The organism is Alphaproteobacteria bacterium (genome assembly GCA_030740435.1).
Taxonomy (GTDB): Bacteria; Pseudomonadota; Alphaproteobacteria; order UBA2966; family UBA2966.
Window position 1 is genome coordinate 1 of the sequence record JASLXG010000059.1, and the last position, 49,776, is coordinate 49,776.

Annotated in this window: 43 protein-coding genes and 2 pseudogenes; 28 read left to right on the forward strand and 17 right to left on the reverse strand. The window is 65.2% G+C overall.

The window, feature by feature from the left end; translation table 11 throughout:
• Nucleotides 1-136: 136 nt before the first annotated feature.
• A complete protein-coding gene (locus tag QGG75_06850) occupies nucleotides 137-586 on the reverse strand; it encodes an Rrf2 family transcriptional regulator (protein MDP6066957.1) in 450 nt (149 codons plus the stop codon).
• A 197-nt stretch (nucleotides 587-783) separates the two neighbouring features.
• On the opposite strand from QGG75_06850, the gene QGG75_06855 reads away from it, so the two are divergent.
• The 3 genes from QGG75_06855 (at nucleotide 784) to QGG75_06865 (ending at nucleotide 1,669) form a co-directional block, all read left to right on the forward strand.
• Nucleotides 784-957: a hypothetical protein gene (locus QGG75_06855; protein MDP6066958.1), complete on the forward strand. Its 174-nt coding sequence runs from the start codon at nucleotides 784-786 to the stop codon at nucleotides 955-957.
• Between the two features lie 69 nt (nucleotides 958-1,026).
• Nucleotides 1,027-1,308, forward strand: a complete 282-nt coding sequence (locus QGG75_06860) for a hypothetical protein (protein MDP6066959.1) — start codon at nucleotides 1,027-1,029, stop codon at nucleotides 1,306-1,308.
• Nucleotides 1,301-1,669 carry a putative toxin-antitoxin system toxin component, PIN family gene (locus QGG75_06865; protein MDP6066960.1) on the forward strand — a complete coding sequence of 123 codons (369 nt, stop codon included), beginning with the start codon at nucleotides 1,301-1,303 and terminating at the stop codon, nucleotides 1,667-1,669. The genes QGG75_06860 and QGG75_06865 overlap by 8 nt, the downstream gene beginning before the upstream one ends.
• Nucleotides 1,670-1,772: 103 nt before the next feature.
• Here QGG75_06865 and QGG75_06870 read toward each other — a convergent pair whose 3' ends face one another.
• Nucleotides 1,773-2,615 (reverse strand): phosphodiesterase, encoded by an 843-nt coding sequence (locus QGG75_06870; protein ID MDP6066961.1) that lies wholly within the window; start codon nucleotides 2,613-2,615, stop codon nucleotides 1,773-1,775.
• A 65-nt stretch (nucleotides 2,616-2,680) separates the two neighbouring features.
• Between QGG75_06870 and QGG75_06875 the strand changes: the two genes are divergently transcribed.
• From QGG75_06875 to QGG75_06885, 3 genes and pseudogenes are all read left to right on the forward strand, one after another.
• Complete coding sequence (locus QGG75_06875) at nucleotides 2,681-3,046, forward strand: TfoX/Sxy family protein (protein MDP6066962.1); 366 nt, start codon at nucleotides 2,681-2,683, stop codon at nucleotides 3,044-3,046.
• Nucleotides 3,043-4,017, forward strand: a complete 975-nt coding sequence (locus QGG75_06880; protein MDP6066963.1) for an NADPH:quinone reductase — start codon at nucleotides 3,043-3,045, stop codon at nucleotides 4,015-4,017. The genes QGG75_06875 and QGG75_06880 overlap by 4 nt, the downstream gene beginning before the upstream one ends.
• 18 nt (nucleotides 4,018-4,035) lie before the next feature.
• A pseudogene (locus QGG75_06885) lies at nucleotides 4,036-6,451 on the forward strand (FAD-dependent oxidoreductase).
• On the opposite strand, the gene QGG75_06890 reads toward QGG75_06885, so the two are convergent.
• The 3 genes from QGG75_06890 to QGG75_06900 are packed head-to-tail and all read right to left on the reverse strand — an operon-like array spanning nucleotide 6,448 to nucleotide 10,463.
• The gene (locus QGG75_06890) at nucleotides 6,448-7,332 is read right to left on the reverse strand and encodes a DMT family transporter (protein ID MDP6066964.1); all 885 of its coding nucleotides are present in this window, start codon (nucleotides 7,330-7,332) and stop codon (nucleotides 6,448-6,450) included. The pseudogene QGG75_06885 and the gene QGG75_06890 overlap by 4 nt on opposite strands.
• 16 nt (nucleotides 7,333-7,348) lie before the next feature.
• Nucleotides 7,349-9,430, reverse strand: a complete 2,082-nt coding sequence (locus QGG75_06895) for a molybdopterin-dependent oxidoreductase (protein ID MDP6066965.1) — start codon at nucleotides 9,428-9,430, stop codon at nucleotides 7,349-7,351.
• 37 nt (nucleotides 9,431-9,467) lie between these two features.
• The gene (locus tag QGG75_06900) at nucleotides 9,468-10,463 is read right to left on the reverse strand and encodes a serine protease (GenBank protein ID MDP6066966.1); all 996 of its coding nucleotides are present in this window, start codon (nucleotides 10,461-10,463) and stop codon (nucleotides 9,468-9,470) included.
• A gap of 369 nt (nucleotides 10,464-10,832) precedes the next feature.
• Between QGG75_06900 and QGG75_06905 the strand changes: the two genes are divergently transcribed.
• The 5 genes from QGG75_06905 (at nucleotide 10,833) to QGG75_06925 (ending at nucleotide 15,831) form a co-directional block, all read left to right on the forward strand.
• The gene (locus tag QGG75_06905) at nucleotides 10,833-11,744 is read left to right on the forward strand and encodes a hypothetical protein (protein ID MDP6066967.1); all 912 of its coding nucleotides are present in this window, start codon (nucleotides 10,833-10,835) and stop codon (nucleotides 11,742-11,744) included.
• A 94-nt stretch (nucleotides 11,745-11,838) separates the two neighbouring features.
• Nucleotides 11,839-12,384 carry a hypothetical protein gene (locus QGG75_06910; protein ID MDP6066968.1) on the forward strand — a complete coding sequence of 182 codons (546 nt, stop codon included), beginning with the start codon at nucleotides 11,839-11,841 and terminating at the stop codon, nucleotides 12,382-12,384.
• Nucleotides 12,385-12,388: 4 nt separating this feature from the next.
• Nucleotides 12,389-12,922, forward strand: a complete 534-nt coding sequence (locus QGG75_06915) for an OmpA family protein (protein MDP6066969.1) — start codon at nucleotides 12,389-12,391, stop codon at nucleotides 12,920-12,922.
• Nucleotides 12,923-12,933: 11 nt separating this feature from the next.
• Nucleotides 12,934-14,304: a DUF4384 domain-containing protein gene (locus QGG75_06920; protein MDP6066970.1), complete on the forward strand. Its 1,371-nt coding sequence runs from the start codon at nucleotides 12,934-12,936 to the stop codon at nucleotides 14,302-14,304.
• Between the two features lie 288 nt (nucleotides 14,305-14,592).
• The gene (locus QGG75_06925) at nucleotides 14,593-15,831 is read left to right on the forward strand and encodes an MFS transporter (GenBank protein MDP6066971.1); all 1,239 of its coding nucleotides are present in this window, start codon (nucleotides 14,593-14,595) and stop codon (nucleotides 15,829-15,831) included.
• A gap of 6 nt (nucleotides 15,832-15,837) precedes the next feature.
• Here QGG75_06925 and QGG75_06930 read toward each other — a convergent pair whose 3' ends face one another.
• On the reverse strand, nucleotides 15,838-16,461 hold the full coding sequence (locus QGG75_06930; protein ID MDP6066972.1) for a TetR family transcriptional regulator: 624 nt from the start codon (nucleotides 16,459-16,461) through the stop codon (nucleotides 15,838-15,840).
• 33 nt (nucleotides 16,462-16,494) lie between these two features.
• Nucleotides 16,495-17,661, reverse strand: a pseudogene (locus QGG75_06935) (acyl-CoA dehydrogenase family protein).
• A 433-nt stretch (nucleotides 17,662-18,094) separates the two neighbouring features.
• Between QGG75_06935 and QGG75_06940 the strand changes: the two are divergent.
• Nucleotides 18,095-19,714: an adenylate/guanylate cyclase domain-containing protein gene (locus QGG75_06940; protein ID MDP6066973.1), complete on the forward strand. Its 1,620-nt coding sequence runs from the start codon at nucleotides 18,095-18,097 to the stop codon at nucleotides 19,712-19,714.
• Between the two features lie 551 nt (nucleotides 19,715-20,265).
• Here QGG75_06940 and QGG75_06945 read toward each other — a convergent pair.
• The 10 genes from QGG75_06945 to QGG75_06990 all read right to left on the reverse strand — a co-directional run bounded on the left by QGG75_06945 (nucleotide 20,266) and on the right by QGG75_06990 (nucleotide 30,813).
• Nucleotides 20,266-21,558: an adenylate/guanylate cyclase domain-containing protein gene (locus tag QGG75_06945; protein ID MDP6066974.1), complete on the reverse strand. Its 1,293-nt coding sequence runs from the start codon at nucleotides 21,556-21,558 to the stop codon at nucleotides 20,266-20,268.
• A gap of 71 nt (nucleotides 21,559-21,629) precedes the next feature.
• Nucleotides 21,630-21,809: an FAD-dependent oxidoreductase gene (locus tag QGG75_06950; protein ID MDP6066975.1), complete on the reverse strand. Its 180-nt coding sequence runs from the start codon at nucleotides 21,807-21,809 to the stop codon at nucleotides 21,630-21,632.
• Between the two features lie 218 nt (nucleotides 21,810-22,027).
• Nucleotides 22,028-23,476, reverse strand: coding sequence for an FAD-dependent oxidoreductase (locus QGG75_06955; protein MDP6066976.1), 1,449 nt, complete (start codon nucleotides 23,474-23,476; stop codon nucleotides 22,028-22,030).
• A complete protein-coding gene (locus tag QGG75_06960; GenBank protein ID MDP6066977.1) occupies nucleotides 23,473-23,766 on the reverse strand; it encodes a (2Fe-2S)-binding protein in 294 nt (97 codons plus the stop codon). Before QGG75_06960 ends, QGG75_06955 begins: the two co-directional genes overlap by 4 nt.
• Nucleotides 23,747-24,865 carry an FAD-dependent oxidoreductase gene (locus tag QGG75_06965; protein ID MDP6066978.1) on the reverse strand — a complete coding sequence of 373 codons (1,119 nt, stop codon included), beginning with the start codon at nucleotides 24,863-24,865 and terminating at the stop codon, nucleotides 23,747-23,749. Before QGG75_06965 ends, QGG75_06960 begins: the two co-directional genes overlap by 20 nt.
• Complete coding sequence (locus tag QGG75_06970) at nucleotides 24,862-25,680, reverse strand: ABC transporter permease (GenBank protein MDP6066979.1); 819 nt, start codon at nucleotides 25,678-25,680, stop codon at nucleotides 24,862-24,864. The genes QGG75_06965 and QGG75_06970 overlap by 4 nt, the downstream gene beginning before the upstream one ends.
• Entirely contained in the window at nucleotides 25,673-26,440 is a 768-nt protein-coding gene (locus QGG75_06975) for an ABC transporter ATP-binding protein (GenBank protein MDP6066980.1), read from the reverse strand. The genes QGG75_06970 and QGG75_06975 overlap by 8 nt, the downstream gene beginning before the upstream one ends.
• 20 nt (nucleotides 26,441-26,460) lie before the next feature.
• The gene (locus QGG75_06980) at nucleotides 26,461-27,495 is read right to left on the reverse strand and encodes an ABC transporter substrate-binding protein (GenBank protein ID MDP6066981.1); all 1,035 of its coding nucleotides are present in this window, start codon (nucleotides 27,493-27,495) and stop codon (nucleotides 26,461-26,463) included.
• A 103-nt stretch (nucleotides 27,496-27,598) separates the two neighbouring features.
• Nucleotides 27,599-29,125 carry a histidine ammonia-lyase gene (gene hutH, locus QGG75_06985; GenBank protein ID MDP6066982.1) on the reverse strand — a complete coding sequence of 509 codons (1,527 nt, stop codon included), beginning with the start codon at nucleotides 29,123-29,125 and terminating at the stop codon, nucleotides 27,599-27,601.
• Between the two features lie 5 nt (nucleotides 29,126-29,130).
• Complete coding sequence (locus QGG75_06990; GenBank protein MDP6066983.1) at nucleotides 29,131-30,813, reverse strand: urocanate hydratase; 1,683 nt, start codon at nucleotides 30,811-30,813, stop codon at nucleotides 29,131-29,133.
• A gap of 260 nt (nucleotides 30,814-31,073) precedes the next feature.
• Between QGG75_06990 and QGG75_06995 the strand changes: the two genes are divergently transcribed.
• The 16 genes from QGG75_06995 to QGG75_07070 form a co-directional block, all read left to right on the forward strand.
• On the forward strand, nucleotides 31,074-31,487 hold the full coding sequence (locus QGG75_06995; GenBank protein ID MDP6066984.1) for a hypothetical protein: 414 nt from the start codon (nucleotides 31,074-31,076) through the stop codon (nucleotides 31,485-31,487).
• Nucleotides 31,488-31,569: 82 nt separating this feature from the next.
• Nucleotides 31,570-32,886, forward strand: a complete 1,317-nt coding sequence (locus tag QGG75_07000) for a proline--tRNA ligase (GenBank protein ID MDP6066985.1) — start codon at nucleotides 31,570-31,572, stop codon at nucleotides 32,884-32,886.
• A gap of 4 nt (nucleotides 32,887-32,890) precedes the next feature.
• Entirely contained in the window at nucleotides 32,891-34,135 is a 1,245-nt protein-coding gene (locus tag QGG75_07005) for a lipoprotein-releasing ABC transporter permease subunit (GenBank protein MDP6066986.1), read from the forward strand.
• Nucleotides 34,128-34,808 (forward strand): ABC transporter ATP-binding protein, encoded by a 681-nt coding sequence (locus QGG75_07010; GenBank protein ID MDP6066987.1) that lies wholly within the window; start codon nucleotides 34,128-34,130, stop codon nucleotides 34,806-34,808. Before QGG75_07005 ends, QGG75_07010 begins: the two co-directional genes overlap by 8 nt.
• Complete coding sequence (locus tag QGG75_07015) at nucleotides 34,805-35,827, forward strand: methyltransferase (protein ID MDP6066988.1); 1,023 nt, start codon at nucleotides 34,805-34,807, stop codon at nucleotides 35,825-35,827. Before QGG75_07010 ends, QGG75_07015 begins: the two co-directional genes overlap by 4 nt.
• Nucleotides 35,828-35,961: 134 nt before the next feature.
• Entirely contained in the window at nucleotides 35,962-39,453 is a 3,492-nt protein-coding gene (gene dnaE, locus QGG75_07020; GenBank protein MDP6066989.1) for a DNA polymerase III subunit alpha, read from the forward strand.
• 175 nt (nucleotides 39,454-39,628) lie between these two features.
• A complete protein-coding gene (gene rpsB, locus QGG75_07025; protein MDP6066990.1) occupies nucleotides 39,629-40,624 on the forward strand; it encodes a 30S ribosomal protein S2 in 996 nt (331 codons plus the stop codon).
• A 62-nt stretch (nucleotides 40,625-40,686) separates the two neighbouring features.
• Nucleotides 40,687-41,613 (forward strand): translation elongation factor Ts, encoded by a 927-nt coding sequence (gene tsf, locus QGG75_07030; GenBank protein ID MDP6066991.1) that lies wholly within the window; start codon nucleotides 40,687-40,689, stop codon nucleotides 41,611-41,613.
• Between the two features lie 123 nt (nucleotides 41,614-41,736).
• On the forward strand, nucleotides 41,737-42,492 hold the full coding sequence (pyrH, locus tag QGG75_07035) for a UMP kinase (protein MDP6066992.1): 756 nt from the start codon (nucleotides 41,737-41,739) through the stop codon (nucleotides 42,490-42,492).
• Nucleotides 42,485-43,045 (forward strand): ribosome recycling factor, encoded by a 561-nt coding sequence (gene frr / locus QGG75_07040; protein ID MDP6066993.1) that lies wholly within the window; start codon nucleotides 42,485-42,487, stop codon nucleotides 43,043-43,045. Before pyrH ends, frr begins: the two co-directional genes overlap by 8 nt.
• Before the next feature lie 3 nt (nucleotides 43,046-43,048).
• Nucleotides 43,049-43,780: an isoprenyl transferase gene (locus QGG75_07045; GenBank protein MDP6066994.1), complete on the forward strand. Its 732-nt coding sequence runs from the start codon at nucleotides 43,049-43,051 to the stop codon at nucleotides 43,778-43,780.
• The gene (locus QGG75_07050; GenBank protein ID MDP6066995.1) at nucleotides 43,773-44,591 is read left to right on the forward strand and encodes a phosphatidate cytidylyltransferase; all 819 of its coding nucleotides are present in this window, start codon (nucleotides 43,773-43,775) and stop codon (nucleotides 44,589-44,591) included. The genes QGG75_07045 and QGG75_07050 overlap by 8 nt, the downstream gene beginning before the upstream one ends.
• Nucleotides 44,588-45,802: a 1-deoxy-D-xylulose-5-phosphate reductoisomerase gene (locus QGG75_07055; protein ID MDP6066996.1), complete on the forward strand. Its 1,215-nt coding sequence runs from the start codon at nucleotides 44,588-44,590 to the stop codon at nucleotides 45,800-45,802. Before QGG75_07050 ends, QGG75_07055 begins: the two co-directional genes overlap by 4 nt.
• Before the next feature lie 49 nt (nucleotides 45,803-45,851).
• Complete coding sequence (gene rseP / locus QGG75_07060; GenBank protein ID MDP6066997.1) at nucleotides 45,852-46,982, forward strand: RIP metalloprotease RseP; 1,131 nt, start codon at nucleotides 45,852-45,854, stop codon at nucleotides 46,980-46,982.
• A gap of 58 nt (nucleotides 46,983-47,040) precedes the next feature.
• Nucleotides 47,041-49,332, forward strand: coding sequence for an outer membrane protein assembly factor BamA (gene bamA, locus QGG75_07065; protein ID MDP6066998.1), 2,292 nt, complete (start codon nucleotides 47,041-47,043; stop codon nucleotides 49,330-49,332).
• A gap of 3 nt (nucleotides 49,333-49,335) precedes the next feature.
• A partial coding sequence (locus QGG75_07070) for an OmpH family outer membrane protein (protein ID MDP6066999.1) occupies nucleotides 49,336-49,776 on the forward strand: 441 nt, incomplete at its 3' end.

Sequence of the window (49,776 nt, forward strand, 5' to 3'; positions counted from 1 at the left end):
CGCCACCCGCTACGACAAGACCGATACCAGCTACGCCGCAAACTTGAACCTCGCCGCCACCATCATTGCCATGCGCTAATTGTCAACAGGCCCTAGTTCCCGGTGGGAGACCATGTGGATAATTTTGCGTCTCCAATTAAGGGGGAGCTTGGAGCGTCAAACCCAGGGCACGCGAAAGTGAGCTACGGTTGTCGAGGACATCCTCCAAGGTGTAGCGGTCAAGCGCGGAAAGGAAGGTTTCGGTGGCCTCGGCGAAATAGCCCTTCAAGGCGCAAGCTCCATCGATTTGACATCGCTCCGAAAGAGGCTCCAGGCATTGCACTATGGCCAGATTTTCCTCGACTTGCCGAACAACCTTACCGATCCGAATTTCTTTTGCTGGACAAGCAAGGCGTATCCCCCCGTTCTTGCCGCGAACAGTTTGAATCAAGCCTTGTTTACCCAACAATCGAACGATCTTCATCAAATGGTTTTTTGAAATGCCATAGCGCTCGGCGATTTCCTGAATTGTCGCGAGCCGATCTTCCTGGAGGCCGAGATAAACCAGAACCCGAAAGCTGTAGTCGGTGAATGCTGTCAGTCTCAAACGACCCTGGCTCCTTTTTTCGTCAAGCGGCTGCGTTGCCCTTTATCGCCCTTTTCGGGAGCTGGCTGCGCGCATGTGTAGCATGGCCCGCAGGCAGTGGCAATAAAAGAAGTATATATTCTGCATGTTTATGTTTAAGCTGTCCGCAGGCGAAAGTGCGGCGCGGTTTCACCGTGGCCTAGCATAGGGAAGAGATCATGGCCCAACGCATCCTGTTGAACGACGGCACCATTGCCGAACCCTATAAAGGGGACTTCAAGGAGTTCGATGGTCGAACCCGCATTTCTTGCCGGGTCACATCGCCTGAGGCCCTAGGCGAAAAAACCCTCGAAGCCATCCGGATGACCTGGCTGGATGAGCGCGGCGACTAGCGGAAGCGAATTCCCGGACGGGCTATTTCCCGTTTGCGGGGTTCGCATGACGTGAAAATGAAGCGAAGCATGACCAAACTGGATCGCGCAATCGCAACCCTGGAAAAGGCCCGAACCGAGCCGGAGCGCAAGCAGGACTTGGTAGCGGAAGCCGTCATGCTCACTGTGCGGCAAGTGCGGGAATACGACGACCTGGGACTTGAAGAGCTATCCCAGCGCCTGAGTGCCCAGGCCGAAGCCAAGGGTTTGAGCGAAGCCGAGGCCCAGGCCCAGGCCGAGGCCCAGGCCCAGGCCCAGGCCCAGGCCCAGGCCCAGGCCCAGGCCCAGGAGATTGCCTGGGGGAATGGCTGAAGTTCGGGTCGTTGTTGATACGAATGCGTGGATCAGCTACGCCTTTTTCCGCCAACGCCAAAGCAACCTTGTCAAAGTCATACAGGGATTTCTGACAGGCGAGTGGATATGCCTCGCCTCAGGCGAAACCCTGTCCGAACTTCACGAAGTCGTATCCCGCCCCGGTTGGGAGCGCTACACTATCCTTGCTGGCCGGCTGGCATTTGCTCGTCGCGTTGGCGAGCTTTGCGAAACCACACAGGTAGAAACCGCTCTTGCGGTCTGCCGCGACGCCAAGGACGACAAATTTCTCGCCCTTGCCATTGACGGACAGGCGGACTTCCTGGTTACCGGCGACAAGGATTTGCTGGCGTTGGCGTAGCAGCCCGATCCCGCTTGGAAATTTAGGATTGTTTCCCCAAGGGAGTTCCTGCAAGCCGTGGGCGGCCCATAGGGAAAAAAGGGACCGGGGCGGGGGGGATGCTTTAGCCGCTTTCTGAAATTCCTTTGGCCGCCTCGGTCCGCTCTTTGAGCGACGTCGCAAAGGTATCGAATTCTCCCACGTAGGACATATGGGTAATGAGCCCGACGCCCGGTTTCCAGACATGAAGATTGAGCGCCGGCGGCTCTAGCACCACGGTGACGTCGCCGTCGGGCCGGAGGTCGAGGCCGAGCTGGTGGGCCGGGCCCGGCGCCACGGTCACTACGGTGCCCTGCCAGGCCACGGTCACCGGCCGGTGCAAATGGCCGCAGGCGATGCGCACGATGTTGGCGTGGCTGGCGATGATGGCGCCCAGTTTGTCGCGGTCGGTGAGGTAGCCGTTGCGGTCCATCAGCTCGATGCCGCTTTCGAAGGGCGGGTGGTGCATGAAGATCAGGGTCGGCCGCTCGGGTGCTTCCGCCAAGCGGGCCGCCAGCCAGTCCAGGCGGTCGTCGCACAGACCACCGCCCACTTGGCCCGGCATGTGGGTATCGAGGGCGATGATGCGCAGCGGCCCATCGTCGATGACGTAGTGCAGGAAGGGCCCCGCCGCCGGCAGGTAGTCGTGATCGCTGAAGGTGCGGCGCAACTCTTCCGGCGCATCGTGATTTCCCGGCAGCAATCGCCAGGGCGGCTGCAGTTCGCCGAGAATGGCCGCCAGGCGCTGATATTCCTCGGCCGTTCCACGGTCCACCAGATCGCCGCTGGCCATGACCAGGTCGGGCCGCGGATCAAGGGCGTTGAGGTGGGCGACGCAGCGGACCAGGTGGTCGGCCACGGCGTAATCGAGATCGGGCCGGCCCTCGGGGCCGGAGATGTGGAGGTCGCTGATCTGGGCGATAATCATGGTGCTGGCGGTAGCTGTTTTCGTCAGGCAATCTAACAGATTCGGGCCTTTCCCCAGAGATACAGATGATGCCGGTGAGCCGCGAATACCAGGATTATGTGCTCGAGCTGCTGGCGCCGCTGCAGCCCATGCCGCGGCGTATGTTCGGCGGCCTGGGTATCTTTCTGGGCGATGCCATGCTGGGCCTGATCATCGACGACCGGCTCTATTTCAAAACCGACGGGCGCAACCGCGAGGCCTATCGGGCGGCCGGCATGGCAGCCTTTTCCTACCAAAGCAAGGGCCGTACGGGTAGCCTCAAGACGCTGTGGGAGGTGCCGCCCGAGGTCTTGGAAGATGCCGACGAGATCGTCGTCTGGGCTCGCGCTGCCGGCACTGCCGCGCTGGCGGCCCGCAAAGACAAGGACGCGAGGAAGGAAAAGACAAAATGAAAGCCATCCAGGTCCACGAATTCGGCGGCCCCGAGGTGCTGAAGCTGGGCGAGGTCCCCGACCCCCAGCCCGGGCCGGGCGAGTTGGTCATCAAGCTCGAGGCCATCGGCGTCAACCCGGTCGATACCTACATCCGGGCCGGCGTCCACGCCATGCGGCCGGACTTCCCCTACGTGCCCGGCAGCGATGCCGCCGGTACGGTCGAGACGGTGGGCGAGGGCGTCGGTGATTTTTCGCCCGGCGACCGCGTCTACGCCGCCGGCTCGTTGCGGGGATCGTGGAACGGCTGTTACGCCGAGCGGCTCTTGCGCCGGGCCGATCAGGTGATGGCGCTGCCCGACAACATAAGCTTCGCCCAGGGATCGGCGCTTGGCGTGCCTTACGGCACCGCCTACCGGGCGCTCTTCCAGCGCGCCGGGGCCCAGACCGGCGAGACCATCCTGGTGCATGGCGCCAGCGGCGCCGTCGGCTCGGCCGCCGTGCAACTGGCGGCCGGCCACGGCATGACGGCCATCGGCACGGCCGGCAGCCAACGCGGCCGCGACATGGTCAAGGCCCAGGGCGCCGCCCACGTCCTCGACCATACGGCGGCTGGCTATCTCGATGCCGTGGCCGAGCTCTCTAGCGGCCGGGGCCCCGACGTGGTCCTCGAGATGCTGGCCGACGTCAACCTGGCCAACGACATGGAGGTAGCCGGCCACGGCGGCCGCATCGTCGTCATCGGCAACCGCGGCAGCATCGAGATCAACGCCCGCATGGCCATGATGAAGGACTTGGACATTCGCGGCATGGCGCTGCCCAACACCCCCGACGATGCCATGGCCGAGATCCACGCGGCGCTGGGCCGTGGTCTGGCGGCGGGAGATCTCAAACCGGTGATCGGCGCCGAAATGCCGCTGGCCGAAGCGGCGGCGGCCCACGTCAAGGTGCTGGAGCCGGGCGCCTGCGGCAAGATCGTGCTGTTGCCGTAGGGCAGGGGAGGACACACCATGAAATCGCAAGCGCGCGTCGTCGTCATCGGCGGCGGGGTGGTGGGCTGCAGCGTGCTCTACCATCTCACCCGCTACGGCTGGACCGACGTCATGCTGATCGAGCGCTCGGAACTGACCTCGGGCTCGACCTGGCATGCCGCTGGCGGCTTCCATACCCCTCAATGCCGATACCAACATTGCGGCCCTCCAGGGCTACACCATCCGGCTCTACCAGGAGCTGGAAGAGCTCAGCGACCAGTCCTGCGGTTTGCATCACGTCGGCGGCATCACCATCGCCGGCGATCCCGAACGCCTCGATTACCTCAAGGCGCAGCGCGCCAAGCACCGCCACATGGGCCTCGATACCCACATGATCGGGCCCGACGAAATCAGCGAGATCTGCCCGGTGATCAGTACCGAGGGCGTGCTGGGGGCGCTTTACGATCCCCTCGACGGTCACCTCGACCCGGCCGGCACGACCCAGGCCTATGCCATCGCGGCACGCCGCCAAGGTGCCGAGATCGTGCTGCGCAATCGCGTCCTGGAGCTCAACCGGAAGCCCGACCAAAGCTGGGACGTGGTCAGCGAACAAGGCACGGTGAATGCCGAATACGTGGTCAACGCCGGCGGCCTGTGGGCCCGCGAGGTGGGCGAGATGGTGGGCGTCTACCATCCCTTGATGGCCATGGAGCACCAGTACCTTGTGACCGACGATATCCCCGAGGTCTATGAGCGCGAAGGCGAGTTGCCCCACGTCATGGACCCGGGCGCCATGACCTATTTCCGCCAGGAGGGCCGTGGCCTGGTGTTGGGCATATACGAACACGACTGCGATCCCTGGTCCGTCGACCGCACGCCCTGGGACTTCGGCCATGAACTTCTGCCCGACAACCTGGAGCGTATTTCGGGGCCTCTCGAGGCCGCTTTCAAACGCTATCCTTGTCTCGAAAACGCTGGCATCAAGCGGGTCATCAACGGCCCCTTCACCTTCGCCCCCGACGGCAATCCGCTGGTCGGGCCGGTGCCGGGCGTGCCGGGATATTGGTGCGCCTGCGCCGTGATGGCGGGCTTCAGCCAGGGCGGCGGGGTTGGCCGAACCGTGGCCGAATGGATGATCGAGGGCGAGCCCTCGTCCGACGTCTTCGCCATGGACGTGGCCCGCTTCGGCGACTGGGCCAGCCGCAAATACACCCAGGTCAAGGTGGTCGAGAACTACCAGCGCCGCTTCGCCGTCAGCTTTCCCAACGAGGAACTGCCGGCCGGCCGGCCGTTGCGTACGACTCCGGCCTACGGCATGTGGGCGGCCCAAAATGCCGTCTTCGGCACCGGCTACGGCCTCGAGCACGTCAACTACTTCGCCCTCCCGGGCGAGCAGCCCTTCGAGATCCCGTCCTTCCACCGCTCCAACGCCTTCGGCCCGGTGGGCGAGGAATGCCGGGCGGTACGCACGGCCGTGGGCATCAACGAGATCCACAACTTCGGCAAGTACGAGGTCAGCGGCCCGGGCGCCGAGGACTGGCTCGACTATTTGCTGGCCAACCGCATGCCGGCCGTGGGGCGTATCGTGCTCAGCCCCATGCTGGCGCCCAGCGGCCGGCTGATCGGCGATCTCACGGTCTCGCGGCTGGGGCCCGAGCGTTTCCAGATCATCGGCTCCAGCCTGGCCCAGGCCTTCCACATGCGCTGGTTCGAGAGCCACCTGCCCGAGACCGGCGTCAGCCTGCGCAACGTCTCGCTGGAACGCCCGGGCTTCCAGATCGCCGGGCCCCGGGCCCGTGACCTGTTGGCCGAACTCACCCGTTCCGACGTCTCCAACGCGAACCTACCGTTCCTCGGCGTGGCCGAGATGGAGGTTGGCCTGGCCCCGGCCATCGTCTGCCGCATCAGCTACACCGGCGACATGGGCTACGAGATCTACGTCGCGGCGGAACAGCAGCTGGCGCTCTACCAGGCGCTCACCGGGGCCGGGGCGGAATTCGGCCTCAGGCCGTTTGGCATGCGGGCCATCATGTCGCTCAGGCTGGAGAAGGGCTTCGGCGCTTGGCTGCGCGAATACAAACCCGATTACACCCCCGCCGAGACCGGCCTCGATCGCTTCGTGCGCTTCCAAAAGCCCGACTTCATCGGCCTCGAGGCGGCCCTGGCCGAGCGCGAGAAGCCGCCGGCCCGGCGCCTGGTCAATCTGGTGGTGGATGCCGATGATGCCGACGTCTGGGCCGACGAGCCCATTTGGAAGGACGGCGAGGTGGTGGGATTCGTAACCTCGGGCGGCTATGCCCATTACGTCGAGAAGAGCCTGGCACTGGGTTTCGTGCCCACCGAGACGATTGCCGAAGGTGCCGAGTTCGAGATCGAAATCCTGGGCGACAGGCGCCCGGCAACCCTGCTCGGCGAGCCGCTCTTTGATCCCGCCGGCGAGCGTCTGCGAAGCTAGCTCTGCCGCCTCAAGCGGTGCTCGCGGTAGACGATGAAAAGTCCGCTGCCGACGATGATCAGGGTGCCCAACACGGTGAAGCGGTCGGGCAGGTCGGCGAAGAAGACAAATCCCGCCACCGTCACCCAGATGAGATTGACGTAGGCAAAGGGCGCCACCACGGCGGCCGGGGCGAACTCGAGCGCCTTGATCATGAAATAATGCCCGATGCCGCCGATCAGGCCCATCAGCACGAGGATCAGCCAGGCCTCGGTGCTCGGCGTTGTCCAGACCAGGGGCACCAACAGGCTGGCCACGATGGAGGCCACCAGGGCGGTATAGAAAAGCGTGGCATAAGGCGATTCGCCGGCCACCAGCATGCGCGTGAAGATCTGGTAGAAAGCCAAACAAGTCGCCATGCCCAGCGGCAACACGGCAGCCCAGTGCATGACGCCGAGGCCCGGCCTGAGCACCACGATGACGCCGACAAAGCCGACCAGTACGGCGGCCCAGCGCCTGAGCCCGACGCGTTCGCCCAGCAAGGGCACGGCCAGCGCCGTGACGATCAGGGGATTGACGAAGGCCACCGTGGTGGCCTCGGCCAGCGGGATGTGCTTGAGCGCCGTGAAAAAGAAGCCGGTGGCGTGCAGCAGCAAGAGCGAGCGCGTCACCTGCAGGCCCAGCCGCCGCGTGCGCACCAGGCCCAGGCCGAAGCGCGGCCCCAGCAGCGCCAGCATGAAGAGGGCGTGAAAGGTGTAGCGCCCCCAGATGATCTCGAGCACATGCAGCTCGTGCGTTAGGTACTTGGCGCAGACGTCGAGCATGACGAAGCAGAACCCCGCCGCGATCATCAGCGCGATGCCCCGCAGCCGGGTGGCTCCGGCTTCGCTCGTGTCGCTCATGGGCGGGGCCTGGGGTCTATTCCGCCGCCAAGGCCGAGCGCGCCGTCTCGGCCTTGACCCAGACCGCGGCGTCGTGGAAGGCGGCGCCGCCGTTGGGGGCCACCGGATCGCCGCCGATCAGGAGATTGATGCCGAAACCATCGGCGAATTCGGTGCCGGGCCAGACGCCCTCGCTCACCAGCACACCGCGCTGTTGGCCGGCCGAGGGCCGCCAGGCCAACACCAGTTCGCCGCGGCCGTTGCCGAGTCGCGCCAGGCCGCCCTCGATCAGGTTCAACTCGGCGGCATCGTCGGGGTGGACCATGACTACGGGCCGGCCCTCGCGCTGCCGCGAAGTCGGGGTCTCGCTGAACGAGGTATTGAGGTAGGTGCGGGCCGGCGGCGAGACCAGGCGAAAGGGGGTTTCCGCTCCGACCCCTTCGATGGCATCCCAATGGTCGGGCAAAGCCGGCAGCCCTTTGTGGTAGGGCCCGATGGCGGCCCAGTCGGGCTGGAAGCGGAAGCGGCCGTCGGGGTGGCCGAAGCCCTCCAGGAAATGGGCCTGGTTGAAATCGGGGGCGCGGTCGATCCAACCCCGGACGGCCGCTTCCTCGGCCGATCCCAGGCCCGATTCCGCCACCATCAGGGTGATCAAATCCCAGGCCGAAAGCCCGAATCCAGCGTGTTCGGCGCCCAGCCAATTGGCCAACTCGCAGATCACTTCATGGTTGGAGCGGCACTCGCCATGGCGTTCCAACAGGCGCCGCCCCAGCACCAGCGAGATATGGCCCCAGCCCATGTAGATGTCGTTGAGTTCCAGGAACATGGCGGCCGGCAGCACGATATCGGCATAGCGCGCCGTTTCGGTCATGAACTGTTCGTGGACGCAAAGGAAAAGATCCTCGCGCGCCAAGCCGGCGCGCACGGCGGCGCTGTCAGGCGCCACGGTGGCCGAGTTGGCATTCTGCATCAGCATGGCGGTGACCGGCGGGCCGTTTTCTAGGGCGTCGGCATCGCCTTGCAGAACAGCGCCGATGCGCGACTGGTCAAGCACGCGGGTCTTGGGGTCGAGGGCGTCGAGGCCGTGGGCCAGGGTGGTGTCGAGGCCCCAGATGTCGAGGCTGACGAAAAAGGCGCCGCCGCCGGGCTGCTGCCAGGCACCGGTCAGGGCCGGCAGGCAGCTCACCGCATGCATGTTGGCGGCACCGTTGCGCGAACGCGTGAAACCGAGCCCCAGGCGCAGGAAACTGCGTTTCGTTTGGCCCCAGAGGCGGGCGAAATCGACGATGGTTTGCTCGTCTAGGCCGGTCAGCTCGGCGGCCCAGGCCGGGGTGCGGCTTTCCAGATGGCGGCGAACGCCGTCGTCGAAGTCGGTATATCGTTTCAGGTATTCGCTGTCAGCCAGGCCTTCGGCGATGATCACGTTCATCATGGCCGTGGCCAGCGCGCCGTCCGTGCCCGGGCGCAGGATTATCGGAATGTCGGCGGCCGCCACGGTGGGCGTCCGGTAGACGTCGACCACCGCCAGCTTGGCGCCGCGTTCCTTGCGGGCGCGCTGGATGTGGTGCATCAAATTGACCTGGGTATGCACCGGGTTGCCGCCCCAGACCACGATCAGGTCGGCCTCGGCGATCTCGCAGGGATCGACGCCGCGCAAGGCGCCGACGCCGGCCTGCCAGCCCGACACCGCCGGTGTCACGCAGATGGAGCCGTGTTCGCGCGAATAGCCCATGACGTGGCGCAGCCGGTCCATGCCCCAGCGCTGAACCACACCCAGCGTGCCGCCGGAATGGTAGGGCCAGACGCTTTCCGGGCCATGGCGGGCGGCGGCCCGCTTGAAGGCCTCGGCGGTCTCGGCCAGGGCATCGTCCCAGGAAATGGGCGCGAAACGGCCCTCACCTTTGCCGCCGACGCGGCGCAGGGGCTGGCTCAGACGATCGGGGTGGTGCACGCGTTCGGCATAGCGCGCCATCTTTTCGCAGACCACGCCAGCGGTGTAGGCCAGATCCCGGGCGCCGCGGATGCGGCCGATGCGGTCGGGCGCCAGGCGCTCGACCTCGAGGGCACAGGCGCTGGGGCAGTCGTGCGGGCAGGCGGAACGGACGATCTCGACAGTCATGGCGCCACGATAGCCCGCCCGCCGCGTCGACCCAAGCTCAACCGCGTTCGACGTAGCAGATCAGCTTCACCGTATAGGCCCGGGTGGCGTCGACCACGTCCTCGGTGCGAACATCGGCGCCGCGGGGGGCGGTGTGGTAGGGCACCTGCAAGAGGTCGAGGAACTGCATTGCCGTCTGGCCCTTGATGGCGAAGTTGACGTTCTGCGGCACTTCGCCTGAGCTGAGGTATGACCGCACCCAACTGGGATCGATACCCATGCGGCGCAGGCGCTCGGCATCGGCTGCGGTGGCGGCACCGCTGACTCCGAAGAGGCGAATGCTCTTGTTGAAAGTGGACACCGTTACCGCCGCCACTTGGCCCGATTGGTCGTATACGGGACCGCCGCTGTTACCCGAATTGATCGGTGCCGAGATCTGCAACATGCGCACGTCGTTCCTCAAACCCGCGGTGCTTGCGACCACGCCGGTGACGGCCTTGATCTGGTCGGAAAGCCGGGTCGAGAAGGGATACCCCATGGCGATGACGGACTGGCCGATGCGCGGGGTGTCGGAGGTGAAGACGGCGTAGGGCCGGTTGGCGACGGCAGCCGCTGCCGGCCGTTTGTTCTCCTGGGCCCGGGCCGCCGGCCGCCCCGAGTTGTCGCTAAGTTCCTTCGAGAGGTTGCGCCAGCCGCCCTGCTTGGCCGGGCTTTTCTGGGCCGTCTTTTGGGCCGTCTGCCGGGCTTGGCCGGCAGTGGCTGCAACGGCTCCACCCGGCAGCTCAAGCTTGAGCACCGCCAGGTCGGCGCCGGGCTCGCGGCCGACGATGGCGGCGAAGCCCTTGTAGACTTGGCTCACCACCTCGACCTTGGGGCAGGGCAGCGAGCGCCGTTCGTCGGGCTCAAAGGTCACCACGTGGTTGTTGGTGACCAGGTGGCCGTGTTCGTTGATGACGAAGCCGGTGCCGGAACTGTAGGGCTGGGGCTCCGCCATCGCCGGGCCGGCCGCCGCCGCCAGGGTCGTGGCCACGATTGTCAGGATCTCTTTGCGCATTGCCTCTCTCCCGCCGCCGGCCCGGCGCGCTGCCGGGCGGCCATTGTTGAAACAATTTTCACAAACATCCACCCGCAAAACAAGGTTGGCCGATGGGTTCCCCTCTCCCTATGGAAGGTTTAGAGGGATTTTCTCAATCAGTTGGCAGAACTGGGCGTGGCAAAGCCCTGAATGCGGCGCTAGACTGGCCCGCACAGCGCCGCTTCCAGGCCGGTTTCGCTTTCAGCACGGGGGCTAAGTGTCTGAAAAACAACGAGAAGGCAAAAAAATTTCGCCGAAGCGCCGGAAAATCGCTCTAAACCCTTCATAGGATCGGGTACGAGACGCAATTTCCTTTTGAAACTTCCCTGTCAACCGGGAGGAAGGTCGATGAAAAAAGTTCTGTTGATACTGGCTTCGGGCCTACTCGCCGTGGCCGCCACCGCAACCGTCCCCGCCGCCAGCCAGGCGGCGGAAAAGCCCAACATCCTGATCATGGGCGAAGACGCCGATCAGGATACCGTGCCGCGCAACAGCCGGGTCTTTCGTCGCGTGTTGGACGGGCTGGCCAACCAGCTGCACGACGAAGGCTTCGATGTTTTCGACGAAACCGCGGTTTCGCTCGATGATTTCGCCCAGGGCCGCGCCCGACGCACCGACGCCGAGATCATTGATGTGGCCAAGTCCATCAAGCGTCCACCCATCGATGTGGCGGTGATCTTCTCGATCTACGCAAGCGCCAACGAGACCAGCTACACCACCAAGATCAAGACCCGCATCTCGGGCCGGCTGTTGCAGGTCAAGACCGGCCAGCGGCTGGGCAACTTCGAGGTCACCTCGCCCCGCACCTGGAACGCACCGGCCGATTGCCCGCGCGAATGCATCCTCGAGGTGGTGGGCAAGTATTCCCGTATCCTGTCCAACGACCTGGGTTCGGTATTGGCCGAGAAACTGGCCGACTTGCTCGATTCAGGCTCCGGTACAGCCGTCGCCAGCGGGCGCAAGATCTCCGACGCCTACAGCCTGGTGTTCGAGGGCTTCACGCCCGAGGACATCATGGACCTGGAGGAATACCTGGTGGTGTTCCGCGGCTACAAGACCCATCGCCTGGTCTATTCGGGCCGGCGCCATCATGAGATCTGGTACGAATCCAACATCACGGCCGGCCGTTTGGACCGTAACCTGAAGAAGATGCTGGATCGGCTGGACATCTCGGGCCGGGTCTCCTTCGCCGGTAACGAATACACCGTGCAGAAGATCACCCGGCGTAAGACCCGGGCGCTCGATCCCGACAATTGGTAGGAGCGGGGGCCGCCGCCCGGCGGCGGCCCGCCGTTGTCCACCGGCCCCCGGGGTCCCCAGGGGTTTGATATGATCGAGAGACGGAGGCGGTTCCATGAAAGCCCTTAGCGCCGTTCTGCTCGCCCTCTTCATCGCCGGCTGCAACGCCACCGCCGGCACAGACATAGGCTCCGGCACCGTCACACTGCGCCAGGCCAGCGCCAGCCCCTACCAGGGCAGCGGCAGCCGCGATGCCGAATTCGCCCTGCTGGGAAAACCCTTTTCGCTGTCGCGCCTGATCGCGGCCCGGTTCGGCAAGAACCTCGATCCCTCCGACAAGGGCGCTCTCGACGGCGCTGCCAGCGCGGCCATCGCCGGCCTGATACGCGCCGACCACGACTGGTCGACCGGCCGCACCGGCAATTCCGGCCGGGTTACGCTGGCGCGGCGTGACAACCGCGGCAGCCGGGAATGCGCGCTGCTGCACCACACCCACGTCGTCGACAAGGCCCGCATCCGCGGCAGCTTGACCGCCTGTCGCCGCCCCGCTGGTCCCTGGATCCTCGACGACGCCCGCTGGACCCGTTCGGGCGACGATTTCGCCGAGCCCAGCGGCAAGCAAAAGCCGTCCAAGGGAAAGTGGCGGCCGGTAACGGAGTAGGGCGGTGCGATTCGTCGTTGCCTGTCTGCTGGCCGGTCTGACGTGGGCCTTGCCGGCGGCCGCCGAAGACGGCGTGCGGGATTTGAACTCCATCATCCGTTCGCTGGCGCCGCTGGAATATCTTCCCGAACATTCCGGCAAGCCCCGCGTCGATCTCGACGTGCGCTTCCAGGTGAACTCGGCGACGCTGACCAGGCAGGCCCGGCGCCAGCTCGACGAGCTGGGCGGGGCCTTGAAATCCGAACGCCTGGCCGGCCAGCGCTTCCGCATCGTCGGACACACCGATGCCTCCGGCGGCGCCGCCTACAACAAACGCCTCTCCCAGCAGCGTGCCAAGGCCGTCAAGGCCTACCTGGTGGCGCGCCACCGCATCGATGCCGCCAGCCTGGAAAGCATCGGCATGGGCGAGGAGCAGCTCAAGAACCCGCTCAGGCCCAAGGCCGGCCTCAACCGCCGCGTCGAGGTGCTGGCCCTGGGCTCGCCGCCCGGGACCAAAGTCAAATCGAAACGCTCGGGCGAACGGAAGATCAAGTGGTGATGGCGCGTGCAGTGGCCGCAGCCGTCCGGCTGGTTCTCTGTGCCGCTCTGGTGTTTTCCATCGTGATCCCTGTAGCCCAGGCGGCAAATTCCGAAAATGCCGTATTCGCTGGATTGGCCGACGAACTGCTGAGCGGTCTCGGTGCCTGGCGTAAGGGCAAGGGCCGCATCCGCATCGCGCTCTGGCCCTTCGGCCCGCGCGACGACATCCCGGTAACCCCCGAAGCCGCCAACGCCTTCAATGATGCCCTGCTGGCGGCGCTGCAGGCCAAAGCGCGTAAGCATTTCGAATTCGTCGGGCGGAGCGAGCTGCGCCAAGTGATCAAGGACCTCGACGAATCGGGGGGCGTCGACGACCCGGTGGCCCTGGTCAGCGACAACGCCGCCGCTGACGTCCTGGTCGTCGGCACCATCCGCCTCGAGGGCGGCGCGGTGAGCCTGGTCTACAAGGCCATGGGGGCGGGCCGTTCCACCGGCACCATCATCGCTTCGACCGAAGCCCGCAAACTGCCAGCAGCGGCGGCCGGCACCGTGCTCTCACTCAAGCAGGGAGTGGCCCGGGCAGCCAAGCACTTCCGCGACCATGCCGCCGACATGCGCGAGCTCAGGCTGGCCGGCGTGCGCTTCCAGTCGAGCCGCCAACAGACCGCCTTCAGCCGCTACGTCGAGGAGCAGATCGGTGCCGTGCTCAGCCAGCACTTCGCCAGTGTGCTGAGCGAGCGCAAGCTGGTGGTCAAGCGCTACAAAAAAGGCAGCGAGAAAGGCGAGGGCGTTTACGTCCTCGAAGGCACCTATTGGGATTTCGAATCCAGCGTCGATCTCCGCCTCAAGCTGCGCAACGCGGCCGGCGAAAGCGTCGCCTGGACCGGCCACGTGCGCCCGCCCCGGGGCCTTCAATTGCGGCCCGCCGGCAACTTCCCCACCGGGCTTTTGAACAACGACGGCCTGGGCGCCCACCGCCTCGAGCTTTCCAGCCCGCGTGGGCCCGACCCCAGCTACCGCGTCGGCGACAAGCTGGTGCTCGACATCCAGACCGACCGCGAGGCCTGGCTTTATTGCTTCTACCGCCAATCCGACCGCACCTGGTTCCGCATCTTCCCCAACCGCTATCACAAAGACGCCAAGATCCCCGGCGGCCGGGCGCTGAGCATCCCCGACGAGCGCTACGCCTTCGACTTGAACGTCACCGAACCGGCCGGCATCGACCTGGTCAAATGCTTCGCCACCAACCGCGACGTCATGCGGGAGCTGCCGCGGGCCTGGCGCAGCGAGGATTTCGCGCCGCTGCCCGCCGGCCTCGATTTCAAGCTCGTAGGGACGTTCCACGCCATTGCCGAGGCCACAGTCAGCGAGGCCAGCTTGGTGGTGACGGTGGTGAAGTAGGGGGGCGATTCCAACTGTCTTGCGCAGGGAAGACGAGAGGCTGGGGCCGGGCCTGCGGCGTCGCCGGCAGGGTGAGGCGCTGTGGCAATGGCGGCGACAGGTTGACTTCCAGAGTCCGGTGATGATCTACCCCGAGCATGGCTTGGCTGTCGCCGTCGGCGCCATCGCTGGCCTGGTAACCCGGATTTTTTGCCGGGTCACGGGCGGCAAAGCACCCAGGTGATTTTCCCAGGGGTGCGCGACCATTCAGGGGAAGACGGGCCCATGGACCGGGATCGATGGTATTTCTTGTTGCTGAACATCGGTCATTTCCTGGACCACTTGTTCACCTTGGTTTTCGCCACGGTCGCGGCCCTGGTGCTGTATCGGGAATGGGGAATCGGCTACGCCGAACTTTTGGCCTATGCGACGCCCGGGTTCTTCGCATTTGGTGTCTTCTCGCTCCCGGCTGGTTGGCTCGCCGACAAATGGAGCCGCGACGGCATGATGTGTGTGTTTTTCATTGGCATCGGTCTGGCGTCCATCGCTACGGGTTTCACCGCCACGCCCTTGCAGATCGGCGCCGGTTTGTTCGTGATCGGCATGTTCGCGGCCATCTACCATCCCGTGGGCCTGGCCATCGTCACCACGAAATGGCGCAACACGGGCCTGCGGATTGCCGCCAACGGTGTCTGGGGCAATCTCGGGGTGGCCTGCGCCGCGCTCATCACCGGATACCTGATCGACAATGGCGGTTGGCGCATGGCGTTTATCCTTCCGGGCCTCTTTTCCCTTGTCATGGGGCTGGCGTACTTGATGCTGCGGCGGAAGAATATTCAGGCCGAGCGCCAGGCAACGGGGCCCAAGGAAATCGCTGTCGAGGTGAAGCCCTCGCCCTCGTACCGCGCCCTGCTGATTCGCGTGTCGGCGATCGTCTTTCTGACCGCCGCCGTCTCCTCCGTGATCTTCCAGGCCACGACCTTCGCGTTGCCGAAGATCTTCGACGAACGTCTGCAAGGCCTGGCAGCCGAGCTGTCCCTCTGGACCGGCAGCACCGCTGCCGCCGGCCAGGGTGACGTGGCCACCGTGATCGGCTCCCTGGCTTTCATCGTATTCGCGGTGGCCTCGCTGGCTCAGCTGGTGGTCGGCAGCCTGCTCGACCGCTTGGGCCCACGCCTGGTATTCATGGCCGTGGCGCTGATCCAATTGGTCTTCTTCCTGGCCATGCCGGGTTTGACGGACGGGATGGCGCTGGCCGTGGCGCTGGGCTTCATGCTTGGCGCCTTTGGTCAAATTCCCATCAATGACTACATGATCGGCAAGACCGCCAGCGGCGCCTATCGGGCCCGCATCTACGGCGTTCGCTATGTCGTCAGTTTCACCGTCTTGGCGACAACCTTGCCCTTGATTGCTTTCGTCTATCAGAATTGGGGCTTCGACACCTTGTTTCGCATCCTTGCCGGTGCCGCCATCGTGATACTAGCCGCCGTGGCGATCCTGCCGAAAAAGCTGCCAACTCCCGAGGCACAAGCCGCCGCGGCAGAGTAGCCGGCTTTACTTCGAAGCCCCGGGCCCATCAGGTTCGATCAGGCGCCGCATCAGCGCCATCGAGCGCCGGCCCTGCGTCACCAGATCATAAGGTGCCTGATAGAGCAGCCAGACGGAAACAAGGTGCGCCATGGTACCGAGAAGAATGGACATGATCAGATAGGGATCGTTGTTGGCCGACAGTTTGCCGTTCTCGATACCGCTGGCGACGATGCCAATGACGCGGTGTCCGAAGGCATCGACCGCCTGGCGGATTTCGGGCTCGCCGGCCACCACGGCCGGCCAAATCTCGAGAAAGAAGACCCTGGCCCAGTCCGGATGGCGTTCCATATATTCCAGCGTCCGGATGAAAAAGCATTCGAGCTTATCGACCGGGTCCGGCCGGGCCTCGAGGTCGGCATCGATTTGGGCGAAAAAGGCGGCGAAAATAGTCTCGGGCAGGGCGGCCAGCAGCGCCGTCTTGCTGTCGAAATAGTCGTAGATGCTGGTCAGCGGTACCCCTGCGGCGCGGCTGATGCCGGTCAAGGTGGCGGCGTGAACGCCATCCTTGCCGAAGACCTGGATGGCGGCGGCAACGATCGCCTCCCGGCGCGCGATACTGCGGGCCTGTCTGACCTTGAGGCGCGACATCAGGGCCTCTTCAGGGGCGGCTTCAGGGCGGCTTCAGGTGCCGGCCGCGGAATGTTCCGCCATCAATCCCCGCGCCACGATGCTGCGCATGATCTCTGACGTGCCATCCAGAATGCGCACCACCCGCACTTCGCGCCAGATCCTTTCAATCGGTGTGGAGCGGCTGTAACCGGAGCCGCCAAAAAGCTGCAGGGCGGTATCTGCGACCTTGAACACCATGTCGCCACCGATCAACTTGGACATGGCACTGCGCACGGAGCGGTGCTGGGGATTGTGGTCATAGGTTCAGGCAGCCTCGGCGGCCACCAGCGTCGCTGCATGAAGGCTGCTTTTCATATCGGCAAGTTGCCAGGCGATGCCCTGGTTGGCTGCCAGCGGAGAGCCGAACTGTTGTCTTGTGCTGACTTGATCCAGGGTCAGATCCAGCAAACGTTCTGCGGCGCCGACGCAATAGGAGCCCCAGCATACGCGGCCCGCATCCAGACATTTCATCGCCGTGCGGAAGCCCTGGCCCTCCTGGCCGCCGAGCAAACAGTCTTCAGGAACACGGCAATCCTCGAAAATGACTTCGGCATGTGTCGAGCCATTGCCCCCCAGCATTTCCTGCAACTCACCGATGCGCAAACCAGGCGTGCCGGCTTCGACGATAAAGGCTGATATTCCGCCCGTGCCTTTGGTGTTCGAGGTTCTGGCGAACACTGTGAAAATACCGGCGATCGGCGCATTGGTGATGTAGATCTTGCGGCCGTTGAGAATGTAATGATTGCCGTCACGAACAGCCGTTGTCGCTATTGAAGCGGCGTTCGACCCGGCCCCCGGTTCGGTAAGGGCAAAGGCTGTAACCTGCCTTCCGGATGCCATTTCGGGAAGCCAACGCTGCTTCTGTTCCTCCGTCCCGTCGAGTTCCAGCCCTTTCGAACCAATGTGAAGATTGAGGCCCGAAATGTAGTAGTAGGCAATGTGTGCCTTGGCCAGCTCCCGCATGGCGATACAGGTCTCCACCATGGAAAGGCCCGATCCGCCATATTCGCTTGGCGTGTTCAGGCCGAACATGCCCATGCGCCGCAAACCCTCGAGGGCCGATTCGGGGACGATCCCCTGACGTTCGATCTGGTCGTCCCAAGGCTGCAGTTCGGTGCTGACAAAGGCCTCGCATTCTCGTTGCCAGGCCTGTTGCTCGGGGCTCGGGGAGAAATCCATTTCGCTGCCTCTTGTCGCTAAATAGTCGAAGAATATTCGAATAATATTGCACGCCTTCGCCCTGTCAACATCAGCGCCGCAGATCTCCCCCCCCCGCCAGGGATTTGTATGGCCCGGTCGACCACCCGCCGCCGGCCTCGATTTCAAGCTCGTGGGCACCTTCCGCTCCATCGCCGAGGCCACGATCAGCGAGGCGAGCTTGGTGGTGAAGTAGGGGGGGAGGTCGGGTCGGTCGGTTTTCGGCGGCCTGCCACATCAGTTTTGACCCTAGCTTCGGACGATCCAGGCGGTGCCTCGAACTGTCGCGATTAGCCATGAGGAGACCTCGGCTGTCCTTGTTGGTCGCCAGGCCGATAGAAATTCCCACACGGATTCGCCACACGCTAAATGATCGAGTATAATTCTACCCCCAGGTTCGGACGAGTGTCGGCCCATGAGCGATGGTGGCGACCAGAGGCGGCTCTCGGCAATTCTTGCGGCCGATATGGTCGGCTACACCCGGCGCATGGAGCAGGATGCGGACGGCACCGTCGCGGCCTGGAAAGCGGCCCGTTCAGACATCATCGATCCCACCATATCCGGTCACGCCGGCCACATCGTAAAGCACACCGGCGACGGCTTCCTCGCCGAGTTCCCGACAGTGCAGGCGGCCGTTGAATGTGCTGTCGCAATGCAGGAGAGGCTGGCGGTAGGTCGGCTCGACTTCCGCATGGGTATCGATCTCGGAGACATCATCGATGACGGCGAAGACATTCACGGGGAGGGCGTCAACATTGCCGCCCGCATCGAGGCACTGGCAGAACCTGGCGGCATCTGCATCTCCGGCGCGGTCCACAATCGGGTTCTCAATCGGTTGGACCACCAATTCGAGGACATGGGCGAAATCGAGGTCAAGAACGTCGCCAGGCCGGTACGGGTCTATCGCGTTCTGCTCGACGGCAAAGCGACCGAGACATCGCGCCGCCCCGTCATGGCATGGAAGTGGCCTGCCCTGGTCGCTGCTGCAATACTGCTGGCGATCGCCGCTGGTGGCACGTGGTGGTGGCAGCAGCCCGACTTCGAACCGGCGGACCGGAGCAAGTTCGCCTACAAGCTGCCCGAAAAACCTTCCATCGCCGTGCTGCCCTTCGACAACCTGAGCGGCGACCCGGAGCAGGACTACCTCGGCGACGGCCTGACGGAAAACATCATCGCCGTGCTCTCGGGCTCGCCCGACCTCTTCGTAATCGCCCGCAACTCGAGCTTCACCTACAAGAACAAGCCGGTGCAAGTCCAAGAGGTCGCCGAACGCTTCGGCGTGCGCTACGTGCTGGAAGGCAGCGTGCAACGGAGCGGCGACAGAATTCGCTTGACGGCACAGTTGGTCGACGCTGTGGATGGCGGACACCTTTGGGCGGAACGCTATGATCGTGAGCTGGAGGGTCTCAATCTTTTTGATCTGCAAGACGATATTTCACAAAGAATTCTGGAAGAAATGCACGTCAAACTGACGCTCGGTGAGCAAGCCAGAGAGTGGCGTGAGTTGTCAGGCGATCACGAGAGTTATCGCTTGATGGTGCAGGGGCGGGCACATTTTCTGGAATGGAGCAAAAAAGGGCACCGAACTGCTGAGAAAATATGGTCGGATCTTTACAAGCGAAAACCTAACTCGGCCATAGCGAACTTTCTAATGGGATGGATACATTGGCAGAAAGTAGTGATAAACATTAGTAAGAATCGAAAAAAGGATATGCATCTTGCGCGAAAATTCGCAGAAAAATCTTTGTCTCTGATACCGAGCGTCAACCCCTATCTTATTCTGGCATCACTAGATGCCTACGAAAGGAAACATGACTCAGCGATCGCAAACGTCGACCGCGTTTTAGAACTCGCGCCGGCAGGCGGGGACGCTCATAATATCGGTGGCTCGACCAAGGTTGTGAGCGGTCAACCGGCTGAGGGTATCAGGCTCATGAAGCTGGGGATGTGTTATGAACCGGACTATCCCGAATATGTATCTCGCCATCTTGCCTACGCGTTGATACGTGACGGTATCAGGCAAATCACATATTGAAGGAAATTTGAATTGCGTTATTTCTGAGGATCTATTGATCGGCCGCAAATTCTGTTTTCCGATCTATCGCAATCCTGGCGGAACGCGAGCCGAGAAGAATGAGTATGTTGAGGCCGATATGTTTGACCTCAAATATTTCTCCGTCGTTGAGTAATGCGTTAGCTGGGATCAAATCTATTCGCTAGGTCGGCGGCCTTTTTTGAGTCCAAGCAACGAAATCCCTCGATTTGTGGTTCCCGACCTGAAACCTCATTCGACTGCTGGTGTCCGGTGTGGGTCAATCGTGTCGCTTCGGCCCCGCTCCCGGCATGCTCACTGTACCCTCAGCAGCGGACGCCGAACCCACGAAAGTCGGGCGGCGCGATGCGGGGCATATCTGGCCTACGTGAAGGCCGTGAACAGCAGCGGCACCGTACCGGCCAGGACGAATCCAACCATCCATTTCAAAATCAGAAGATCCGCTTCGGTGCGGCTGAATCGATTGCCGTAGTTGGCCATCGCCTGGGCCGCCGCCTCAATGGCGGCTCATGCCGAAACCGAATTAATCACTCCTATTCGGCCGTAGCCTCCTTCCAGCTATAGACCGAGGCCGGCCGCTCCCTGCCACGCACTTGCACGCGCCCCACCGGCCGCAGCGCCGAGGCGTCGCTGAGCGCCGCCACCGTTTCCTCGGCCAGCAGCAAGCGGGTGCCGGTCTCCTTGTTTTTTTCTTGCAGGCGTGCCGCCAGGTTCACCGCGTCGCCGTGCACGGTGAAGCCCACACGTTCCACGCCGCCGACGTTGCCCGCCACCACCTGGCCGGTGGCGATGCCGATGCGGGTGGTCAGCCTGTGGCCGGCAAACATTTGCTCCTGCGTCACCCGTTCGATGCCGCGGGCGGCGCCCAGCGCCCGGTCGGCATGGTCCGGCTGGTCCAGCGGCACGTTGAACACCGCCAGCACGGCGTCCCCCTGGAACTGGGTGATGATGCCGTGCTCGGTGCTTATGGCCTTTTCCAGGGCGGCAAAGTAGGCGTTCAGCATGTCCACCACGGCCTGCGGGTCCGTGGCCTCGACCACCGAGGTGAAACCCTGGATGTCGGTATAGAGAATGGTGGCGGTGCACTGCATGGGTTGCAACATGCCCTGATCGGCGATGATGGCCTGGGCCACGGCCTCGGGCACGAATTTGCCGAAGGTGCGCTCGACGAAATCGCGCTGCCGCCGCGCCGCCAAGGCACGAGCGAGAAAGCGGCGCGAGCGATAGGAACCGATGGCGGCAATCACGCCGGCAGCGATGATGATGGTGATGCGCAGCACATTGGTGCCGACCTGGAACAGAGGATGTTCGTTCAGTAGCGGCCAGGGCAGCTGATCGGCCAGATAGAGGCTGATAATGATACCGTCCATCACCATGAAAGTGGCCAGCCCCGCCAGCATGGCGGTCGGTGTGAAGCGCAGGCCGGCCAGCCCGATGAAGATGAAGATGAACAGAAAGGGCGGCAACTCGATGAAGCGGGCCAGAGGAAGCTGCAGGAGATTCAGCCCGTTCAGCGTCACCGCATAGATCCAAAGCACGTCCAGAACGATGAACACCGGTGCCCAGAACGGCCGGAACAGGCGTTTGCTGGAGAGCAGCAGAGACAACAGGGCCAGCGCCAGGTAGAGGCCCATGTGGGCCTCCAGCAGCCAGGTCCCGTGCAGGAACTCGGGACCGATGAGCACGACGTTGGTGCTCAGCACCAGTCCCAGCGCCAGGCGTACGTAGGCCGTGAAACGCTGGGTGGAGCGGTCCGCCTCCAGCAGCAGTTGCCGCACCACCGGATCCTTTTCCGGGTCGATGTGATGGCTTTGGGGTTGGCTCATGCCGGCAGGATTGGACGAACCCGGCGGAGCGTCAAGGGAGCGGGGCGCTTTCTCCGCGAAATCCGCCTGGATCAGTCCTCGGCCCGGAAGCGGGCAATGGAAAATGCCTCGATGGGCAGGTTGGAGCCGCCGTCCAGCGCCAGGTCGGCGATGATGCGGCCGACGATGGGGCCGAACTGAAAGCCGTGGCCGCAAAAACCGAAAGCATGGAAGATGCCGGGCGCCTTGCGCGACGGGCCGACGACCGGGATGTCGTCAGGCAGCCGGTCTGGCCGATGCCGAGAAGCCGCACCCCCTCATCGAAGCGCACCCCCGCCGCCTCGCCGGCGTGCTTGAAGGCCATTGTCATATGGTAGGGGCTGGCGGAACCGTCCTGGCGCACCACCAGGCCGCCGAGGCAATGATCGGCCAGTGCCGGCACCAGGCGGCGGAGCTCGGCCGATGACGACGGCATCGGCTTCGATCACGGTCACGCTTCTTTGGGTGCCGCGGGCAGGCCGCCGCTGAGGCTGACGTCGTGGTCGACGCCCTGCATCTCGGCCAGTTGGCCGACGGTGATGGGCTTCAGCGGCGGCCGCACCCGGGCCTCGCCGATCCGGGCCACGGGCAGGCCGCGGGCCGCCGCGATGACGGCGGAAACCGTCTGGCCGCACATGCGGCCCTGGCAAGGCCCCATGCCGGCCCGGGTGAAGGCCTTGGCCTGGTTGGGTCCGGGGCAGCCCAGGTCGACGACTTGGCGCAGCTCGCCGGCCGTGACTTCCTCGCAGCGGCAGACCACTGTGTCGTCTTCGGGCGGCGCCAGCAGCCAGGCCGCGGGCCGGAAATAGGCGTCGAGGAAGCGCCTGAGGCCCATCTGGCGGGCCAATTCGTGGCGCTCGGGATAGCTGCGGCGGTCGCGTTCCTCCGCGCTTATGGCGCCAAGCCGGCAGGCAGCGTCGAGACCGGCCAAGCGGCCCTGGCGTTCGGCCGCCAGGGCACCGCCGATGCCGACGCAGTCGCCGGCCACGGCGATGGCGGCGACATCGGTAGCCCCCCAGGCGTCGCTGGCGGTGCGCCAGCAGAGCTGGGTTTCGTCCCAGGCCTGGGCACAGCCGGCGGCGGCGGCGAGCTGGTGGTTGGGTATGACGCCCTGATGCAGCAGCGTGAGTTGACAATCGATGCGTGCCTCGTCCTGGCTGCCGATCCGGTAGGCCACGGACTCGAGGCGTCCCTGGCCGAGACAACGCAACGCCGAGACGCCGGACAGAACCCGCACGCCATGGCTCCTGATCTCGCGCATCCAGCGCCAGCCCTTGACCAAGGTGGCGGCTTCCGGCCAGACCCCGGGCAGGTGGCGAAGCGCCCGCCAGGCATTGGCCCGCGGCGTGGTGTCGAGCACGGCTTGCACTGGCGCCCCGGCTTGCACCAGTTGCCAGGCCACGAGGTACAGCAGCGGCCCGCTGCCGGCCAGCACCAGCGGCACGTCGGGCACCTGGGCGGCCGACTTGAGCAGCGTCTGGGCGGCCCCCGCCGTCATCACGCCGGGCAGCGTCCAGCCCGGCACCGGCATCGGCCGTTCCATGGCGCCGGCGCTTATCAGCACGCGCTGGGCGCCCAACAGCCGGGCCCCTTCGGGCCCCAGGATGCCAAGCTCGCCGTCCGGCGTGATCTCCCAGACGCTGGTTTGCGGCAGGTAACTGGCGGCACTGGCGCGGAAAGCGGCGACCAGCCCGTTGCCGCGGCCGTATTCCTCGCCAAGCAGGGCGTGATCGCCGGCCCGCTCCCGGGTGACCTCCTCGATGGATCGGTAGATCTGTCCCCCGGGCGCAGGCCCTTCGTCGAAAACCACCGTCTCGAGGCCGCAATCGGCCGCCACGGTGGCGGCGGCCAGGCCGGCCGGGCCGGCGCCGATCACCGCCAGGTGGTGAGCGGCATTCATGGCGCCACCTCACGGGGGCCGGACTGTCGCCGTACCGACATGCCCTCGCGTACCGGCTCCTGGCAGGCTTGGCGATTGGCCACGCCGTCGATCTCCACCAGGCAATCGAAGCAGACTCCGATCAGACAGTGCGCCGAGCGCGGCTCGCCCGAGACGGCGGATTTGTGCAAGTGACCGGCACCGGCCGCCAGCAGGGCGGCGGCCACACTTTCGCCTCGCGGCACCGGCAGGCTCTCGCCCTCGAAAACGATGTTCACGAGGTCGCTGGTGTCATGCAGCCGTTTGAACATCGAAACGATCCGATCCGAAGCAGGTGAGGTTGCCGGGCAGCGGCTGGCCGGCGATCCAATCGGGGATCTCGAGGGCATGCACCGCGGCTAACGTCACGCCGCTGTGGCAGGCGGCCACGAAGGCCCCGGGATGCTTGGCCGATTCCTGATAGAGCGGAAAACCGTCCGGCGTCATGACGCGGAGCGCCGCCCAGGTGCGCACCACGCGCAAGTCGGAGATGAAGGGAAAGGCGAGGCGGGCGCGAAAGGCGATATCACGCGCGAGGTCGGGCCGGGTGCCGGTAACGAATCCCAGGTCGTCGGCGGTATAGCCCAGCATGAGGCTGCCCTCGCGGGTCTGGCGCACCAGGTTGGTGGGCATATGGAATCTCGGCGCGATGCGTTCGCTGACCAGCAACTGGCCGTGAGAGGGCACCAGCGGTGCATGGATGCCAAGCTGGGCGGCCATGCCTTGCGATCCCAAGCCGGCGGCGATTACGACTTTGTCCGAATTGACGACCTCGCGGGCAGTGGAGATGCGGAAACCGCTCCGCTTTGCCGGCTCGATCATGGCGACCTTTTGCTCCGCCCGGTATGCGCCGCCCCGGGCCAGGAACCCGGCATGCAGCGCTCGCAGCAACTTGAGGGGATTGGCGTGGCCGTCGTGGGGCGTGAGGCAGCCGCTCACCACCGTTTCGCCGAGGCCGGGGAGCCGCCCGGCGAGCTCCGGCCGGCCGAGGAATTCGTGATCATAGCCCGCGGCCCCCGCCTCTCGCGTCAGCCTCGCCATCAAGCCGCGATGGGCCGTGTCCTCGGCCTCCGAGAGACAGATGACCGCGATGCCGGATTGCTCGAAACCGACGTCGACGCCGGTGAGTTGCTTCAGTTCGTCGGCCAGGCCTTGCCAGAGCCCTGCCGAGTGCAGCGACCAGCGGGCGTACTCCGGCCGGCCGTCGCCCTTGCCCTGCACCGTCACCAGGCCGAAGTTGCCGCGCGAGGCCCTGAGCGCCACGTCGCCCTCGTCGAGGATCGTGGTCTTGAGGCCGCGCTTGGCCAGGCCGTAGGCGATGGCGCTGCCGACCAGGCCGCCGCCGATCACCGTGACATCGGGACCGCTCACGTCCGCCAACGCAAGAAATACCTCTCGGCCTTGCCGATCAGCCAGGCCACCGTCAGCCCCATGATGGAGAGCAGGGCGACCCCGGCGATCAACTGGTCCGTTGCCATCAGGCTGCCAGCCAGCAGGACGTAGGCGCCGACGCCGAATTCGGCGCCGATCATCTCGGCCGCCACGAGCAAAATTATGGCGATCGAGGCGGAGATGCGAAATCCCGCCAGGATGGCGGGGAGCGCGCCGGGCAAAACGATCTTGCGTACGATGGACCACCACGAGAGGCCGAAGGACTGGCCCATGCGGATCAGTGTGCGGTCGACGTTGTCGACGCCCGAGTAGGTGGCGATGACGGTAGGAAAAAAGGTCCCGAACAGGATGGTGGCGTTCTTGGAGCCCTCGTCGATGCCGAACCAGATGATGAAAAGCGGCAAAAGCGCGATCTTGGGGATGGGAAAGATGGCCGAAACCAGCGGCTGCAACGAAGCCCGGGCGAGGGAAAAGAGCGCAATCATCATGCCCACCGTGATGCCCAACAGGGTGCCGCTGGTCCAGCCGATGGCGAGACGTTGCAGCGAGGCACCGAGATGCTTCCATAGCAGGCCCGACGTGAGCAGTTGGCGAAAAGCCTCGAAGGCCTCGGAAGGTGCGGGCAGTACCAGCTGGCCGATCAGGCCAGTCTGCGAGCCGATCTCCCAAAACCCGATGACGCCCACGAAGACCAGGGGCGAGAGCAGCCCCAGCGGTACCGGCTGGAAGCCGCCGCCCCGAAAGCGCACCGGTTTGGCGGCCTCAGGCGGTAATTTCGTCACGGTGTCAGACATCGGCCAGTTCCCTATCTGCGGCCCGCGCTTCGTCGCGCAGCATTTGCCAAAGCCGGCGCTGGGTATCCTCGAGCTCGGCCTTGCCCACGGTGCGGGCGGCCAGCGGCAAGTCGATATCGACGACCTCGCGGATGCGTCCGGGGCGGCGCGACAGCACGACGATGCGGTGGCCCAGCCGCACCGCCTCGGCCAGGTTGTGAGTGACATAGACGGCGGTGAAATTTTCCCGCGTCCAGAGATCCACCAGATCGTCCATCAACAATTCGCGGGTCTGGCTGTCGAGCGCCGACAGCGGCTCGTCCATCAGCATGACGGCGGGGTTGACGCTCAGCGCCCGGGCGATGCCGACGCGCTGGCGCATGCCGCCCGAGAGCTGCCGGGGCAGCGCCTTTTTGAAATCGCTGAGCTTGGTGCGGCTGAGTACGTCCTCGACGATTGCCGCCTTCTGCGCCCGGCCCAGGCCGTGATCCTCGAGCACCAGGCTGACGTTGCCCTCGACGCTGCGCCAGGGCAACAGGGCAAAATCCTGGAAGATGTAGGTCAGCGGATTGAGCGAACTCGCCGGCGGCTCGCCGATCTGCAGAATGCGGCCGGCGCCGGGCAGCTCGAGACCGCCGATCAGCCGCAGCAGAGTCGACTTGCCGCAGCCCGAGGGGCCGATGATGCAGACGATCTCGCCGCTCTTGATGGTCAGCTCGAGGTCGTGCAGAACCTCCACGTCGCCATAGGAATGAGAGACGTGTTCGAGGCGAAGATCCATAGACCCCTTCTTGCCCGTGCTCAGAACGTCTCGACGTAGCTGGTGTCGACCAGCGTTTCGATGGATATGCTGGCCGGCACTAAATTCTCGGACTTGAACCAGGCCAGTTGGTCCTTGACGTTGGTCAGGTTGAGCCGGGCATTCTGGTTGATGCGCATGGCGCCGTTACGGATCGAGGGCGCCGCTTTTTCGTAGGGCCGGCTGGCGTAAACGTACTTGTGAACCAGCTTGACCATGGCTTCGGCGGCCTCGGCACCGGCCGACTTGTCGACCAGGGCGGCGTTGAAATCGGCGGCGCCTTGCGAGAAGGCAGCGAGAAACCGCTTCACCAGGTCGCGCTTGTTGGCGGCGTTGTCGGCCGAGGTGAAGACGGTGGTCACCTGGTAGTCCGAGATATAGTCGGCCACCATGCCGATGGGCTTGACCGTGCCGCCCTTGGCCAGCGCCTTGGCGATGTGGGGCACGATGGACCAGGCATCGATCTGGCCCGACTTCAGGGCTCCGATGATGGCCCCGACCTTGTGCAAGGGCTTGAGCTTGATGTCCGAGGTGGCAAAGCCCTCCTTCTGGGCGATCTTGGCCGCCATGTAGTGGAACGAAGACCCGGTCTGGGTGATGCCGAAGCTGCGGCCCTTGAGCTTGGCCGGGCTGGTGATGCCAGCGTCATAGGCCGCTTTCGAGACCAGGATGATCTGGCCGTCGATGCCCTTCTCTTCCTGGAGCGCGCCGCCGACGATCTTGATGGCGCCCTTTTCGGCCAGGCGAATGAGGCCGCCGGAGATGGCGGTGACGCCGAAATCGACGTCGCCCGAGGCGATGGCCACGGCCATGGGCTGGGCCGCCTGGAAGAACTTGAACTCGACCTCCAGCCCGTGCTGCTTGAAATAGCCCCGTTCGAAAGCCACGAAACTGGCCGAATGGGAGGTGAAGCGCAAGGCGCCGACGGCGATCTTGTCGGCCGCGGCGGTGGTGCCCACAAAACTTGACAAAGCCGCGGCAACGATCAGGCCGGTAGCCGCCAGGCTGGCAATTTGTCTCTTGCTAACGGAAAGCATGTTTTCCTCCCTTTGCTGCCGCGATGTTCGATATCGGCGCGGGTTCCAAGGCGTAGTGTTGGCCAGGCACGGGGCCGGGTCAATGGGCGGTTGCCGTGGCCGTTCAACTCAGGCGGCAGGCCACAACCAGATCGCGGCAAGGGCCGTTCTTGACGACTTCGTCCGCCACCCGGGCGATCTCGGGTGCCAGCCGGCGGTCGCTGGCGATGAAGGGCACGCGTTCGCGAACCGCTTGATAGGCCGGAAGCAGCGCCTCGCTGGTGACCAGCGGCGCGTGGAAATCGATGCCTTGGGCCGCCGCCATCAGCTCGATGGCGATGATGGTGGCGGCGTTGTCCACCATGTCGGCCAGGCGGCGGGCGGCAAACGTCGCCATGCTGACGTGGTCTTCCTGGTCGGCCGCCGTGGGAATGCTGTCGATGCCGGCGGGATGGGCCCGCGATTTGTTTTCGCTGGCCAGGGCCGCGGCGGCGATCTGCGGGGCCATGAAGCCCGAGTCGAGCCCGGGCTCGGCCACCAGGAAAGCCGGCAGGCCGCTCATGGCGGTGTTGGTCAAAAGGGCGATGCGTCGTTCCGCCAGGTTGCCGATCTCGGCAATTGCCAAAGCCAACGTGTCGGCCGCCAGGGCCACCGGTTGGGCGTGGAAATTACCGCCTGACAGCACCTCGCCCGAGGCGGCGAAGACCAGCGGATTGTCGCTGACGCCGTTAGCCTCGCGCTCCAGCAAGCCGGCGGCGAAGCGCATGGCATCGAGGCAGGAGCCCATGACTTGGGGCTGGCAGCGCAGCGAGTAGGGGTCCTGGACCCGGTGACAGGTGAGGTGGGAGGCGCGAATGCCGCTGCCTGCCAGCAGGGTGCGCAGCGCCTCGGCCACGTCGGTCTGACCGATCTGTCCCCGCACCGCCTGGATGCGGGCATCGAAGGGCACGTCGCTGCCCAGCACGGCATCAACGCTGAGGGCACCGGCCACGATGGCGGCGGCGAAAACGTCATGGACGCCGAACAATCCCACCAGCGCCAGCGCCGTCGAGACTTGCGTCCCGTTGAGCATGGCCAGGCCTTCTTTGGGGCCGAGCACGTAAGCGCCGATGCCGGCCGCAGCCAGGCCCTCGGCGGCCGGTGCGACGCGGCCCTCGATGCGCACCTCGCCCTCGCCGATAAGCGCCGCCGTCAGATGGGCCAGCGGCACCAGATCGCCCGAGGCACCGACCGATCCCTTGCTCGGCACGCAAGGCAGGACATCGGCCGCGAGGAAGGCCAGCAACGCTTCCACCAGGCCCCGGGATACCCCGGAATGGCCGCGCCCCAGCGCCGCCAGCTTGAGCACCAGGATCAGCCGCACCACAGGGTCGGGCAGCAGTGGCCCGCTGCCCGCCGAATGGGAAAGCACCAGCCGGCGCTGCAACTCGGCCAAGTCGTCGGCCCCGATGGCCTGGCTGGCCAAGGGGCCAAACCCCGTGTTGAGACCGTAGATCGTCTGCCCCGAGGCGATGACGTCGGCCACAGTCTGGTGCGCCGCTGCTATGGCGGACCAGGCGCTTTTCGGCATCTCCAGCGGGCCGGATCCCTGCATCAGCGCCCGGAGCTCGGCAAGGCGCAATTCGCCGGGAACCAGGGTGGTGGTTACCACCGGCCCTAGCCTTCGACCATGGGCAGCTTGAGACCAAATTCGCGGGCGCAGGCCACGGCTTCTTCGTAACCGGCGTCGGCGTGGCGCATGACGCCGCTGGCCGGATCGTTGGTCAGTACGCGCTCGATGCGGCGTGCGGCCGCGGCGCTGCCGTCGCAGACGATGACCATGCCGGCGTGCTGCGAATAACCGATGCCGACGCCGCCGCCGTGGTGGATGCTAACCCAGGTGGCGCCCGAGGCGCAGTTGAGCAGTGCATTCAAGAGCGGCCAGTCGGCCACCGCATCCGAGCCGTCGCGCATGCTTTCGGTCTCGCGGTTGGGGCTGGCCACGGACCCCGAATCGAGATGGTCGCGGCCGATCACCACCGGCGCCTCGAGCTCGCCCGATGCCACCATGTCGTTGAAGGCGAGACCGACGCGGGCGCGCTCGCCCAATCCCAACCAGCAGATGCGCGAGGGCAGACCCTGGAACTGGATGCGCGCCCGCGCCATGTCGAGCCAGTGATGCAAATGACGATCGTCGGGCACCACCCGTTTGACCATGGCGTCGGTGCGGTAGATGTCTTCGGCATTGCCCGATAGCGCCGCCCAGCGAAAGGGCCCGCGGCCCTGGCAGAACATAGGCCGCACGTAGGCCGGCACGAAGCCGGGATAGTCGAAGGCGTTGGCCACGCCCACGTCCTGGGCCATCTGGCGCAGGTTGTTGCCGTAATCGACGCAAGCGACGCCCTGGCGGTGGAACTCCAGAATGGCGCGCACCTGAACCGCCATCGAATCCTTGGCCGCCGCCTCGACGCCGTGGGGATCGCTCTCCTGGCGTTCCTCCCAGTCGGCGAGCTGCCAGCCCAGCGGCAGGTAGCCGTGGGTGGGGTCGTGGGCCGCCGTCTGGTCGGTGACCAGATCGGGCCGCACCTCGCGGCGCACCAGTTCGGGAAAGGCCTCGGCGGCATTACCCACCAGGCCGATGGAAACCGCCTCGCGGGCCTTGGTGGCCTCGGCGATGCGGTTTAGCGCAGCGTCGAGGTCGGGTGCCATCTCGTCGAGGTAACCCGATTCGAGCCGCCGTTCGATGCGGCTTGCCCGGCACTCCACGGCCAGCAGCGAGGCCCCGGCCATGGTGGCGGCCAGGGGCTGGGCACCGCCCATGCCGCCGAGGCCGGCGGTGAGGATCCAGCGCCCCCCGAGGTCGCCGCCGAAGTGTTGGCGGCCGGCCTCGACGAAGGTCTCGTAGGTGCCCTGGATGATGCCCTGGCTGCCGATGTAGATCCACGAGCCGGCCGTCATCTGGCCGTACATCATCAGGCCCTGGCGGTCGAGTTCGTTGAAGTGATCCAGCGTCGCCCAGTGCCCCACCAGGTTGGAATTGGCGATCAGCACGCGGGGTGCGTCGGCGTGGGTGCGGAAGACGCCCACGGGTTTGCCGGACTGGACCAGCAGGGTTTCCTCGTCGCCCAGCTCGCTGAGCACCTCGACGATGCGGTCGTAGCATTCCCAGTTGCGCGCCGCCCGGCCGACGCCGCCATAGACCACGAGTTCTTCGGGCCGCTCCGCCACCTCCGCGTCGAGGTTGTTCATGAGCATGCGCAGCGGCGCTTCGGTGAGCCAACTGCGGGCCTGCAAGGTGGTGCCGCGCCGGGCGCGAATCTTCCGCGTGTTGTCGAGGCGGCCGCCGGACGTATCGCTCATAAGGCCCCCTTCGTGCCGCAGTCCTAGTCCCTAACCTAGCGCCCCCACCACCCCGCTTCCAGCCCCGCTTCTTTCGCTGTCCACGAGGCCGACGACCGCTCAGGACCGCCAACGCAGAAATTAGCGCTCGGCCATGCCGAACAGCCAGGCCACCACGAGCCCCATGACCGAGAGCAGCGCCACGCCTGCGATCAACTGGGCGGTTGCCCAGGTCGCTGCCGCTAAGCCTTCGTTAAGCGAAGTTGGGGCAGACTGGAGCCATGAGAACGATAGCCGCACTTGCGATATTTTTGTTGGCGCCCGCGCTGGCGCAGGCCGAGCAGAAAATCGTCATCAGCGAAAAGAATTGCCGCTACCTGGTGCGCCACACGCCCAGCGACGACGTGGCCTACAAGCCCGGCGTCGACGTGCGCGGCAAGCCCGTCAAGTCGGCCGATCTCGAGGGCGGCTATCAGCTCGATCTCCCAGAAGACTATTCCTTCGACATCACCCACAAGGTTTTCGGCGCCCTCAAGCACAAGGCCGGCAAGCTGGGCGACAGCGCCATGACGCTGGGCCGGGTGACGGTGAGCCGGGGCGGCAGCGTCAAGTTCAACGGCAAGCGCCTCGGCCGCAAGGAAAAGCAGGCCGTGGCCGCCGCCTGCCGCGAGCGTAAGCCGAAAAAGAAGAAGTAGCTGCCGTCGCGGTCGTTGCTATCGTCCCCCGCTTTTCCTAAAGTTTGGCCGGCCTGATATCGTCCCCTGGTCCGGAACCCCCATGCGCCTATCGCAATACTTCCTGCCGACGCTCAAGGAGAACCCGAGCGAGGCCCAGATCGTTTCGCACCGGCTGATGCTGCGAGCCGGCATGGTGCGGCAATCGAGCGCCGGGATCTATTCCTGGCTGCCGCTGGGCTTTCGCGTGCTCAAGAAGATCGAAGCCATCGTGCGCCAGGAACAGGACCGGGCGGGCTGCCAGGAGCTCTTGATGCCGACCATCCAGCCGGCCGATCTGTGGCGCGAGAGCGGACGCTACGAGGATTATGGCCGCGAAATGCTGCGCATTACAGACCGCCATGAGCGCGACATGCTCTATGGCCCCACCAACGAGGAGCAGATCACCGACATCTTCCGCCAATCGGTGCGCAGCTACCGCGATCTGCCGCGCTTGCTCTACCACATCCAATGGAAGTTCCGCGACGAGGTCAGGCCGCGCTTCGGGGTCATGCGCGGCCGCGAGTTCCTGATGAAGGATTCCTATTCCTTCGACCTCGACTACGCCGGGGCCAAGCATTCCTACAACAAGATGTTTGTTTCCTATTTGCGCACCTTCGCCCGGCTCGGCCTGACAGCCATTCCCATGGCCGCCGACACCGGGCCCATCGGCGGCGACCTGAGCCACGAATTCATCATCCTGGCCGATACCGGCGAAAGCGAGGTGCACTGCCACGCGGATTATTTGGATTTCGAACCCTTGGCCGCGGAGGTGGAATACGATTCGGACCTCGAGCCCTTCGTGGCCGAGCGCACGAAACTTTATGCCGCCACCGACGAAAAACACGACCCGGCCGCCTTCGAAGCGCAAGTGCCCGAGGCCAAACGCGTCAACACCCGCGGCATCGAGGTGGGGCATATCTTCTATTTCGGCAACAAATACTCGACCGCCATGGGCGCCACCGTGCAGGGCCCCGATGGCGAGGCCGTGGCCGTCGAGATGGGTTCCTACGGCATCGGCGTCTCGCGCCTGGTCGGTGCCATCATCGAAGCCAGCCACGACGAGGCCGGGATTATCTGGCCCCAAAGCGTGGCGCCCTTCGACGTCGGATTGGTCAACTTGAAGGCCGGCGACGCGGCCTGCGATGCCGCCTGTGCCGAGCTCGAGCAGAGCCTGTCCGGCCATTGCGAAGTGCTACTCGACGACACCGGCGAGCGCGCCGGGGCCAAGTTCGCCACCATGGACCTGATCGGCCTCCCGTGGCAGCTCGTGGTCGGGCCGCGGGGGCTCAAATCCGGCACCGTCGAGCTCAAATCGCGGGCCACGGGCGAGCGTGAGGAGCTCTCGCCCGAATCGGCCCTGGCCCGCCTGACGGGATAACGGCATGTTTTCCGCCTTCGAGTGGATGATAGCTGTGCGCTATCTGAGGCCGCGCCGCCAGGAGGGCTTCATTTCCGTCATTGCCGCCTTTTCGCTGCTCGGCACGGCGCTGGGGGTGGCCACGCTGATCGTCGTCATGGCGGTGATGAACGGCTTTCGGGTCGAGCTCCTCGACCGCATCCTGGGGCTGAATGGCCACATCGTGGTGCAGGATGTCGAAGGCGGTGTGCGCAATTACGACGCGCTCTCCGACAAGCTGCGCCAAGTCGCGGGCGTGGTGGCGGTGACGCCGGTGCTCGAGGGCCAAGTCATGGCCATGGCCAAGAGTAACGCCAGCGGTGCCCTGGTGCGCGGCCTCAAGGCCGGTGACCTGCGCGCCCGCAGCGTCGTCGCCGGCAAGATCGTGGCCGGCTCGCTGAAGGATTTCGAGGGCCCCGACGCTGTCGTCGTGGGCAGCCGCCTGGCCCGCAAGCTGGGTCTCACCGTGGGCCGGCCCATCACCATCGTGGCGGCCAAGGGGCGTGCCAGTCCCATGGGCATGGTGCCGCGCATGCGGGCCTACCGCATCGTCGCCACCTTCGAAGTGGGCATGTACGAGTACGATTCGAGCTTCATCTTCATGCCGCTGAAGGCGGCGCAAGTGTTCTTTCGCCGCGGCGCCAGCGTCAGCGGCATCGAGGTCATGGTCGAGGATCCCGACGACCTGGCGGCGGCCCGCCAGCGGCTCTTCGAAGCCGTGCCCGGCGGCCTCAGGCTCTATGACTGGCAGCAGGCCAATTCGCATTTCTTCACGGCGCTTCAGGTCGAGCGCAACGTCATGTTCCTGATCCTCACCCTGATCATCATCGTCGCCGCCTTCAACATCATCTCCGGCCTCATCATGCTGGTGAAGGATAAGGGCAGCGACATCGCCATCTTGCGCACCATGGGGGCGACGCGCGGCGCCATCATGCGCATCTTTTTGATCAGCGGCACCAGCATCGGCGTCAGCGGCACGCTGCTGGGCCTGGTGCTGGGGCTGCTGTTCGCCGACAACATCGACATCATCCGGGTTTGGTTCGAAGGCCTGACCGGGGCCGAGCTGTGGGCCGCCGAGATCCGCTTCCTGTCCAACCTGCCGTCCCGCATCGACCCGACCGAGGTTTCGGCGGTGGCTGGCATGGGGCTCGGACTTTCCTTCCTGGCCACGCTTTATCCCTCGTGGCGGGCCTCGCGCATCGATCCGGTGGAGGCGCTGCGCTATGAGTGACGTGGCCCTGGAATTGCGCCAAATCGAACGCACCTTCGTGCAGGGTGGCGTCGAGCTCATGGTCCTGCGCGGGGCTACTCTGGAACTGGCGGCCGGCGAGATCGTGGCGCTGCTCGGTCCTTCGGGTTCGGGCAAGTCGACGCTTCTGCACGTTGCCGGCCTGCTGGAACGCGCCGACGGCGGCGAGGTCTCTATCGCCGGCCGGGCCTGCAACGCCATGTCCGAGGGCGAACGCACGCTGACGCGGCGCCACCGACTGGGGTTCGTCTACCAGCATCATCATTTGTTGCCCGAATTTTCGGCCCTGGAAAACGTCGTGCTGCCGCAGATGGTGAACGGCCGCAGCCGCCGCCAGGCCCGCCAACGGGCCGGGGAGCTGCTGGCCCGTTTTGGCCTTGCCGAGCGTCTGAGCCACCGCCCGGGGCGGCTTTCGGGGGGCGAGCAGCAGCGCGTCGCCATCGCCCGCGCCGTGGCCAATGAGCCGTCCGTGCTGCTGGCCGACGAGCCCACCGGCAATCTCGACCACGACACCGCCGACGGCGTCTTCGCGGAGCTTCAGGAAGAGGTTCGCAAGCGCGGCCTGGCCGCCCTGGTTGCCACCCACAACACCGACCTGGCGCGCCGCATGGACCGCGTGGTGACGCTACGCGAAGGAATATTGGAAACGGCATGAACGAACCCCTGACCGACGTTCGCCAGATCTCGCACATCGCCTATGGCTTCATGGCCTCGAAGGCGCTGTTTGCCGCCCTCAACGTCGAGCTTTTCGGACACCTCGACAAAGGGGCGCGGGATATCGAGGCGCTGGCGGGCGCCACCGGGATGACGCCCCAGGGCCTGGAGACCTTGCTGGCAAGTTTGCTCAGCCTGGGCCTCCTGGTGCGCGACGGAGACGACTATGCCAACGCGCCGGCCACCGCCAGCTACCTGGTGCCCGGGGCCAAGGCTTATTTCGGCGATTACTACCGCTTCCAGATCGACCGCCAAGTCTATCCCAACTTCATCCACCTGGACGCCGGATTGGCGGGTAACGAGGAAGGCCTGGCCCACGATTCCTTCAGCGGCTGGGTCGAGGACGCCCAAATGGCGGCGGATTTTTCCCGTGCCCAGCATGCCGGATCATTGGGGCCGGCGCTGATGATGTCCGATCGCATCGATCTTTCCGGCCGCCGCCGGCTGCTCGACGTGGCCGGCGGCACCGGCGCCTACAGCATCACGTTCTGCCGCCGCCAGGCCGAACTGGTTGCCACCATCATCGATTTTCCCAGCGTCATCGAAGTGGCCAAGGGCTACGTCACGGCGGCCGGCCTGGAAGACCGGATAACGCTGCAAGCGGGCGACGCCCTGGCCGAGGAATGGCCCGGCAACCAGGACGTCGTCCTGATGTCCTATTTCCTCAGTGCCGTCGGCGGCGGCGATATCGAGACCCTCTTGGGCCGGGCCTGGCAGGCCCTGGCGCCTGGCGGCCGGCTCATCGTGCACGACTTCATGCTCGACGACGACCGCGCCGGACCGGCCCAGGCGGCGGCCTGGTTCCTGGTCTACCTGCCGCTGCGCACCGACGCCGTCTCGTTCAGCGCCGCCGAGCTCGAGCCCCTGATCGCCGGCCACGGATTCGAGGGCATCCAGGACCAGGTGATGATCCCGGAGATCACCAAGGTGATCACGGCAGAGAAGCCGGGTACCGGCTGATACCTGTACGGTGCCACCACATCAGGTGGTTTTCCCAAATCTATCCACAAGAAATTGGTTCGTTCCGCCGCTGTTCTCTTCAATCCGAGGAGGCGACGTGGCATCATCGCTGACGCTTCAGACGGGCCACCTTCATGCCCCACGCCAACTTCGTTCACCTGCGCGTCCATACCGCCTATTCGCTGCTCGAGGGAGCGATTCGCAGCGACGTCCTGGTCGAGCTTTGCCAACGCCACGACATGCCGGCGGTGGCGCTGACCGACAGCGGCAACCTGTTCGGCGCGCTGGAATTCTCCGAGGCTCTGGTCAAGGGGGGTGTCCAACCCATCGTCGGCACGGCCCTGGGGCTGCTGCGCCAAGAAGGTTCGGCCGCCAGCGGCCATGCCGCGCCGGGCTCGGAGCAACACGAAGCCGATGCCATCGTGCTGCTGGCCCAGAACGAGGTCGGCTACGGCAATTTGATCCGGCTTTCCAGCCGCTCGTTCCTGGAATCCGAAGCCCATGTGGTGGCGCTGCCGCTGGCGGCGCTGGAGGGCCATTGCGAGGGGCTGATCGCACTCACCGGCGGGCCCGACGGTCCCGTTGCCAGGCTGCTGACCGAGGGCCGCGAGGACCAGGCCAAGGCCTTGCTGGAACGCCTGGCGGGGCTCTTTCCCGGGCGTCTCTATGTCGAGCTGCAGCGCCACGGCCTGGCGGACGAGGACCGCGTTGAGGGGGCGCTGGTCGAGCTCGCCTATGGCCTGGATCTGCCACTGGTGGCGACCAACGAGGCCTACTTCACCGAAGCCGGAATGTTCGAAGCCCACGACGCCCTGATCTGCGTCGCCGAGGGTGCTTTCGTCAGCCAAAGCGAGCGCCGCCGGCTGACCCCCGAACACCGCTTCAAGTCGCCCGAGGAAATGACGGCGCTTTTCGAAGACCTGCCCGAGGCCGTCAATAACACCATCGTCATTGCCCGGCGCTGCGCCTACCGGCCGCCGCTGCGCCAGCCCATCCTGCCGCCCTACGAGAGCGCCGACGGCCGCGACGAAGGGCTCGAGCTCACGGCCCAGGCCGAGGCCGGGTTGGAGATCCGGCTGGAAGCCCAGGTATTCGCCGCCGAGATGAGCCCGGCCCAGCGCGTCGAGGCAGCGAGGCCTTACCGCGAGCGCCTGGCCTTCGAGCTTGGCGTCATCATAGAGATGGGTTTTTCCGGCTATTTCCTGATCGTCGCCGATTTCATCAAGTGGGCCAAGGAACAGGGCATTCCGGTGGGTCCGGGCCGCGGCTCGGGGGCCGGTTCGGTGGTGGCCTGGGTGCTGACCATCACCGACCTCGATCCACTGCGCTTCGGTCTGCTGTTCGAGCGCTTTCTCAATCCCGACCGCGTCTCGATGCCGGATTTCGACATCGACTTCTGCCAGGACCGGCGCGACGAGGTCATCCATTACGTGCAGCAAAAGTACGGCCGAGACCGGGTGGCCCAGATCATCACCTTCGGCAAGCTGCAGGCCCGGGCCGTCTTGCGCGACGTGGGCCGGGTGCTGGAGATCCCCTACGGCCGCGTCGACGGCATCTGCAAGATGGTGCCCAACAATCCGGCCAACCCGGTGTCGCTGGGCCAGGCCATCGCCGACGAGCCCCGGTTGCAGCAGGAACGCGACGGCGACCCGGCCATCGCGCGGCTATTGGACATCGGCCTCAAGCTGGAGGGGCTCTACCGCCACGCCTCGACCCACGCCGCCGGGGTGGTGATCGGCGACCGGCCGCTCGATACCCTGGTGCCGCTCTACCGCGATCCCCGTTCCGACATGCCGGTGACGCAGTTTTCCATGAAATACGTGGAAATGGCCGGCTTGGTGAAGTTCGACTTCCTCGGCCTCAAGACCCTGACGGTGATCGACAAGACGTTGAAGCTGTTGCTGGCGCGGGGCGAAGAGATCGACATCGCGGCGATCCCGCTCGACGATCCCGGCACCTACGAGATGCTGGCCCGGGGCCACACCATCGGCGTCTTCCAGTTTGAAAGCCGTGGTATGCAGGACCTGCTCAAGGATGCCGTACCCAGCAACATCGAGGACCTGATCGCCCTGGTGGCGCTGTTTCGTCCCGGTCCCATGGAGAACATCCCCAAGTACGTCACCTGCAAGCACGGCAACGACACGCCCGAGTTCCTGCACGACACCATAACGCCGGTCACCAATGACACCTACGGCGTCATCATCTACCAGGAACAGGTGATGCAGATCGCCCAGGTTTTCGCCGGCTACAGCCTGGGCCAGGCCGACATCCTGCGCCGCGCCATGGGCAAGAAGATCAAGGCCGAGATGCGGGCCCAGCGCGACACCTTCGTGGCCGGCGCCGTCGAGCGCGGCGTCGAGCCCGACCGCGCGGCTTACGTCTTCGACCTGGTCGAGAAGTTCGCCGGCTACGGCTTCAACAAGGCGCATTCCGCAGGCTACGCCCTGGTGGCCTACCAGACGGCCTGGCTCAAGCAGAATTTCCCGGTCGAGTTCATGGCCGCCTCGATGACGCTGGACATGGGCAATACCGACAAGCTCGAGGTCTTCCAGCGCGAACTCGAGCGCCTCGGCATCCCCCTGGAGCCGCCCGACATCAACCGCTCAGAGGTCGAGTTCGCCGTCGAATACCCGCAAAACGGCGGCAAGCCCGCCATCCGCTACGCCCTGGCGGCGATCAAGAACGTTGGCCGCCAGGCCATGGTCGCAGTGCTGGAGGAGCAGGGGCAAGGCGGTGCTTTCGCCGATCTTTTCGACTTCGCCGGGCGCATCGATCCCCGCGCCGTCAACAAGCGCCAGGTCGAGAACCTGGCCCGCGCCGGCGCCTTCGACGGGCTCGATGACAACCGTGCCCGGGTCTTCGCGGCGGCCGAACAGATCGTGCGTCATGCCCATTCGGCGGCCGAAACCCGCGAGAGCCAGCAGGAAAGCCTGTTCGGCGGCGAGGGCGGCGCCAGCTTGGCGGCACCGGCGCTGCCCGAGGTCGAGCCCTGGCTGCCCATGGAGAACCTGGAACATGAGCGCGAGGCGCTGGGGTTCTATCTTTCGGTCCACCCCCTCGACGCCTTCGCACCCGACCTCGAGCGCCTCGGCGTCATGTCCTATGGCGAACTGGCCGGCCGGCGCCACGGAGAGGTTGCTGGGGCACGGCTGGCCGGTACCGTGATGAGCGTGCGCGAGCGCAGCGGCAACGGCCGCGGCCGCTTTGCCTTCGTGCAACTCTCCGACGCCAGCGGCGGCTATGAGGTGGTGATCTTTGCCGAGCTTTATGCCGCCCAGCGCAAGTACATCGAGGCCGGTGCCAACCTTTTGCTGAGCGTCGAGATCAAGCCCGACGGCGAAGGGTTCCGACTGTCCGCCACCGACCTCAGGCCGCTGGACCAGGTCGTCGCCGCCGCTGCCGCCGGCCTTGCCATTGCCATCACCGACCCCGCTTCCGTGGACCGCCTGCGGCGCCTGATCGAATCCCAGGCCAAGCCGGGCAAGGGCCGGATCTGCCTGCTGGTGCGCTTCGACGAGGGCCGCCAGGAGGCCGAGATCGAGCTCAGCCAGCACTTCGCCATCTCGCCGCCCTTGCGTGAAGCCATCGCCCACGTTCCCGGGATCGGCACGGTCAAGAACATCTAATAGCCGCCCGAGGCGGGAATTCGCTTGCAAAGCCGGCCGAACGGCGTTACCTAGCGCGCTTCTGAAAAACCTCACGCGGGAACGCGGCGTTCAGGACAGACATCCCCTGCGTCGCTCCGGTGCCGGCACCGTCCGGCTCTCTCCCGCGGCGGACCAACCGGAAAAGGAATACAGCATGGCGATGCCAACCTTCACCATGCGCCAGCTCCTGGAAGCTGGCGTTCATTTCGGCCACCAGACGCACCGTTGGAACCCCAAGATGTCGTCCTACATCTTCGGCGACCGCAACGGCGTCCACATCATCGATCTGCAGCAGACCGTGCCGCTTTTGTATCGCGCCCTGGAAACCACCCGTGACTTGGTGGCGGCCGGCGGCCGGGTGCTCTTTGTCGGCACCAAGCGCCAGGCTTCGGAGCCGGTGACCGAGGCGGCCAGGCGCTGTGGTCAATACTACGTCAACCACCGCTGGCTGGGCGGCATGCTGACCAATTGGAAGACCATTTCCAATTCCATCAAGCGCCTCAAGGACCTGGACGAGCAGCTATCCGAGGAAAACCTCGGCCTGACCAAGAAGGAAATGCTCAAGCTGACACGGGAGCGCGACAAGCTGGAACGCGCGCTCGGCGGCATCAAGGAGATGGGCGGTCTGCCCAACCTGATGGTGGTCATCGATACCAACAAGGAAGATATCGCGGTCAAGGAGGCGGTGAAGCTGGACATTCCCGTGGTGGCGGTTATCGATTCCAATTCGGACCCGGCCAACATCACCCATCCCATTCCCGGAAACGACGATGCGCTGCGGGCCATCAACCTCTATTGCGAACTGTTTTCGCGGGCCGTGCTCGACGGCATCCAGCAGGGGATGGCGGCCGACGGTGCCGATTTGGGCGAGGCCGAGGAACTGGCCGCCGAGGAATTGCCACAGGCTGCCGAGGATGCCGCCGAGGATGCCACCGAGGATGCTGTCGAGGAGAAGCCCGACGCGCCCGCCGAGAAGCCCTCCGAGGCCTCTACCGAAGCGCCTGCCGAAGAGGCTACCGAAGCGCCTGCCGAAGCGCCTGCCGAGGAGGCTACCGAAGCGCCCGCCGAAGAGGCTGCTGACGCGCCTGCCGAGGCTGTGGTGGAAGCTCCAGCAGAGGCTCCCGAAGAGGTACCTGCGGCAGGGGTCTAACGCATGATAATATATGTATTTCCAACTCGTTATGAACAATTTCTTATATTCGAGGTGAAGTAATGGCTGACGTCACCGCTGCCATGGTGAAGGATCTGCGCGAACGCACCGGCGCCGGCATGATGGATTGCAAGAAAGCCCTGGCCGAGAACGCCGGCGATACCGAGGCGGCCGTTGACTGGCTGCGCACCAAGGGCCTGGCGGCGGCTGCCAAAAAGGCCGGCCGGGTGGCTGCCGAGGGCCTGATCGGAATGGCCGGTAGCGGCGCCGCCGCGGCCCTGGTCGAGGTCAATTCGGAAACCGATTTCGTGGCCCGTAACGAGAGCTTCCAGGCTTTTGTCGCCGGCGTGGCCCAGGTCGCCCTGGCCCAGGGCGGTGATTTCGCGGCTGCGCAGGCGGCCGGCTATCCCGGAGAACAGCGCACCATCGACGAGCAGGTCAGCCAGATGGTGGGGACCATCGGCGAAAACATCCAGTTCCGCCGCAGTGCCGGACTGGCCGTCTCGGAGGGCGTGGTGGCGGCCTATATGCACAACGCCGTGAGCCCCGGTCTGGGCAAGATCGGCGTCATCATTGGCCTCGAATCGGCGGCTCCCGCGGCCGCTTTGGAGGCGCTGGGCAAACAGCTCGCGATGCACGTCGCGGCGGCCGCACCCCTGGCCGTCGAGGTCGCCGGTCTCGACCCGGCGGTGGTCGATCACGAGCGTTCCGTGCTCAGCGAACAAGCAAGGGAATCGGGCAAGCCCGACGAGGTGGTGGCCAAGATGGTCGAAGGCCGGCTGCGCAAGTTCTATGCTGAATCGGTGCTGTTGGAGCAGGTTTTCGTCATCGACGGCGAAACCAAGGTAGCCAGCGTGGTGGCACAGGCGGCCGCCGATCTGGGCAGCGAGATCAAGGTCACGGGCTTTTACCGTTTCGCCTTGGGCGAGGGCATCGAAAAGCGCTCGGAGGATTTCGCGGCCGAGGTTGCCGCCGCCCAGGGCGGCTGAAGCGATTCGGCGTATTCGCCGCTACCGTCTACCGCCGCGACTACCCCTGGTGTAAGGTTGCGCCCGCCTGGTGCCGGGGCCCATTCGCTGGCGACCCCCCTTAGCCGGGCGATGGGAGTCGACATGGCGTCAGCGGCAACATATCGCCGGGTTTTGCTGAAAACCTCTGGCGAGGCCCTGATGGGCGACGGCGAGTACGGCATCGACTACGACACCGTCGACAGCATCGCCCAGGATATCGCCGCGGTGCACGCGCTCGACGTCGAGGTCTGCCTGGTCATAGGCGCCGGCAACATCTTCCGCGGCATCGCCGGGGCGGCGGCCGGCATGGAGCGGGCCAGTGCCGACTACATGGGCATGCTGGCCACCGTGATCAACGCGCTGGCCATGCAGAATGCGCTCGAGCGCCTCAATGTTACCACCCGGGTGCTGTCGGCCATTCCCATGGCCACGGTGTGCGAGCCCTACATCCGCCGCCGTGCCATCCGGCACCTGGAGCGCCGCCGCGTGGTGATCTTCGCGGCCGGCACCGGTAATCCCTTCTTCACCACCGACACCGCGGCGGCGCTGAGGGCGGCCGAGATGGGCTGCGATGCGCTGCTCAAGGGAACGCAAGTCGATGGCGTCTACGATGCCGATCCCAAGATCACGCCCGGGGCCCGGAGATATGATAGGCTCGACTATCTTGAGGTGCTGTCCCGCGACCTCAAGGTGATGGATGCTGCGGCGGTGTCGCTGGCCCGTGAGAACGGCATCCCGATTCTGGTATTTTCCTTGCGGGACAAGGGTGCCTTCGCCGAGGTGGTGTGCGGCCGGGGCGCTTGTACGATCATTTCCACCGATCCCGCCATTTCCGCTGGGGAGGAGAGCAGTGGCTGACGAACCGGATCTCGACGATATCGAACGCCGCATGAACGGTGCGCTGGAGGTGTTGAAGCAGGAATTTGGCGGGCTGCGTACCGGGCGCGCCTCGGCCAGCCTGCTCGAACCCGTGCTGGTAGAGGCCTACGGCAGCCAGATGCCGCTCAACCAACTGGCCACCATCAGCGTTCCCGAATCCCGCCTGCTCACCGTGCAGGTCTGGGACAAGGGCATGGTGAAGGCCATCGAGAAGGCCATCCAAAGCGCCGGCCTGGGCCTCAATCCCTCGGTCGAGGGGCAGCTCCTGCGAGTGCCGATCCCGGAGCTCAACGAGGAACGCCGCGTGGAAATGACCCGGGTCGCCGGCAAGTATGCCGAACAGGCCCGGGTAGCGGTGCGCAACGTGCGCCGCGATGGCATGGAAAAACTCAAGAAGATGGAGAAGGAGGGCGATCTCTCACAGGACGACCAGCACCTCTATGGCGACGAGATCCAGAGCATGACCGATCGCATCATCGGCCTGCTCGACGAGGCGCTGGCGACCAAGGAAACGGAGATCATGCAGGTCTGAACCATGGAGGCCTTGACGTCCAGCCCACCGGGCCCCACGCCCCGTCACGTCGCCATCATCATGGATGGCAATGGACGCTGGGCCAAGGCTCGCGGCCTGCCCCGGGCGGCTGGGCACCAGCGCGGGGCATCGGCGGTGCGCAAGGTCGTCGAGGGCTGTGTCGATCTCGGTATCTCTTATCTCACGCTCTATGCCTTTTCCTCGGAAAACTGGAAGCGCCCGCCGGCCGAGGTCGACGATCTGATGGGGCTGTTGCGGCTCTATCTGCGGCGCGAGATCAGCGACCTTAACGGCAACAACGTCCGTGTCCGCTTCATCGGCATGCGCCACGATTTGGCCAAGGACATCTGCGCGCTGATCGACGAGGCCGAGGGCGTCACCGCCGGCAACGACGGCATGACCCTGGTCATCGCCCTCAATTACGGCAGCCACAACGAAATATTGGCAGCTTGCCGGCGCCTGGCGGAACAGGCGGCAGCCGGAACCTTGGTGCCGGCGGATATCGACCAGGGGGCTTTCGAGCGCTGCCTCGATACCTCGGATATCCCCCATCCCGACCTGATCATCCGGACCAGCGGCGAGCAACGGCTGAGCAACTTTCTGCTCTGGCAGGCGGCCTACGCCGAGCTCATGTTCATCGACACGCTGTGGCCCGATTTCTGTCTGGCCAACCTCGAACAGGCGATTGACGAGTACCAGCGCCGTGATCGCCGCTATGGGGCCGCGAGTGGCTGAAGCGGCACTCGGCAGCCTGCGTCTGAGGCTTATTTCCGCCGCCGTGATGATCCCTCCGGCCCTGGTGCTGGCGCTGTTTGGCGGCTGGGCCTTCGCGGCCTTGGTTGGCCTGGCCGGGTTTTTCATGGTTGGGGAATGGGACCGGCTCAGCGCCGGCGGGGGCGGCGGGGGCTTTGTATTGGTCTGGCAACAACTGGTGGTGCTGGGCGCCATCGCCGTGACGGCACTGGGGCGGGCGCCCGATGCCACCCTGGTGGTGGCCATGGGGGCGGTGTTGTCGCTGGTCATCGTCTCGCGCAGCCAGGCACGGCGGCACTGGCCGGCGCTGGGGATCGTGTACATCGGTCTGCCCTGCATCGCCATCGTTTGGCTGCGCCAGGGATCGGAACTGGGGCTCGAGACCCTGGTCTGGATGCTGGCCCTGGTTTGGGCCACCGATTCCGCGGCCTATGCCGCCGGGCGCCTGATCGGCGGGCCACGGCTGACGCCGCGGCTCAGCCCCAAAAAGACCTGGGCCGGGCTGGCCGGCGGGGCGCTCGGAGCGGCCTTGGTGGGAGCTTTGACGGCGGCGCTGCTGGGCCACGCGTCGCTCTGGTTCCTGGTCCTGCTGAGTGCCTTGTTGGCCCTTGTCTCGCAGGCCGGCGACATCTTCGAATCGGCTCTCAAACGCCACTTCGACGTCAAGGACAGCGGCACCTTGATCCCCGGCCACGGCGGCGCGCTCGACCGTCTCGATGGTTTGCTTTTCGTTGCCTTGGCGGTGGCCATGCTGACGCTGTTGCGTCAGCGCGAGGTCTTGGCTTGGCCGTGATCTTGCCCCAAGAAAAAACCCACGAACGCTCCGCGGCGCTGCCGGCGCCACGTCGCATCAGTATTCTCGGCTCGACCGGATCGGTGGGCTGCAACACCATCGACCTGATCGAACGCCAGCCCGAGCGCTACAAGATCGAGGCCCTGACCGCCAACCGCAACGTCGCCTTGTTGGCGGAACAGGCCCGACGCCTACGGCCCCGCCTGGCGGTGATCGGCGACGAGGCGCGCTTTGGCGCGCTCAAGGAAGCCCTGGCCGGCAGTGGCATCGAGCTGGCCGCCGGTCCCGCCGCCCTGGTCGAGGCGGCCCAGCGGCCGGCCGAGTGGCTGATGGCCGCCATCGTGGGCGCAGCCGGCCTCGAGCCCACCCTGGCGGCGCTGCGCCGCGGCGCCATCGTGGCCTTGGCCAACAAGGAATGCCTGGTCTGTGCCGGCGAATTGATGATGGAGGAGGTGAACCGGAACGGCGCCACGTTGCTGCCCGTCGATTCGGAGCACAACGCTATCTTCCAGGTCTTCGACTTCGCCCGGCGCGACGCCGTCGAGCGCATCATCCTGACCGCTTCCGGCGGCCCCTTCCGCACCCTCGACCGGGCCGTCATGGCGCACGTCACGCCGGCCCAGGCCGTGGCCCACCCGAACTGGAACATGGGGGCCAAGATCTCGGTCGATTCGGCGACCATGATGAACAAGGGGCTGGAGCTGATCGAGGCCCATCACCTGTTCGACCTGCCGGCCGAGAACATCGAGGTGCTGATCCACCCCCAATCGGTGGTACACAGCCTGGTGGCCTACGTCGACGGCTCGGTGCTGGCCCAGCTCGGCACGCCCGACATGCGCACGCCCATCGCCTATACCCTGGGCTGGCCCGAGCGCATGCCGGCCCCGGCCGAACGCCTCGATCTGGCGGCCCTGGGCCAGCTTTCCTTCGAGCCCCCCGATCTCGAGCGTTTTCCGGCGCTGCGCCTGGCCCGCCTAGCCTTGCAAAGCGGTGGGGCCGCCCCTACTATCCTCAACGCCGCCAACGAGGTCGCGGTTGCCGGTTTCCTGGGAGGCGAGGTCGGGTTTCTCGAAATCGCCGGTATCGTCGAAGAGACCCTGGCAACCATGCCGCTGGATAAACCGGCCTCGCTCGATGCGGTGTTTGCCGTCGATAGCGAGGCCCGGAGGGTGGCTGAGGAGTTGATCGCCCGCGTTCGCGATCGGCTCTGATCAAGAGCCCAGGTGGCCCCGCCCGCGACCAGCCCACGAGTTTGAGTGAATGGACCTTATCAGCGGCATTCTCAATTACCCCGTCGCTTTCCTGTTCGTGCTGACCGTCGTGGTCTTCGTGCATGAATTCGGGCACTACATGGTGGCGCGTTGGTGCGGCATCCGGGTCGAGGTTTTCTCGATCGGCTTTGGGCCGGAAATCTTCGGTTGGGACGATTCTCGCCAGACGCGCTGGAAGGTGAGCTGGATTCCGCTCGGCGGCTACGTCAAGTTCTTCGGCGATGCCGATGCCACCTCGCAACCGGACCGTGACACCGAGCGCACGACGGAAGAGCAACGCCAGACCTTCCAGGCCCAGCCGCTGTGGGCGCGGGCGGCCGTGGTGGCGGCCGGGCCGGTGACCAACTTCATCGCCGCGGTAATCATTCTCAGCGGTCTTTTCGTCGTCGTCGGGCAACCCTTCACGCCGCCCGTGGTTGACAAGATCCTGCCCGGCACGGCGGCGGAGGAGGCCGGTTTCGAGATCGGCGACCGTATCAAGGAGATCGATGGCCGGGCCATCATGCGCTTCGAGGAGTTGCAACAGATCATCATGGCCAGCCCCGGCCAGCGTCTCGACGTCGTGGTGCTGCGCGGCAATAAGCGCCTGGCACTGGGCGTGACACCGGGCACCCGGTTGCTGGAGGACCGATTTGGCAACCAGCATAAGGTGGGATACCTGGGCATCCAGCGCAGCGCGCTGGATCACATCAAACACGGGCCCTTCGATGCCGTCTGGTATGCCACGCGGGAGACCTATTATTTCACTACCCAAACGCTGCGGAATCTGGGCCAGATCATTACCGGCCTGAGGCCGGCCGACGACCTGCGCGGCCCCATCGGCATCATCAGGATGTCGGGCCAGGCGGCCCAGCTCGGCATTTCCTCGCTGCTGCAATTCACCGCCATCCTGTCGATCAGCCTGGGCCTGATCAATCTCTTCCCGGTGCCGCCCTTGGATGGCGGGCATTTGCTCTATTACGGCTTCGAAGCGGTCCGCGGTCGGCCGCTGGGCCACCGGGCGCAGGATTTCGGCGTCGGAATTGGGCTTGCGCTGGTGGTCATGCTCATGGTCTTTGTCACGCGAAACGATCTTGTTGATCTTGAGGTTTTCGATTTCTTTGCTCGACTATTTTCCTAAGGCCGCCGTGGGGGCCGGATTGATGCGCCGATGGGCGAGACAGGCAGGGATGGGGGCCATGCTTGTGGTCGTCTGCCTGATGCTGGCCACACCGCTGGCCGCCCAGACCCGATCGGCCGGCTCGATCAGCGACATCCTGGTCGAGGGCAACCAGCGCATCGAGGCGGCGACCATCAGTTCCTACATGACCATCGCCATCGGCGATGCCTTCGATGCCGGCAATATCGACCGCTCCCTCAAGGCCCTGTTCGCCACCGGCCTTTTCGCCGACGTCAGCATCGGCCAAAAGGGCGCGGCGCTGGTGGTGCGGGTGGTGGAAAACCCGGTCATCAACCGCATCGCCTTCGAAGGCAACAAGCGCCTCGACGACGAAACCCTGAATGCCGAGGTGCAGCTCAGGCAGCGGGTGGTCTACACCCGCTCGCGGGTGCAAAGCGACGTCCAGCGCATCGTCGAGCTCTATCGCCGCAGCGGCCGCTTTGCCGCCACCGTGGAGCCCAAGGTCATCCAGCTCGAGCAAAACCGTGTCGATCTGGTTTACGAGATCAACGAAGGCAAACTGACCGAGATCCGTAAGATTACCTTCATCGGCAACCATGTTTTCAGCGACCGCCAACTGCGCTCGGTCATCGCCACCAAGGAATCCCGCTGGTACCGCTTCTTGACCAGCGACGACACTTATGATCCCGACCGTCTCTCGTTCGACCGCGAACTCCTGCGCCGCCACTATCTGGCCAACGGCTACGCCGATTTCCGCGTGGTCACGGCCATGGCCGAGCTGAGCCGCGACCGGCGCGACTTTTTCGTTACCTTCACCATCGAGGAGGGCGAGCCCTACCGCTTCGGCAAGATCGACATCGAATCGGGTATTCGCCGCCTCGATCCCGACAGCCTGCGCCATCTCGTCACCTCACCCAGCGGCGAGAGCTACAACGCCGAGCAGATCGAGGAAACCATCGACGCCCTGACTTTCGAGACCGGCCGTCGGGGCTATGCCTTCACCGAAATCCGTCCGCGTCCCAAGCGCAACCGTGAAGACCGCACCATCGACGTCACCTACGTCGTTGCCGAGGGGCCCAGGGTCTACGTCGATCGCATCAACATCGTCGGCAACGTTCGCACTTTGGACAAAGTGATTCGGCGCGAATTCGAGATCTCCGAGGGCGACGCCTTCAACACCGCCAAGCTGCGCCGCTCGCGCCGCCGCATCCGTGGGCTCGGCTTCTTCGACAAGGTGGAAATCAAAGACGACCGCGGCCTCTTGGACAGCAAGACGCTGGGCGCCGCCGAGGGCCAGTTTGCCGAGGACCGTACGGTCATCACCGCCGAGGTCAAGGAGCATTCGACGGGCGAGCTCAGTTTCGGGGCCGGCTATTCGACTACCGAACAGTTCATCGGCGACATCAGCGTGCGCGAGCGCAACCTTTTGGGCCGCGGCCAGGACCTGCGCCTGGGCCTCAACCTTTCGACCCGGCGCCAGCAAGTGGACCTCTCTTTCACCGAGCCGCACTTCCTGGAGCGCAATGTGGCCGCCGGCTTCGATATCTTCAACATCCGCCGCGATCGCCAGCGCACCTCGTCATTCGACGAGAGCACCAGTGGCCTGACACTGCGGGCGGGCTATCCCATCGCGCTGAATTTGCGCCAGAGCGTGCGCTATTCGATCCGTCACGACGTCATCGACAACTTCGGCAGCAACGCTTCGCGCTTCGTTCTCGAACAGTCCGGCGGCCGGGTGTCGTCGACGCTGGGCTACACCTTGATCTACGACCTGCGCGACGACCGGCTGGTGCCCACCGAGGGATACGTGGTGCGTTTCGGCCAGGACCTGGCCGGTTTCGGCGGCAACGTCCGTTATCTGAGGAACGCCCTCTCCTACGCCTACTATCAGCCGCTGTGGGATGACTGGGTGGGCTCGCTCTCGTTCAGCGAGGGCTTCATCCAGGGCCTGGGCCAGCGCGTCGGCATTTCCGATCGTTTCTTCCTGGGCGGCAACAACTTCCGTGGCTTCGCGCCGTCGGGCGTCGGGCCACGGGACAAGGTGTCGCTCGATTCGCTGGGCGGAAAGCTCTACTATGTGGGCACGGCGGAATTAACGGCACCAATCGAGATGCTACAGGATTATGGCATTTTCGGTCGCATCTTCACCGAGATGGGCAGCCTCTCGGACGCCGACGTGGCGAGCAAGGAAAACCTCTTCGACGTCGGCTCGGTGCGTGTTTCGTCGGGTGTCGGATTGTCGTGGCGTTCGCCGCTGGGGCCCATTCGCCTCGATTTCTCTAGTGCCTTGCGCCGCGAGCGCTTCGACGAGACCGAAACCTTCCGCTTCAGCTTTGGCACCCGGTTTTGAGCAATGACTTTTCCGTCCCAGACCATCCGCAACAGCCTGATCCTTATCGGCCTTTGTGCAGCCATTGTGGTCGCCGGCCCATCGGCGCAGACGGCCGAGAAGGCAGCAGACAAGCAAAAGCTGCCATCGGCGGTAATCGCCGTTATCGATCTCAAGCTCATCCTGCGTGAGGCCCAGGCTACCAAGAGCGTGCGGGCCCAAATAGAGAAGTTCCGGGCCGTCTATCTGGCCGAAATGAAAAAAACGGAAGCCGCGCTGAATACCGAACAGGAGGAACTCAAGCGGCAACGGACCCTGCTCTCGCCCGAAGCCTTCGGACAACGCCGGCGCAAATTCGAGGACAAGGTGGCCGCCGTTCAGCGCCAGGCCCAGGACCGCTCGCGGCGCCTCGAGCGGAGCTATTCCAGCGCCATGAACCAGCTGCGCCGCGCCATGCTGCCCATC

What these genes read in the sequence shown, in the direction of transcription:
- tsf (MDP6066991.1), top strand. Translation starts at nt 40,687, where the DNA reads ATGGCTGACGTCACCGCTGCCATGGTGAAGGATCTGCGCGAACGCACC.
- pyrH (MDP6066992.1), top strand. Translation starts at nt 41,737, where the DNA reads ATGGCGTCAGCGGCAACATATCGCCGGGTTTTGCTGAAAACCTCTGGC.
- QGG75_06980 (MDP6066981.1), bottom strand. Translation starts at nt 27,495, where the DNA reads ATGCTTTCCGTTAGCAAGAGACAAATTGCCAGCCTGGCGGCTACCGGC.
- QGG75_06975 (MDP6066980.1), bottom strand. Translation starts at nt 26,440, where the DNA reads ATGGATCTTCGCCTCGAACACGTCTCTCATTCCTATGGCGACGTGGAG.
- QGG75_06910 (MDP6066968.1), top strand. Translation starts at nt 11,839, where the DNA reads ATGAAAGCCCTTAGCGCCGTTCTGCTCGCCCTCTTCATCGCCGGCTGC.
- QGG75_06880 (MDP6066963.1), top strand. Translation starts at nt 3,043, where the DNA reads ATGAAAGCCATCCAGGTCCACGAATTCGGCGGCCCCGAGGTGCTGAAG.
- rpsB (MDP6066990.1), top strand. Translation starts at nt 39,629, where the DNA reads ATGGCGATGCCAACCTTCACCATGCGCCAGCTCCTGGAAGCTGGCGTT.
- QGG75_06900 (MDP6066966.1), bottom strand. Translation starts at nt 10,463, where the DNA reads ATGCGCAAAGAGATCCTGACAATCGTGGCCACGACCCTGGCGGCGGCG.
- QGG75_06890 (MDP6066964.1), bottom strand. Translation starts at nt 7,332, where the DNA reads ATGAGCGACACGAGCGAAGCCGGAGCCACCCGGCTGCGGGGCATCGCG.
- QGG75_07015 (MDP6066988.1), top strand. Translation starts at nt 34,805, where the DNA reads ATGAACGAACCCCTGACCGACGTTCGCCAGATCTCGCACATCGCCTAT.
- QGG75_07010 (MDP6066987.1), top strand. Translation starts at nt 34,128, where the DNA reads ATGAGTGACGTGGCCCTGGAATTGCGCCAAATCGAACGCACCTTCGTG.
- QGG75_07045 (MDP6066994.1), top strand. Translation starts at nt 43,049, where the DNA reads ATGGAGGCCTTGACGTCCAGCCCACCGGGCCCCACGCCCCGTCACGTC.
- QGG75_07000 (MDP6066985.1), top strand. Translation starts at nt 31,570, where the DNA reads ATGCGCCTATCGCAATACTTCCTGCCGACGCTCAAGGAGAACCCGAGC.
- QGG75_06895 (MDP6066965.1), bottom strand. Translation starts at nt 9,430, where the DNA reads ATGACTGTCGAGATCGTCCGTTCCGCCTGCCCGCACGACTGCCCCAGC.
- QGG75_06875 (MDP6066962.1), top strand. Translation starts at nt 2,681, where the DNA reads ATGATGCCGGTGAGCCGCGAATACCAGGATTATGTGCTCGAGCTGCTG.
- rseP (MDP6066997.1), top strand. Translation starts at nt 45,852, where the DNA reads ATGGACCTTATCAGCGGCATTCTCAATTACCCCGTCGCTTTCCTGTTC.
- QGG75_06860 (MDP6066959.1), top strand. Translation starts at nt 1,027, where the DNA reads ATGACCAAACTGGATCGCGCAATCGCAACCCTGGAAAAGGCCCGAACC.
- QGG75_06970 (MDP6066979.1), bottom strand. Translation starts at nt 25,680, where the DNA reads ATGTCTGACACCGTGACGAAATTACCGCCTGAGGCCGCCAAACCGGTG.
- QGG75_06940 (MDP6066973.1), top strand. Translation starts at nt 18,095, where the DNA reads ATGAGCGATGGTGGCGACCAGAGGCGGCTCTCGGCAATTCTTGCGGCC.
- QGG75_06855 (MDP6066958.1), top strand. Translation starts at nt 784, where the DNA reads ATGGCCCAACGCATCCTGTTGAACGACGGCACCATTGCCGAACCCTAT.
- QGG75_06945 (MDP6066974.1), bottom strand. Translation starts at nt 21,558, where the DNA reads ATGAGCCAACCCCAAAGCCATCACATCGACCCGGAAAAGGATCCGGTG.
- QGG75_06930 (MDP6066972.1), bottom strand. Translation starts at nt 16,461, where the DNA reads ATGTCGCGCCTCAAGGTCAGACAGGCCCGCAGTATCGCGCGCCGGGAG.
- QGG75_06905 (MDP6066967.1), top strand. Translation starts at nt 10,833, where the DNA reads ATGAAAAAAGTTCTGTTGATACTGGCTTCGGGCCTACTCGCCGTGGCC.
- dnaE (MDP6066989.1), top strand. Translation starts at nt 35,962, where the DNA reads ATGCCCCACGCCAACTTCGTTCACCTGCGCGTCCATACCGCCTATTCG.
- QGG75_06955 (MDP6066976.1), bottom strand. Translation starts at nt 23,476, where the DNA reads ATGAATGCCGCTCACCACCTGGCGGTGATCGGCGCCGGCCCGGCCGGC.
- QGG75_07005 (MDP6066986.1), top strand. Translation starts at nt 32,891, where the DNA reads ATGTTTTCCGCCTTCGAGTGGATGATAGCTGTGCGCTATCTGAGGCCG.
- QGG75_06995 (MDP6066984.1), top strand. Translation starts at nt 31,074, where the DNA reads ATGAGAACGATAGCCGCACTTGCGATATTTTTGTTGGCGCCCGCGCTG.
- QGG75_06870 (MDP6066961.1), bottom strand. Translation starts at nt 2,615, where the DNA reads ATGATTATCGCCCAGATCAGCGACCTCCACATCTCCGGCCCCGAGGGC.
- QGG75_06865 (MDP6066960.1), top strand. Translation starts at nt 1,301, where the DNA reads ATGGCTGAAGTTCGGGTCGTTGTTGATACGAATGCGTGGATCAGCTAC.
- bamA (MDP6066998.1), top strand. Translation starts at nt 47,041, where the DNA reads ATGCTTGTGGTCGTCTGCCTGATGCTGGCCACACCGCTGGCCGCCCAG.
- QGG75_06960 (MDP6066977.1), bottom strand. Translation starts at nt 23,766, where the DNA reads ATGTTCAAACGGCTGCATGACACCAGCGACCTCGTGAACATCGTTTTC.
- QGG75_06990 (MDP6066983.1), bottom strand. Translation starts at nt 30,813, where the DNA reads ATGAGCGATACGTCCGGCGGCCGCCTCGACAACACGCGGAAGATTCGC.